Consider the following 56996-nt stretch of genomic DNA (forward strand, 5'->3'; position numbering starts at 1 on the left):
ACACCGCCGCGTGGGACACCGACCTGTCCCTCGGCAACCTCCGCTCCGGCCTCTCGGCATTCCCCACCGGGGTCGTCGCGCTGGCGGGCCTCGCCGACGACGTCCCCGAGGTGATGGTGTCCTCGTCCTTCGGCGTGGGCATCTCCTGGGAGCCGGCCCTCGTGTCCTTCTCCGCACAGAACAGCTCCCGCACCTGGCCGCGCCTGCGCCGGGCCGGGGCGATCGGCGTCTCCCTGCTCGCGGCGGACCAGACGCCGCTGTGCCGTCAGCTGGCCTCCCGCGAGGGCGACCGCTTCGCCGGTCTGGACGTGCACCGCAGCCCGCATGACGCCCTGCTGATCGGGGGCTCCTCGCTCTGGCTCGAGACGCGGGTGCACGCCGAGGTCCCGGCGGGCGACCACACGGTGGTGCTGCTGGAGGTGACGGCCTTCGCGGATCACACGGACGCCGCTCCCCCGGCCGCCCTGCACCGCAACCTCTTCCACGGCCTGCGCGCGCTCTGAGCGAACTCCAGGTGAACAATCAGGCCCCTGGTTCCCGGTCGGCGAGATCCGTGCAATGATGGAGCCTGAAGTTGATCAAGCTGTATCCCGCCATCTTCACTGCTCGTCAGCCCGGCATCGCCGGCGTCGATGAGTGTTGGGCAAGCGGTTCAGTCTCGCCGCTTCACCCGCGTCCCACATCCGGGCCGCGGTCCAACACCGCCACCGCACCGCGGGGGCACATCGAAAGGACACCATCATGGCTGTCGGTACTGTCAAGTGGTTCAACGCTGAGAAGGGCTACGGCTTCATCGCCCCCGAGGACAACTCCGCGGACGTGTTCGTGCACTTCTCCGCCATCCAGGGCAACGGCTTCAAGGAGCTCCAGGAGAACGACCGCGTCGAGTTCGAGACCCAGGACGGCCCCAAGGGCCTCCAGGCCGCCAACGTGACGAAGCTCTGATCTTCGCCTGACGCACGGCTTCCGACGCCCCCGGTCCACACGGACCGGGGGCGTCGTCGTGTGTCAGGCCGCGCCCCGCCGACCCACGTGGCGACGCAACAGCAGCACCACGCCCAGGGCCAGCAGATACCCGGCCGCGACGACCGCGAAGCCGGCCCGGTAGTCGCCCGTGACGTCGCGCAGCAGGCCCATCAGCAGCGGGCCCAGGGCGAAGCCGGCGTACATGCCCATCGAGTTCGCCCCGGTCGCACGGCCCAGCCGCTCGGCCGGCACCTCGCTCAACAGGCCCGCGTTGATCACCACGTTGGCGCCCAGCACCGTCAGGCCGTGCACCGCGGCGCCCACCCACAGCAGGACCGGCAGATCCAGCAGGTCCGCTGCGAGGAACACCAGGACGCCGGCCACGGCACCCAGGCAGATCACGGTCAGCAGGGTGGTGGGCCGGTCTCCGGAGCTCATCCGCCGGCTCCACCCGATCCGGGAGAGCACCCCCACCACCCCGGACACGGCCGCCGCGGCACCGCCGGCCACGAGCGTCATCCCCAGCGTCTCGACCGCGAACAGCGGCAGGTACGTGTTCGTGGCCTGCATGCCCAGGCCGGTGAGGAACGCGATCGCCGCGAAGAACCAGACCGTGGCCGGCAGGGGCGAGGTGTCCCGCCGTCGTCGTCCGCCGACGGGGCCGGTGGCCGGCGGCGGCGCCCCGGGCAGCGGCGGGGCGGCGACCAGCGCGAGCACCCAGAGCGCCCCGATGAGCACCGCGGCCCCCAGCGCGGCGCCCGTCCAGCCGAGGGCGAGGGACGCGGCCGGGAAGAACAGGCCGCCGACCAGCTGGGCCGCCTGCACGCCGGACTGCTTCACCCCGACCCACCCGATGCGCCTCTCCGGCGGCACCACGGTCCGGATGATCCGGTTCGTGGTGGGGTTGGAGATGGCCTGCGTGACGCCCGCGACGGCGGCCGCCGCGTACAGCACGGGCAGGGACGGGGCGACGGCGCCGAGCACGAGCGCCGCGGCGGTGCCGCCGAAGATGATGCTCAGCTGTGCGCGGGCGGACAGGCGGTCGGCGGCCCGGCCGAGGCCGAGCGAGGTGACGGCGGCCGCCGCGAACACGACCGTCATCACGGTGCCGAGCTGGCCCGAGGTGACGTCGAGCCGCTCCATCACGACCGTGGAGGAGGCGGAGACGCCGTAGTTGAACAGGGGCCCGGCGCCCATCGCCGCCAGCAGCACCCACAGCAGGGCCGCGGAGGGGCGGCGAGCGGCGGGGGCGGGCAGGGTCACGGCCCCAGGCTACGACCCCTCACGCGACGAGGCGGGAAATCTATCTCATGGGCGCCCGGGGGCGTCGTGTGAGGTGGATTTCCCGCCTCGAAAGCGGGGGTGACTGCGGGGGTGGGTCAGCCGACGCGGCCCTCGCCGCGGTGCTCGCCCTCGACGCGGCCGGTGGTCCCCCGCTGGGTGACCTCCTCGCCGTCCTGGCGCTCGGGCCGCTCGCCGGCCTCCGCCGGCAGGCCCTCGTTCTCGTCGGTGGGCGTCTCGCCGGCGGTGGCGGCGGGTGCCGGATCCTGCGGGGCCCGACGACGGCCGCCGTGCGGGGACAGCGACTCACCCTCACCCAACGAGCTGACGCGCGGCATCGGCGACGTCGTCAGCGGCACGGACTCGGTCCGCCGGGCGTCGACGAGCGTGGAGCCCGTCCCGGAGATGGGGGAGCCCTGCACGGGGGCGCCGGCCGCCTTGCGGCCCGGGATCAGCAGCTCGGAGCGCCACTGGGGGTCGCGCTCGGTGAGGTAGTCCACGCGGGCGTGCTCGCCGAAGTGGTCCGCGTCCGCCTCCTCCCAGTCCATGGCCCAGCCGGCGGGCGGGTCGTTGAGCAGCTCGTCCGTGCGCAGCCAGTGGTAGATGGACGCGTACGAGCGGGTGCTCAGGTGGTCCACGCGGCGGCGCAGCATGCGGGTGTTCAGCTGGGACGGATGCGTCAGGCCCATGGACGCCATGATCTGCACGGCCTCGCGCACGGTCAGGCGGTGGTAGTTGAAGACGCGGTTGCCCTTGTCCTCCACGTCGAGGGCGCGCATCAGACGCGGGTCCTGCGTGGCCACCCCCACGGGGCACTCGTTCGTGTGGCACTTCTGCGCCTGGATGCACCCGGTGGCCATCATCATCGCGCGGGCGGACATGGTGAAGTCCGCGCCCTGGATCAGACGCTTGACGATGTCCGAACCGGTGGCGACCTTGCCGGCCGCGCCGAGCTTGATCATGTGGCGCAGGCCGGTGCCCACGAGCGCGTTGTGCACGAGCATGAGGCCCTCGGTCAGCGGGGTGCCCACGCGGTCCGAGTACTCGAGCGGGGCGGCGCCGGTGCCGCCCTCGGAGCCGTCCACGATGATGAAGTCGGGGGCGATCCGCTCCTCCCAGATGGCCTTGGTCATGGCCAGCACGTCCACGCGGGAGCCCACGCAGAACTTGATGCCGATCGGCTTGCCGTCCGAGAGCTCACGGAGCTGCTCGATGAACCTGACCATCTCGCGCGGGGTGCGGAACGCGGAGTGGGACGCCGGGGACAGGCAGTCCTTGTCCATCGGGATCTCACGGGCCTCGGCGATCTCGGGGGAGATCTTCTCCTTGGGCAGCATGCCGCCCAGGCCGGGCTTCGCGCCCTGGGAGATCTTGATGGTGATGCCCTTGACCTCGGGCAGCAGCGCCTTCTCGGCGAACTTCTCCGGGCTGAAGGTGCCGTCCTCGTTGCGGCAGCCGAAGTAGCCGGAGCCGATCTCCCAGAACAGGTCCGCGCCGTTGCCGCGGTGGTACTTGGTGAGGCCGCCCTCGCCGGTCTCGTGGATGAACCCGCCCAGGCCGGCGCCCTTGTTCATGGCGATCACGGCGTTGGCGGAGAGGGAGCCGAAGGACATGGACGAGATGTTCATCAGCGAGATGTCCACGGGCCGGCGGCAGTCCGGGCCGCCGATCCGCACCGTGGGGGGCTCCTCCGGCGGGTTGACCGGGGCGGTGGAGTGCAACAGGAACTCGTAGCCGATCTCCGAGGTGTCCCGCTCGGTGCCGAACGCCTTGTGGCTGTCCAGGCCCTTCGCACGGGCGTAGACGATCGAGCGGGTGTCCCGGTCGAACGGCTTGCCGTCGAAGTTGCGCTCGATGAAGTACTGCTGGATCTCGGGGCGGATCGACTCCAGCAGATACCGCATGTGGCCGAGCACGGGGTAGTTGCGGAGGATCGCGTGCCGCTTCTGGGTCATGTCCCACACGGCGAGCACGAGCAGCGCCACCAGGAGCACCGCCAGCACCCACCACGCGCCGCCGCCGATGGCGGCCACCAGCACGACGACGAGCGCGGCCAGCGAGAGGGTCGCGACGATCAGGAGTCTGTTGTTCACCCGACCATCGTGCCCCATATCACTCGAACGTTCATCCTCGCCGCACTGTGTCGAGGTCCCACGTGTGGGGCAGGGGCGTCCGGGCCGACGGCAGGGCCACGCTGCGCCGCCACTCGTGCAGCCACTCCGGCAGCGTCGGCTCCCCCGCGAGGTCGTGGCCGGCCGCCGCCGCGATCGCCCGGACCTCGTCGTTCTCCACGGGGCGGCCGTCCTTCGTGCGCAGGCGCGTGCAGATGTACGCGCGCACCGCGACGTCGCCGTCGACCACCACGCGCTGCTCGAACCACACTGCGCGCTCATCCAGGCCGATCATCCGCGTCTCCACGTCGAACCGCTGCCCCAGGGTCACCGAGCGGCGGAACGCAATCTGCTCGGCCTGCACCACGGGCGTCCAGCCGCGACGGCGGATCTCGTCCCACAGGCCGGTGCGGACCATCGCGTCGAAGCGGCCGAGGTCGAACAGCCCGAAGTACTGGCCGTTGTTGACGTGCAGGGCCATGTCCACGTCCGTGGGCAGGGCGCGCATCGGCAGCGTCGTCGGCTCCCAGAGTCCGGCGCGCGGGCGGCGGCGGGCGCGGGCGACGACCCAGATCGTGCGGGGGATCAGATGCATCGGAGGTTCCTCCTCGGGGTCACAGGACCCCCTCGGTCAGATGGTCCGGCGTGCCGAACCGGTGGGCGGTCACGGACACGGCCTGTTCGTGCAGGAACGGCAGCAGCTCCACCTCGCCGGCGCTCACCACGGGGCCAGCGTAGACCGCCACGTCGGGGGTGTCGCCGAGCGCCGCGTGCAGCGCGCGCCGCGCCGCCTCGGCCGCCTCCCGGTCGCCGGTCCAGTCGGCGACGAGCCGGATCCGTGCGTCGCCGCCGCCCTCCGCTGCGGGCGGGATGAGGGCCAGCCGCCGGGCGCGGTCGTGGAACGCGGCGTCGTCCTCGACGACGACGTCCACCGGCGCGGACGTGCCGGCACCCTCCGTGCGGACGGACCGGACCAGCTCCTCCACCCGGCCGCGCACGGCCTCGGCCGAGAGCCCGTCCGCGTCGGGCCCCTCCGCGGTGGGGGTCGGGCGCAGGCTCACGGTCATGGGCGCCCCGGCGCGCAGGCCGGCGGAGACGATGCGCAGCAGGTGGTCGGCGGGCCCCGAGTGCCGGCGCACGAGGACCGGGGTGGGGACGTGACGCAGCACGTTCCGCTCGGCCTCGAGCGCGGAGACGTCCGTGGCCACCCCGAACACGGTGGTCCACGCGTGGGTGTCGAGGGCGCGGGCGGTCTCGAGCCAGGATGCGCCCGCACCGTCGGCCTCGGCCCCGGGCCGTCCCTCTCCCCCGGCCCACGTGGGCGCGTCCTCCCAGTCCACGAGGCCATGCAGGTAGTGCGGCCCGCCGGCCTTCGTGGTGGGGCCGACGACGGAACGCTTCCAGCCGCCGAAGGGCTGGCGGCGCACGATGGCCCCGGTGATGCCGCGGTTCACGTAGAGGTTGCCGGCGCGCACGCCGCGCAGCCACACGTCGATCTCCTCCCGGTCCAGCGAGTGCAGCCCGGAGGTGAGGCCGTAGTCCACGGCGTTCACGATCCCGATCGCCTCCTCGAGCGTCTCGGCCGTCATCACGGCCAGCACGGGGCCGAAGTACTCGGTGAGGTGGGCGTCGGCGCCGGGGCGGACGCCGGAGCGGATGCCCGGGCTCCACAGGCGACCCGTCTCGTCCAGCGGCCGCGGGCGCAGGGCCCACCGCTCCCCCGGGCCGAGCTCGGTGAGCCCGCGGCGCAGCTTCTCGCCGGGGGCCTCGATCACGGGGCCCATCTCGGCGCGCGGGTCCGCGGGGTGCGCCACGTGCAGGGACGAGGCGGCGTCCAGCAGCTGCCGGTGGAAGCGCTCGGAGGTGGCCACGGAGCCGACGAGCACCACGAGGGAGGACGCCGAGCACTTCTGGCCGGCGTGACCGAACGCGGACTGGACCACGTCCTTCGTGGCCAGGTCCAGATCCGCGGACGGGGTCACGATCACGGCGTTCTTGCCGGAGGTCTCGGCGAGCAGGTGCAGGTCGGGGCGCATCCCCTTGAACAGCCGTGCGGTGTCCCAGCTGCCGGTGAGGATGAGCCGCTCGACGGCCGGGTCGGTCACGAGCGCCGCGCCGACCTCCGCCTCGTCCTCGTCCGCCAGCGTCACCAGGCGCACGAGGTCCGCGGGGTCGTGCCCGGCGAGCGGGCCGCCGTCGTCGAACAGGCCCGAGTCCCGCAGCCCGGCCACGATCAGCTCCCACGCGACCGCGCCCGTCCGCTCGGACTGCGGGGCCGGCTTGAACACCACGGGCGAGCCGGCGCCGAGCGCGGCGAGGACGCCCCCGACCGGGATGGCCACGGGGAAGTTCCACGGCGGGATCACCAGGGTCAGGCGGACGGGCACGGCGCGGGCGCCCTCCACCGCGTCCAGGCCGCGGGCCAGGCGCGCGTAGTAGTGCGCGAAGTCCACGGCCTCGGAGACCTCGGGGTCGCCCTGGTCCAGGGTCTTGCCGGTCTCGGCGGCGGCCACCTCCAGCAGGCGGGCCCGGCCGGCGTGCAGGGCCCGTCCGACGGCGTCCAGCGCGTCGGCGCGCTCGTGGCCGGTGAGCGCACCCCAGCGGGCGCCGGGGTCGGCGGTGGCGGTGATGGCGGCGCGGGCGTCGTCGGCCGTGGTGGCGCGGTGGGCGCGGACGGTGTCCGTCCCGAGGTCCGAGCCCGGGACGGCCGCGAGGATCCGGCGGGCCCACCCCCGGTTGCCGGGCAGCGCGGGGTCCGTGTCCGGGGTGTTGGCGAAGCCGTCCACGGGGGCGGGGGTCGGCCCGTCCTCCCCGCGGGACCGGTCCTGGAGGCGGTTCGGACGGGGCACGGCCGCGTCCAGGTGGCGCAGCGAGGCGCGGAAGCGCTCCTCCTCGCGGGCGAACAGGTCCGCGTCCGCGTCCAGGTCGAACACGGCGGACATGAAGTTCTCCGGGGAGGCGCCCTCCTCGAGGCGGCGCACGAGGTAGGAGATCGCCACGTCGAACTCCTCGGGCCGCACCACGGGCGTGTAGAGCAGCAGGGCGCCGACGTCCGCCCGGACGGCGGCGGCCTGGCCGGTGGCCATGCCGAGCAGCATCTCGAACTCCACCGCGGCCGGGTCGAGGCCACGGCGCTCGATCAGCCGGTGGGCCAGGGCCACGTCGAAGAGGTTGTGCCCGGCCACGCCGATGCGCACGTGGGCCAGATGCTCCGGGGTGAGCGCGTAGTTGAGCACGCGCTTGTAGTTGGTGTCCGCCTCCTGCTTCGAGCCCACCGTGGCCAGCGGCCAGCCCGTCAGGGAGGCCTGCATCCGCTCCATGGGCAGGTTGGCGCCCTTGACCACGCGCACCTTGACCGGGGCGCCGCCGGCGGCGACGCGGCGCGCGGCCCACTCCTGCAGGCGCACCATGGCCGCGAGCGCGTCCGGCAGGTAGGCCTGCAGCACGATGCCGGCCTCGTAGTCGCGCAGGCCCGGCTGCTCGAGCAGGGCGGTGAACACGTTGAGCGTGAGGTCGAGGTCGCGGTACTCCTCCATGTCCAGGTTGATGAAGGTGTCCCGATCCCGGGCGAGCTCGAACAGCGGGGTGAGCCGCTCGGTGATGTCCGCGACGGCCTCGTCGAACGCGTAGGGCGCGTGCGGGGCGGTGGCGGCGGAGACCTTGACGGACACGTAGTCGACGTCGTCGCGGCGGATCAGCGCGGCGATGCCCTCGAGTCGGCGGTCCGCCTCGCCCTGACCGAGGATCGCCTCGCCCAGCAGGTTGATGTTCAGCCGGGTGTGCTCGTCGCGCAGGGCCGCGATGGCCTTGCCGAGCTGCCGGTCCCGCGCGTCGACGATCAGGTGGGAGACCATGCGCCGCAGCACGCGGCGGGCCGTGGGGACGGCGATGCGCGGCACGAGCGGGGCCGCGCGGCCGCCGACGCCGAGGACGGCGCGCAGGGCCGGGGGCAGGAAGCCGGGGGCGCGGCCGGCGAGCTCCCGCAGCGCCCGGGCGGCGATCGCGGGGTCCTCGGGGCGGACCACGTGGTCCACGAAGCGCACGATGAAGTCGAGGCCGCCCGGCTCCTTCAGGGCGCCCGCCAGCTGGCGGGCCGCGAAGTCGGCCTCATGGTCGCGGGACTCGGCGAGCCAACGCCGCACCTGCGCGACGGCGTCGTCGGCGAGGGCGTGCAGGTCGGCGGGGTCGGGGATCCCGCCGGTCGCGCCGAGGACCCGGTCGAGATCGTCGTGGTCCTGGGCGGAGAACATCGCGGTCATGGCCGCACTCTGCACGTGTGCCGGGTCACAGGTCAAACCGCCGCGGCTTCCTGTCAGACGCCTATGCTCGATGGACATCCCCTCGCCGCGCGCCCGCGCGTCGCCGCCGTCTTCCCAGGAGCCCGTCCGCCATGGCCGCCGCCGACCCCGTCCCCACCGACGCGCGGGAGCGCCGGGACGTCGTCGTGCCCGTGCCCGGACCCGAGGATCCGCCCGAGCGGGCCTGGCTCGTCCTGCCCCACCGCCACCCGGTGCCGACGCTGTTAGACGAGACGCGGGACGCCGTCGTGGGCCTGGCCGAGACGCTCGCCGCCGTGCTGCCGGTCACCGTGCTCGCCCACCCGCGCGACGCCGGGGCGGCGCGGCTGGTGCCCCCGGAGGTGGACCTGTTGCGCGCGCCCGTGGGCTCACCGCTGCTGGGCCGCACCGGGCCGAGCTTCGTCCGCCGCCCCGAGGGCCTGGCCGCCGTCGCCTGGCGCAGCGCCGCGGGACTGACCGGGACCGGGCCGCTCGACGGCGCGGCCGCGACGGCCGTGGCGGAGGCGGCGGGACTGCCGCTGCTCACCCCCCTGCTGTGCGCCCCGCGCGGGGCCTGGGTGAGCGACGGCGAGGGGACGGCCGTGGTGGCCGCGGACCCCGTGCTGGACGGGCGGATCAACGGCGCGTGGACCCCCGGCCAGGTGGCCGCCGAGTTCGCCGCCCTGCTGGGGATCACCCGGGTGCTGTGGGTGCCGCCGGCACCGCGGCCGGACACCGGGCCGTGGGGCGGGCCCGGCCACCTGGCCTCGTGGGTGCGGCTGGGGGGCGACGGCGAGGCCGCCGTGCACTGGCGCGGCGACCGGTTCCACCCCGAGCACCCCTACGCGGCGGCGGCGCTGCGCTTCCTGCAGGGCGCCGACGACGCCGCCGGCCGGCCCCTGCGCGTGCGCACGGTGACCGGGGCGGTGCAGCCCGCCGAGTACGACCCGGCCGAGCGGGGCCCCCGCTCCCTCCTGGACACGCTGCCGCTGGGCGCGGCGGTGCTGCGGCCGGCGTTCGAGGACGCCGCGGGTGAGGAGGCCGCGGCCGCCGCGTGCGCGGCACTGCACCCGGGGCTGCCCCAGCTGTCGTTCCCCGCCCCGCCGCTGCTGCGGCTGGCCGGCGCGCTCAACGACCTGGTGCTGCTCCAGCCTCGCCCGTGACCTCGTCCGCCGCGGGGCCGTCGTCGTCCCCGCCGTCCGCCGGGGCGCGGTCCTCGTCCTTCCCGTGCGCGTCGGACCGCCAGGCCGCCGGGCGCAGCCGTTCCAGGAGCGAGGACTGACGGCGCTCCATGCCCTTCAGGTCGGAGGCGATGAGCGCGTTGATCCAGCGGGCGTTCGGGTCGGCGTCGATCAGCACGGCCTTGGCCAGCAGCGTGCAGGGCAGCGCGAGGATGGCGCCGAGCGGCCCGAGGACCCAGGCCCAGAAGAGCAGGGAGAGGAAGCTGACGGTGGGGATCACGCCGATCGCGTCGCCGGCCACCTTGGGCTGGATCACGGACTGCAGCACGAAGTTCAGCACCGAGTAGCTGACCACCACCCACAGGAAGTCGGACCAGCCGCCCGCCGCCAGGCCCAGGACGGCCGGCGGCAGCAGGCCGATGATGAAGCCGATGTTCGGGACGTAGTTGGTGAGGAAGCTGAGCACGCCCCACACGAGCGCGAGCGGAACGCCGATCAGCATGAGGGCGATCACGTCCAGCACCGCCACGATCAGGCCGAACACCGTGGTGACCACCCAGTAGCGGCGCACGCCCTGGGCGAACTCGACCAGGGCGTGGCCGAACTCGTGGCGGGCGGTGCTGAGCAGGCGGACGCGGCGTTCGACGTCCATCGAGTCCATCGCGAGGAAGAACATGCCCATGATCACGGTGACGAGCAGGCCGAAGACCGCGTAGACGTTCGTGGCGATCTTCGTGATGGCGCTGACGGCCGTCCCGGTCACGGTGCTCATGTCGATCGAGGCCAGCTGCTGGGACACCATGTCCGGGGTCACGCCGCGCTCGTTGAGCCAGTGCGAGACGTCCAGGACGATCTGCTGGAAGCGGTCCGCGTACTTGGGCAGCTCCGCCACCAGCTCGAGGCCGGACCACACCATCATGCCCCCGAACACGGCCATCACCGCGACGACCAGCAGGACGGTGGTGGCGGCCCCGAGCACGGGGTGCAGGCCCCGGCGGATGAGCCAGGCCTGCAGGGGGTAGGCCACGATCACGAGGTTCAGCCCCAGGAACACAGGCGCCGCGATGGAGGCGATCCCCTGGAAGAACTGCACCACCAGCACCAGGCCCGCGAGCGTCAGGACGATCACCAGCATGCGCGGCCACATGCGGTGGGGGCGGCGGATGTCCCAGTCGGAGGCGGGGCTGGACGAGGCGGGCGGCGGGGTCACCCCCGCGGGCTGTGCGGCGCTCACGCGGGCAGTCTATGCGCGGGCCGGACGGGGTAGGGTCGGGACCAGTCCACATCGACAGGGGAGCGCCCGCGCGGCGCTGAGAGTGCGGTCCGCCGCAGACCCTCGAACCTGCTCCGGTCCGCACCGGCGAAGGAAGTCGAGTCTCCCGGTCGACGTCGTCCCGGGATTCCGGTGGCGGCCTCGTCCCGGCCCCTCTGCCGTCCCAGAGGAGAACCGCCATGTCCCGCACCCCGCACCGCGCCCTCGCCGCCCTCTCAGTGGCCGCCCTCGCCCTCACCGGCTGTTCGGTGTCCGGCTCGTCCGGCGACGGGGCGTCGTCGTCCGCCGCCGGCGCCGGCGGCGAGCCGACGACGGTGACGATCATGACGCACGACTCGTTCAACCTGCCCCAGGAGCTCGTCCAGAAGTTCGAGCAGGAGTCCGGCTACACCCTGAAGACGACGGCCCCCGGCGACGCCGGCAGCGTGGTGAACCAGCTCCTGCTGGCCAAGGATGAGCCCACCGTGGACGGCGTCTACGGCGTGGAGGACCACTCGGCGCACCGCCTCGTCCGCGAGGGCGTCGTCGCCGAATACACCCCGCAGGACCTGCCCGCCTCCGCACAGGACCGGATGGTGGAGGACCGCATGACCCCGGTGGACCAGGGCCAGGTGTGCTTCAACACGGATCCGGCATGGTTCGAGGCCCACGACGTCGAGGCCCCCACCTCGATCGACCAGCTCGACGACCCCGAGTACGCGAAGCTGACGGTCGCCACCTCCCCCGTGGCCTCCTCCCCCGGCCTGGCGCTGCTCGCGGCCACCACGGAGAAGTTCGGCGACGACGGCTGGCAGGACTGGTGGCGGGGCCTGATGGAGAACGGCGGCAAGGTCGCCGACAGCTGGTCCGACGCCTACAACTCGGACTTCTCCGGCGGCGAGGGCAAGGGCCAGTTCCCGGTGGTGCTCTCCTACTCCTCCTCCCCCGCGTTCGCCCCCGAGACCGAGGTGATCGAGGACTCCTGCACCCCGCAGGTCGAGTACGCCGGCGTGCTCGAGGGCGCGAAGAACCCCGAGGGCGCGCAGGCGTTCGTGGACTTCATGCTCACCGAGGAGGTCCAGTCCGCCCTGCCCGAGTCGATGTACATGTACCCGATCGACGAGTCGGTGCAGCTGCCCGAGGAGTGGGCGCAGAACGCGCCGCTCGTCGAGGACGCCATCACCCCGGACCCCGCCCGCATCGACGAGCGCCGCGAGGACCTGCTGAAGGAGTGGACCGCCCTGGCCGAGGCCTCCCGGCGCTGATGTCCGCGCTCACCGAGGTCGCGGCCCCCGGCACGGACCTGCCGCGCCGGCGGGCCCGCGGCCGGGGGGACGGGCTCGGCCCGTGGTGGCTGGTGGCCGCCGTCCTGCCGGTCGCCTTCCTGCTCGTCTTCTTCGCGTGGCCCGTGGCGGCCATGCTCTGGCGCGGGATCGGCGGCGACGCCGACGCGTTCACCGGCGCCGTGGACCTCACCGCCTTCGGGGAGACCCTCGCCCGCGAGCGCACGTGGCGCATCCTCGGCCAGACGCTCGGCATGGCCGCCGCCGGCACGGTGGTCTCGGTGGCGCTCGGCCTGCCGACCGCGTTCGTGCTGCACCGGCGTCGCATCCCGGGGCGGGCCGTGCTCCGCGCCCTCGTGCTCGTGCCGTTCGTGCTGCCCACGGTGGTGGTCGGCGTCGCGTTCCGCGCCCTGCTCGCCCCCGGCGGACCGCTCGGCTTCACCGGGCTGGACCAGACGACCACCGCCGTCGTGCTGGCCATGGTCTTCTTCAACGTGTCCGTGGTGGTGCGCCAGGTGGGCGCGCTGTGGAACGCGCTGGACCCGCGCCAGACCGAGGCCGCCCGCACCCTGGGCGCCTCGCCGTGGCGGGCGTTCCGCACCGTGACGCTGCCCCAGCTCGCCCCGGCGATCGCCGCGAGCGCGGCGCTGGTGTTCCTGTTCTGCGCGTCCGCGTTCGGCATCGTCCAGACGCTCGGCCGGCCCGGCTACGGCACGCTCGAGTCGGAGATCTGGGTGCAGACCTCCGTCTACCTGGACCTGCGGACCGCGGCGGTGTTCTCCGTGCTGCAGTTCGCGGTGGTGCTGGCCGCCGTCGTGGTCTCCGGCGTGACGGCGGCGCGCACCCAGCGGGCGCTGCGCCTGCGGGAGACGCCGCCGGCCCGGCTCACGCGCGCGGACGCGGTCCCGGTGGCCGTGATGCTCGCGGTGGTGGCGCTCGTGGTGGCGCCGATCCTGACGCTCGTGGTGCGCTCCTTCCACACCCGCCACGGCTGGGGGCTGGGCAACTACCGGCTGCTGGCGACGAGCGCGGGCAGCGGGTTCGTGGGCGGGTCGACGCCGGCCCAGGCGCTCGAACAGTCCCTGCGGGTGGCCGTGGACGCCACGCTCGTGACGCTCGTGGTGGCCGTGCCGCTGGCCCTGCTGCTGACCCGGCCCTTCCGCTCACGCGCGGCGCTGGCGGCCCAGCGGGCCCTCGACGGCGCCCTGCTCCTGCCGCTCGGGGTGTCCGCGGTGACCGTGGGCTTCGGCTTCGTCGTGTCCCTGCGGGCCACGTTCCCGGAGCTGGCGGCCTCGGGCGTGCTCGTGCCGCTGGCCCAGGCGGTGGTGGCGCTGCCGCTCGCGGTGCGGGCGCTCGTGCCCGTGCTCGCGGCGGTGGACCCGCGGCTGCGGGAGGCCGCACGCACCCTCGGGGCGGGCCCGTGGCGGGTGCTGGCCACGGTGGACGGCCCGTTCCTCGCCCGCGGCGTGGGCGTGGCCGCGGGCTTCGCGTTCGCGGTGTCCCTGGGCGAGTTCGGGGCCACGAGCTTCCTGGCGAGCCCGTCCGCGCCCACCCTGCCGGTGCTGATCGCCCGGCTGCTGGGCCGGCCGGGCGCGGACAACTACGGGATGGCGCTCGCGGCGGCCACGGTGCTGGCCGTGCTGAGCGCCGGGATCATGCTGGTGTGCGAGCGGCTGCGCCCCCGGGGCCCGGCCGGGGCGGGAGGTCTGTGATGACGCCGACGACGACGGGGGCCTCCCTCCGGCTGCGGGACGTGGCGATCCGCTACCCGGACGGCTCCACCCCCGTGCGGGGGACGGACCTGGACGTGGCCGCCGGGGAGATCGTGGCGCTCGTGGGCGCCTCCGGCTCGGGCAAGTCCACCATCCTGCGCGGGATCGCCGGGCTCGAGGACGTGGTGGCGGGCACAGTGGAGCTCGACGGGCGGGACGTGGCGGCGGTGCCGACGCACCGCCGGGGCGTGGGGATGGTGTTCCAGGACGGGCAGCTGTTCCCGCACCGGACCGTGGGCCGGAACGTGGCGTACGGCCTCGAGTCCGCCGGCTGGGACCGGGCCCGGCGGCGGGCACGTGTGGCCGAGCTGCTGGACCTGGTGGGCCTGACCGAGCTCACGGACCGGCCCGTGCAGCGGCTTTCCGGCGGGCAAGCCCAGCGCGTGGCGCTCGCCCGGTCGCTGGCCCCGGCCCCGCGGGTGCTCCTGCTGGACGAGCCGCTGTCCGCGCTCGACGCGGACCTGCGCCGGCGCCTGGCCGAGGACATCCGGGCGGTGCTGCGGGCGGCGGGGACGACCGGCGTCGTCGTCACCCACGATCTCGCGGAGGCCGCCGTGATGGCCGACCGCACCGTGCGCCTCGGTGCGGGGGGACGCATCGCGGCGGAGGAGGACGGCCCGGCGGTAGCCTCTCAGGCATGACCCCGCCCGCACCCCGCCCCCGGCTGACCGCCCAGGACGTGGTGGACGCCGCCGTCGGGATCCTGCAGGACTTCGGCATGGGCGACCTGTCCATGCGGCGCGTGGCCGGGGTGCTGGGCGTGCAGGCCTCCGCGCTGTACTGGCACGTGCCGGACAAGCAGTCGCTGCTGGCGCGGGTGGCGGACCGGATCGTCGCCGAGGCGGAGGAGACCGTGCGCGCCCGCCGCGTCACGGACCTGGCGGGCCGCGCCGAGGCCGCGGAGGCCGCCCTGCTGCGGCACCGGGACGGGGCGGACGTGGTGCTCTCCGCCCTCGCGCTCGGGCTGGGCGGCCTCGGCCTGCACCGTCTGCTCACCGAGGCGGCGGACACCCCGGAGGACGGGGAGCGGGCCCTGGCGCTGCTGCTGGGCACCGTGTCCCTGCGGCAGCAGCGCGCGCAGGCGCAGGCGCTCGGCGTGCCGACCGGCCCGGACGTGCAGCGGCACCGCACGGACCCGCTCTGACGCCTCGTCCGACGCGGCCGCGCGGGAGGCCGAGGAGAGGAGACCTGCCTCCTCACAGGTGCGCTCGGTAAGGTCGCCCAGAGCAGAACAGGTCGGGACGGGTCGTCCCCTTCGTCCACGGCGATCCCGCCCGACCGCCGCAGGACCAGCATGGCCCGCCGGACCCGGCTCACAGTTCCGGCGCGGTCCCCTTCGACACAGCCGGCGAAGCCATGGGAGCACGGATCAACCACCCGCGGACGGTCGTGGACCGGACGCTGCATCACGACGTCGAGCCCGCACACCCCGCGGCGCTCGTCGACGTGGGCTGGGACTTCCGTGGCCCGGGCGCCAAGGCGGAGGAGCAGCACCGCCCGCTGCGCGTGGTCCGTGCCCGCCGGCCTCGGGGCACCCCGCGGGACCGGAACGGCGTCGACCTCACGCGCACCGGCCCCGTCGTCCCCCGCCCCTCCCCGCCGCGCACCCGGATCCGCCGGGACGGCGTCCGCGTGGTGGCCAGCCCGCTGGCCATGCTGCCCGGCGTGGACCACGGCCCCGCCCTCCGCCTGGACCTGCACCCGACGACGGGGGGCATCGTCTACGTGGCCCGCGAGCTCGAGCTGCGCGAGCTCGGCGACGACGTCCGCGGCCACGTCTACACCGGGATGGTCGGCACGGCGCATCTGAGCGCCTTCTGGTCCACCGTCACGGTCGAGCTGCCGCCGGAGCGACCGGTGATCGTGCGGCTGCGCTCGGACCGGGACGCCGAGCTGCTCGCCCTGCTCGAGGTCCTCGCCCCCGTGGACACACGCGTGGTCTCCTACCGGCTCGACGAGTCCCCCGTGGGCACGCAGCGCTCCAGCTACCTGCTGCCGGACGTGGACCCGGAGACGGTCGCCCAGACGGGCGCGGCCCGGATCCCGCTCGAGGCCATCGAGGCCGCCCAGGAGGAGGAGGACGCGCTGCGCCGCTCCTCCGGCGTCTTCCTCTCCCGCCGCCGCACGGACCGCTTCCTGCGCCGCAACCTGCCCGGGGTGACCCACAGCCTCACGTTCGCCGACGAGGCGGACGTGACGGACGTGTACGTGGACGGCTCCGTGCTGCGCGGCTCCCGCATCGGCGGGGCGGCCGCCGTCGCCGGGCCGAGCATGTGGGCCGTGCAGGCCGTGCCCGGAGCCACGATGCCGCTCGAGGTGGAACTCGAGGCGCTCGTGCTGGGGCACGTGATCTGCGCGTGGGCGGGCACCCCCGGCGGCCGGGTCACCATCCACTCGGACTCGCGCGCCGCGCTGGCCATGCTCAACGCCGCCCGCCGCGAGCGGCTCACCCTCGGCGGCGCCCGGGGCGAGCGCATCCGCCGCACCCTGCGCCGTCTGCTGGCCGCCGTCGACCTGGCGCAGGCCGCGGACGTCCAAGTGGACACCACGTGGGTCAAGGGCCACGTGGGCGTGCACGGCAACGAACTGGCCGACGACCTCGCCCGGGCCGCCGCCCGCCACGCCAGCGTCGGCACCCCCGAGGGGGACCTGCCCGAGCGGATGGGGCAGCTGATCCAGCTCCGCGTCGAGGACGACGCCGCCGCCGGCTGACCCCGGCCCCGATTCCCCGTCCTCCGCCCCAGCCTCTAGGGTGGGGCTGTGGAAGCGACAGTGGAACAGATCACAGCGGCCGTCACGGCCCTCAACGACAAGTACTGGTACGTCGTGATGGCGCTGCTCTTCGTGGCCGGGGTGTGGTTCACCATCCGGACCGTGGGTGTGCAGGTGCGCATGCTCCCGGAGATGCTGCGGTCGGTGACGGCCAAGTCCCAGACCGGGTTCGAGAACGACGGCGTGAGCCCGTTCCGCGCCTTCACCATCTCGGCGGCCTCGCGCGTGGGCACCGGCAACGTGGCCGGCGTGGCGATCGCGATCGTGATCGGCGGCCCGGGCGCCGTCTTCTGGATGTGGCTGCTGGCCATCCTCGGCGGCGCCACCGCCTTCGTCGAGTCCACGCTGGCCCAGCTGTACAAGCAGAAGGGCGCGGACGGCTACTTCGGCGGGCCCGCGTACTACATCCGCGACGGTCTGGGCGCCAAGTGGCTGGCGGCCGTGTTCGCCGTCGCCATCACCGTGACCTACGGCTTCGTGTTCAACGCCGTGCAGTCCAACTCGATCTCCGAGTCCGTGCAGGCCAACTGGGGCGCGTCCTCCACCACCGCGTGGATCGTGGGCCTGGGCCTGGCCGCCCTCACCGGCCTCGTGATCTTCGGCGGCGTGCGCCGGCTCTCGGCCGTGACCAACGTGGTGGTCCCCGTGATGGCCACGTTCTACATCTTCCTGGCCCTGATCGTGATGGTCGTCAACATCACCGAGGTCCCGGGCATGATCGCGCTGATCGTGGGCCACGCCTTCGGCCTGCGCGAGGTCGCGGGCGCCGCCGTCGGCATGACGATGGTGATGCAGGGCGTGCGCCGCGGCATGTTCTCCAACGAGGCCGGCATGGGCTCCGCCCCGAACGCCGCCGCCACCGCGGCCGTCTCCCACCCGGCCAAGCAGGGCTTCGTGCAGTCCCTGGGCGTCTACTTCGACACCCTGATCGTGTGCTCAGCCACCGCGTTCATCATCCTGCTCTCCAACCCGGCCTACGGGCGCGGGGAGGCGCTCGGCATGCAGGTGACCCAGGGCGCCCTCCAGCAGGCCGTGGGCGCGTGGGCCGGCCCGGCACTGACCGTCATCATCTTCTTCCTGGCCTGGTCCTCCGTGCTGGGCAACACCTACTACGGCGAGGCCAACATCCGGTACCTGGCCGGTCGCCACGCGGGCCCGGCCATCACCGTGTTCCGCGTGCTCGTGCTGGTGTGCGTGGTCGGCGGCGCGCTCGGCTCCGTGGCGCTGGTGTGGAACCTCGCGGACACGTTCGCGGCCCTCATGGCGACCATCAACCTCGTGGCGATCATCCCGCTGGGCGGGCTGGCCGTGAAGCTGCTCCGGGACTACGAGCGCAAGCTCAAGGCGGGCATGGACCTGGGCTTCCACATCTCCGACCTGCCCGAGGCGCGGAACGTGGCCCTCTGGCGGGACGAGCCGAAGACCTCCCCGCTCCAGGACTGACGCCCCTCCCTCCCCCGCGTTTCGAGGCGGGATATCGACCCCATCCGGCTGCCGCGGGCGGCCGTGGGGTGGATATCCCGCCTCGATGCGTGAGGAGGCCCGGTCTGGACACCGCGCGGGGGCCGGCGCCTAGGTTGAGGCGCACCCGACCGGCCACGCCCGAGCGGCCGGCACGACGTCCGAGGAGGACACCATGGGCATCCTCTCCAGCCTCACCCGCACTCTCGGCGGCGGCCGCCGCGCCAGCCGACCCACCATCGGTGCGCACGTCGGCCGGCCCCCCGGCTTCGGCCGGCAGGCCCGCTCTCAGCGACGCCGCTCCAGCGGCCTGGGCGGTGCCCTCCTGGGCACGCTCGGCGGTCTGGCGCTGCGTGAGCTCTCGCGCCGCGGCGCCGGGGGCACGACGCGCGGGCGCAGCTCCGGTGCGTACCGCGGCGGCTTCGGGCCCTCGGCCCGGTCCACGGGCAGCCTCGGCACCGGCCTGCTGGGCGGGCTGCTCGGCGGGGCCCTCGCCTCCCGCGGCCGGTCCGGTGCCGCCAGCCGACGCACGGCGGGCGGACGCCGGACCGTGGGCGGCGGCTTCTGACCGCTGCGCGGGCGCGGAGTCGCCGCTGAACACCATCACCGCGGAGCGGACACGGCACGGGGCGGGCACCGACGGATCGGTGCCCGCCCCGTGGTCGTGGTGGGCCGGTGGCGTGCCCCAGGCGTCTGCGTCCCGGCTCAGCCGAGGCCGGCGACGCGGCCCAGGATGAACAGCAGGACGCCGATGACCACGAGGGCGATGATCAGCCCGAGCACGATCTTGCCCGCCGAGCGCTCGCCGGTCTGCTCCACGTCCATGCCCGGGTTGTCCGGGCCGACGCCCGCACCCTCGGCTGGGGGCGTGTCGCCGTCGAACGCGACGCCGGAGGTCTCGTCCGTCGCCTCGCGTGCGCGCCGGGCGTCCTGGGGGTCGGGGGTGTGCGGGGTGGCCATGGCCGGCTCCTCTCGTCTCAGCGGCACGGGTGCGCGCCGCTGGCCCTCACGGTAGGCCCGGGGCAGGGGGTCCTGACCAGGGCGAGGCGACGCCCGCCCCAGCGCTTTCGTGGCGGAAACGGCGCGCCCCGAGCCGCTTTCGTTGACGAAACGGCGCCCTCCGCCACGCCCGCGCCGCCGCGACGGATCCCGTCACACTCTTGATCGTTGGACGTCCAAGCAATAGCGTGATCGGCGTCACGTTCCCGCCGTCCGGAGGAGCCCCCATGCCCGAGGCCTACATCATCGACGCCGTCCGCACCCCCGTGGGTCGCCGAGGGAAGGGGCTCGCCGGCGTGCATCCCCTCGATCTGGCGGCCGCGCCGCTGCGCGAGCTCGTTGCCCGCCAGAACATCGACTCGGCCGAGTACGACGAGGTCATCCTCGGCTGCATCGACCAGCTCGGCCCGCAGGCCATGGACGTGGCGCGCAACGCCTGGCTCGCGGCCGGGCTCTCCGAGGACGTCCCCGGCACCACGGTCGAACGCCAGTGCGGCTCCGGCCAGCAGGCGGTCCACTACGCCGCGCAGGCCGTCATGAGCGGGACGGCGGACCTCGTCGTCGCCGGTGGCGTGCAGTCCATGAGCGCGATCCCGCTCTCCCGGTCCAACACGGCCGCCCGCGAGCTCGGCTTCCCCGACCCGTTCACCGGCTCCGAGTCCTGGGCCGCCCGCTACGGGGACGAGGAGATCTCCCAGTTCCGCGGGGCCGAGATGATGGCCCGGCACTGGAACCTGGACCGGGACACCCTGGAGGAGTTCGCGGTGCGCTCCCACGAGCGCGCGCTCGCCGCGCAGACCGACGGTCGCTTCGACCGCGAGATCCTGCCCGTCGCCGGCCTCACCGCGGACGAGGGGCCGCGCACCCCGGACGCCGCGAAGATCGCCTCGCTCGACCCGATCGTCCCCGGCGGGCTGCACACCGCCGCCACCGCCTCCCAGATGTCCGACGGCGCGGCCGCCCTCCTGCTCGCCTCCGAGGAGGCCGTGCGCCGCCACGGCCTCACCCCGCGAGCCCGCATCCACCACCTCTCCGCCCGCGGCGCCGACCCCGTCATGATGCTCTCCGCCCCGATCCCGGCGACGGCGTACGCGCTCGACCGCATGGGCCTGACCATCGACGACATGGACCTCGTGGAGATCAACGAGGCGTTCGCCGCCGTCGTGCTGGCCTGGCTGACCGAGACCGGCGCGGACCCGGCGAAGGTCAACGTCAACGGCGGGGCGATCGCCCTGGGCCACCCCATCGGCGCCACCGGCGCCCGCCTGATGACCTCGCTGCTGCACGAGCTCGAGCGCAGCGGCGGCCGCTATGGCCTGCAGACCATGTGCGAGGGCGGCGGCCAGGCCAACGTCACCGTGATCGAGCGTCTCTGACCCATCCCCCGGAGGTTTCCATGCCAGGCCAGATCACCCACCCCACCGACGCCGGCCACCTCTCCCCCGCCCCGGAGGACACGATCGGCCGCGTGTTCGCACGCGCGGTCGCCCGTTCCCCGCAGGCCGTCGCCCTGCGCTTCGAGGACCGCGACTGGACCTACGCCCAGCTCCGGGACGGAGCGCACCGCGTGGCCCGCCGCCTCCAGGACACCGGCCTGCCGGCCGGCACCCGGGTGGCCGCCTATGCCACCAACTCGGACGCCTACGCGCTGCTCTTCCTCGCCTGCGTCACGGCCGGCTACGTGCACGTGCCCGTGAACTTCGCGCTCAAGGGCGGCGAGCTCGCCCACGCCCTCGAGGACTCCGGCGCGGAGCTGCTCGTGGCCGACGCCGGCATGCTCGAGCGGGTCGACCAGGTCCGGGCCGAGGGCCGCGCGTCGGCTCTGCGGCACGTGTGGACCATGCTCCCCGCCGGCCACGCCGAGCCCTCCGTGCTGGAGACCGCCCAGGACGAGACGTTGGACGCCGCCGCCCCGGAGGCGGAGGTGTCGGCCACCGACCTGGCCCAGCTGCTCTACACCTCCGGCACCACCTCCACCCCCAAGGGCGCCATGATGTCCCACCGGGCGCTCGTGGCGGAGTACCTCTCCTCGATCATCGCGCTGGACTTCACGGCCGAGGACCGCCCCCTCGTGGCCATGCCGCTGTACCACTCGGCCGCGATGCACGTGTTCCTGCTCCCCTACCTGAGCCTCGGCGCCACGGTGCGCCTGCTGCCCGCCCCGGACATCCCCCGGATGCTCGAGCTCGTGGAGACCGAGCACATCGGCTCCCTGTTCCTGGCGCCCACCGTCTGGGTGCCGCTGGCGAACCACCCGGACCTGGCCACGCGCGACCTCTCCTCGCTGCGCAAGGCCCAGTACGGCGCCTCGATCATGCCGGTGACCGTGCTGCAGCGCCTGCGCCAGAGCCAGCCGGGCATCGGCTTCTACAACTGCTTCGGCCAGTCCGAGCTGGGCCCGCTGTGCACCGTGCTGCGCCCCGAGGAGCACGACGCGCGGCCGGCCTCGTGCGGCCGCCCCGTGTTCCACGTGGAGGCGCGGGTGATGACGGCCGACGGCGCCCCCGCCGCGCCCGGCGAGCCCGGCGAGATCCAGTACCGTTCGCCGCAGCTGCTCTCCGGCTACTGGAACCGCCCGGATGCCACCGCGGACGCGTTCACCGACGACGGCTGGTTCCGCTCCGGCGACCAGGTCACCCAGGACGCGGCCGGCTACATCCAGGTGGTGGACCGCATCAAGGACGTCATCAACACGGGCGGCGTGCTGGTCGCCCCGCGCGAGGTCGAGGACGCGATCTACGAGCTCGACGAGGTGGCCGAGGTCGCCGTCATCGGCCTGCCGGACGAGCGGTGGATCGAGGCGGTGACCGCCGTCATCGTGCTCAAGGAGGGGGCCGAGCTGACCGCGGAGACCGTGCGCGCCCACGTGAAGGAGCGGCTGGCGGGCTTCAAGGTGCCCAAGCGCGTGGACTTCGTGGCGGAGCTGCCGCGGAACCAGTCGGGCAAGCTCCTCAAGCGCGCGCTGCGCGCCGAGCGGACGCAGGAGGCCCGGTGACGCGCGGGCAGAAGCCGACCTACGACGTCGTCACGCCCCTGGACGTGGACTACCTGGACGCGTTCGGTGAGGCCACGGACGAGGACCGCGCGCACTGGGACCGCGCCCGCGCCTACGGGCGGGAGGTGCTCGAGCGGATCGACGGGCACTGGGACCGGGCGGAATACCCGTTGGACCTGGTGGCGCGGGCGGGCGAGCTGGACCTGCTCACCGATGGGCTGGAGGTGCCGGGGCACGCGGTGATGTCCCCGCTGGCCGCGGGCCTGGTGGCGATGGAGATCTCCCGGGCGGACGGATCCATGGCGGCCGCGGCGGCGGTGCAGGGCGGGCTCGTGCTGCGTGCCCTGGTGCACTGCGCCAGTGCGGAGCAGAAGGAGCGGTACCTCGAGCCGGTGGCGCGCGGCACGCTGCCGGGCGGGTTCGCGCTCACGGAGCCGCTGCACGGCTCGGACTCGGTGTCCCTCGAGACGTCCGCGCGGCCCGACGGCGCCGGCGGCTGGGTGCTGAACGGCGCCAAGAAGTGGATCGGCAACGGGGCCGCCGGTGGCATCACGATCGTGTGGGCGCGCGACACCGAGGACGGCCAGGTCAAGGGGTTCGTGGTGGAGCAGTCCACGCCCGGCTACGAGGCCGAGGTGATCACGGGCAAGGGCGCGCTGCGGGCCATCCACCAGGCGGAGATCACGCTGACCGACGTGCGGGTCGGCGACGACGCGCGGCTGCCGGGCGTGGCGACGTTCAAGGACGCCGCGCGCGTGCTGGTGGCCACCCGCGTGAACGTGGGCTGGTCCGCGCTGGGCCACGCGACCGCCATGTTCGAGGCCGCGCTGGCCTACGCCCGGCAGCGCGAGCAGTTCGGCAAGCCGCTGGGAGCGCACCAGATGGTGCAGGAACGGCTGGCGCAGATGCTGGACGAGGTGACCGCGATGCAGACCCGCTGCGTGGCCGTGGCCCGCCTGCAGGCGGCCGGGCGACTGCGCGACGAGCAGGCCTCCCTGCTGAAGTACGCCTGCACCCGGGGCGCGCGCCGGGTGGCGCAGATCGCCCGGGACATGCTCGGCGGCAACGGCATCCTCCTCGAGCACCGGGTGATGCGGCACTTCGCCGACGTCGAGGCGCTGCACACCTACGAGGGCACCGAGTCCGTGCAGGCGTTGATCCTCGGCCGGGACCTGACCGGGATGAGCGCATTCGCGTGAGCGCCTCCCTCAGGGCGCGGAGACGACCCCCACGCCCACCCGGGGCAGGCTGCGGTCCACGACCAGCTCCAGCCGACGTTCGTGGAACCGTGCGCCGAGCAGCTCCTCGAGGTCCTCGACGAGGTGCACCGTGATGGTCTCGATGACCGCCGCGGTGTCCTCTCCGTCCCGCAGGATGCAGTCCACCTCCAGCGCGGGGGCGGAGGGGGTGCCGGTGATGGCGAACCTGGCCTCAGCGACCTCGGGGAACACGGTGACGGCCCGCGCGGCACTCATGGCCAGGCGGGCGCAGCGCTGACGGAAGGCGGCGGGCTGCGGCGCCGGGGACTCGAGGACGGGCGGGACGGCGGACAGGGTCCGCCCCATGGCCTGGGGGGCCTCCAGCGTTGCTGTCATGACATTCCTCTCGCCGCGGCCCGGGCGCCCCCTCACAGAGATCGCCGTGACCTGGAAAATGTTAGTCTTACTATGCGTTAGGAAGACTAACCAAATTTTCGGGGTGACGTGAACAGGGAGGTTCAAGAGCGCATGGGTGAGGAGCACACCACGCTGACCAGCACGGATGGCGAACCGACGTCGGGCTACTGGTACACCCGCGGCGCCCGCGAGATCGAACCTGTGGACGTGCTCAACCTGCTGCGACGCTACCGGGAGGCCGAACGGCGCATGCGCGCCCGCACCCGGGACAGCATGGGGATGGGAGAGACCCACCTGTCAGCCCTGCGTTACCTGCTGCGGGCCGACCGACGCGGCCACAAGGTCCGTCAGCGGGATCTGGCCAGCGCCCTGGAGATCACCCCGGCCTCCGCCAGCGCCCTGGTGGACCGACTGGTCCGAGACGGCTACGCCCGACGGGCGCCCCACCCACAGGACCGCCGATCCGTGGTGGTGGAGCCGACGGCCAAGACGGACCACGAGGTCCGCGCCACCCTGGGCGCCATGCACCGCAGTATGCTCGCCGCGGTGGAGGGCCTCACCCCGGCCGAGCTCGCCGGCGCGGCCGCGTTCCTGCGGGCCCTGATCCGCAGCGTGGAGGAGCATGACGAGGACGTGGCGGACCAGCCCGCGTGAGGAACAGACTCAGCGGAACAGGTCCCAGACGCTGAACGTGGTGCGCTTGTAGACCGCGTTGTAGGCGGCGCGCTTCGGATCGCGCACCCACCCCATGCCCGGCCGGCCGTCCTCGCGGCCGGCACCCGTGCACCGCACCCGCCAACCCCAGGAGCTGACATGAGCACCGCACCCACCCCTTCTTCCTCCGACGACGCCCCCGCCGTCCTCGTCGAGACGCGGCCCGGCGTCGTGCGGCTGACGCTGAACCGGCCCGCGAAGGGCAACGCGCTCGGACTGACGATGGCGCGCGAGGTGCTCGCGGCGATCGCCGCGGCCGAGGCGGACGAGTCCGTGCACGTGCTCACGCTGACCGGCGCGGGACGGATCTTCTGCGGTGGCGGGGACGTCCAGGCCATGGCCGCCGCGCCTGCCGGGCCGGAGCGGCGCGCGATGATCCAGGAGCTCGGCGAGGCGGCGGGCGAGGTCGCGGTGGCGCTCACAGGCTCTCGCCTGCTGGTGTGTCAAGGGCCATTGAGTTCTGCCCATAGGCGGCCAGTGTTTCTTCCCGCTGGTGGCCATCAGAACTGCCCACTGGTGGCCAGCTGGTTTGCCCGTTTGGGTGGTGGTGCTGGCCACCGTGATGGGATCAGTTCAGTGGCATGACTCCCTTCCCGGCCATTGCCTGGGTCATCCGTACGGAGTCTCCGGTGGTCTGGCACACGTGGGCGTGGTGCAGGAGCCGGTCCACGGTGGCGGTGGCCAGGGTCTTGGGCATCAGCTCGTCGAAGCCGGCCGGGTGCAGGTTCGAGCTGATCGCTACGGAGCGTTTCTCGTAGGCGGCGTCCACGATGCGGTAGAGGCCCTCGGCGGCATCGTCGGCGACCGGCAGCAGGCCGATGTCGTCGATGACGATCAGGTCGGCGCGCAGGATTCGGGCGACGGCTTTGGTGATGGTGTCATCGGGCCGGTGGGCCCGGATCATCGCCCCGAGGTCCTCCAGGGTGAACCAGGCCACCCGCTTGCCCTCCTCCACGGCCTGCTGGCCCAGGGCCTCGAGGAAGAAGGTCTTGCCGGTGCCGGAGGGCCCGCAGACCACGAGGTTCTCTCTGCGCGAGAGCCATTCCAGGGTGCGCAGGGACTGCTGGGTCGGGGCCGGGATCGAGGAGGCGCCCGGATCCCAGGTCGTGAAGGTCTTGCCGGTGGGGAACCCGGCGGCCTTGCGCCGGGCGGCGAGCATGGATCGGGCCCGACCGGTGGTCTCCTCGACCAGCAGGGCCTTGAGGACCTCGGCCGGCTCCCAGCGTTGGGCCCGGGCGGTGGCCAGTACCTCGGCGGCGATACCGCGGGCGTGGGGCATCTTCAGCTGCCGCAACAGCGCCTCCAAATCGGCCGGCAGCGCCGGTGCGGCGGTGTTCGGGGTGTGGATGCTCACCGGGCTGCCCCCTCGGTGTTGGAGGTACCGAGGCCGGCCCAGCCGGCGGTGCCCTGGGTCAGGGACCGTTCCTCGGTGGCGGTGTGCATCCCGGTGCGGTGGCCGGCGGCGGTGAGCAGGGAGGCCAGGTCGCCGTGGGCGAAGCGCTGGTGCACCGCGGCCACCCCGAGGGCGCGGTCGACCTGGTCGGTGCCGGCGAGCTTGGCCAGGGTGACGGCCTCGGCCATCTTCTGACCGATCCGGCTGGTGCCGGCCGCGGCGGCCTCCACCAGCCAGGTCCTCGCTCCGGCCCCGATGGCCAGGAACTCGGCCTCCGCCGCCGAACGGGGCACCGGGGTGTAGTCCCCGGGCACCTTGTCCGTCTCGTGGCCGGGGAAGTGCGCGTCGTCGATGGCCGGGGACCCGGGCCGGGCCACCCGGTGCCGGGCGACCTCCACCGGCCCCTGCGCACCGGCGTGCATGATCACCACCATCGAGTCCGGTCCGGTGCCGTGATGGCGCACGAACACCTCGGCCCCGAGCAGGTGCGCGGGCACCGAGTACTGGGCGTTTTCGAAGGAGACCATCGGCGTGTTCTCCGGCACCTTCCGTCCCACCCCGTAGGCCACGGTGTGCGCCGTGGCGGGGATCCGATGCAACGCGCTGGTCTCCTCGGCGAGCATGTGGTCCGGGCGGCGCCGGGTCACCCGGTGCTCCCGGGAGTTCACCATGGCCATGAACCCCGCGCAGGCGGCCTCGAGCTCAGCGAACGAGGCGTACTGGTCCCGCAGGTTGGTGTCCTTCGGGACCAGGTCGGCCTTGGCCAGCTTCACCGCGTTCTCCACCCCGCCCTTGGCGGCCGGATCCGCTGGCTGGCAGGTCAGCACCTCCACGCCGTAATGCCGAGCGAACGCCACGGTGGCCTGGTTACGCACCGGCACCCCGGCCACATGAGAGACCGTCACTGTCTTCTCGTTATCCGTCAGCACATAGGTCGGCGCGCCCCCGATCAGCCGGAAGCACCGGTCCAGGGCGGCGAACACACTCGGAGCCGTCCTATCACGCAGGGCGATGACGATCCGGTAGCGGGACCAGGCCAGCCAGGCCACGAACAGCACCGTCTTGGCCCCGTCGATCGCCGGCCCATCGCCGAAGTCGTACTGCAGCCATGCGCCCGGCTCGGTGATCCAGGGCCGGTGCACCCGGCGCTTCCCGGCCCGCCAGGCGGCCTTCACCTCGGCCACCGCCCGCCGGGTGGAGCGCTCAGAGCCGGTGTAGCCCATTGCGGTGAGCTTGGCGTGCACGACATCGGCGCGGATCCTGCCCGTGGAGGCCTCGACCCATTCCTCGATCTTGGGCAGCCAGACATCGGTGACCTTCGGGCGGCTGGCTCCGGATCCAGGGGTCTGGCCGGCGTCGCGGGCCCGCACCAGCCGGGCCACGGTGTGATGGGAGCAACCGGCCAGCTCGGCGGCGCCCCGCAATGACTTGGTCAGGTCATAGGCACTGAGTATTTTCATGGTTTCTGCGGCATCCTTCATTCAGGGCCTCTTCCTCGCTGGATTCGATTCGACACCGATATCCAACCCGGGGAGGAGGCCCCCGCCGGCTCACGACGCGGCGGGCAACGAGCAACGCGGGCAAACCAGATGGCCAGCACCGGGCAGTTCCCGTGGCCATCACTGGGCAGTCCTCATGGCCGTCAGCGGGTCATTCCCTGGCCACCTATGGGGGCTCTTCACGGTTCGTGGTGATGGGGAGCGTCGCGTCGCTGGCGTAAAACGGCTCGTGGTCCTGCTGTGATGGGTGTTGTCAAGACATCCACATTCCAGAGGACCACGAGCCTGTGCACGAGAGTACTGGTTCGCAGCGCGATGCTGCGAGCACGATCTTCAACCTGCCCAACTATCGCGTCATCGACGCGTTCGACCTGCCCGACGGGGACCGGCGGGTGGTGATCGCCTCGACCGTTCCGCCGGGCTGCCCCGCTTGCGGGGTGCTCGCGACGAAGGTCCACTCCCGCCGGGACCAGCAGATTCGGGACGTCCCGATTGCTGGGGCGATAGAGGTGGTGTGGGCCAAGCGGCGCTGGTTCTGCCTCGAGCCGGCCTGCACCAGGGGCACGTTCTGGGAGTCCACCGAGCAGGTCCCGCGATACGCACGCTCGACGACCCGGTTGCGGGAGCAGGTGGTCTCGGCCGTGATCACTTCCGGCAGAGCAGCCTCGGAGGTGGCCCGGGCCCACGGCGTCTCGTGGTGGCTGGTCCAGGCCGCCCTGGCGGCTGCTGCCGTCGTCCTGCCTGCCGTCGACGACGTCCCGGTGACGCGCCTGGGCATCGATGAGCACCGCTACCGCACGGTGCGCTGGTTCCGCACCGATCAGGGAGCCTGGAGACGGTTCGAACCGTGGATGACGACGCTGGTCAACCTGGCCACCGGGCAGGTGCTCGGCATAGTCGATGGCCGCAACTCCGCTGCGGTCGGTGACTGGCTCGGCCAGCGCTCAGAGCCTTGGCGGGAGCGGATCGAGATCGTCGCGATCGATCCGTCAGCCGCGTTCCGCAAGGCCTTGCGGGACTACCTGCCCCGGGCCGCGGTCTCGGTCGACAAGTTCCACCTCGTGAAACTGGGCAACGACATGGTCACCACGGTCCGTCAGCGCCTGTCCCGCACCCACCGTGGTCGTCGGGGCCGCAAGGACGATCCGGCCTGGGCCCACAGGATGCTGCTGCTGCGCGGCGCGGACACCCTCACCCCTCGCGCCTGGGAACGGCTTGAGCACGTTTTCCGCACCGATGACCCCACCGACGAGCTCTCGGCCGCCTGGGGCATCAAGGAACAGCTCCGGCGCCTGCTGACCACCGACACCCTCGCCCAGGCCTGGGACGAACGGATGCGGATGGGCTACTTCGCCCAGATCGCAAACATGCCCGAGGCGACCAAGCTCTACGACACCGTCGTGGCCTGGTGGGACGCGATCGAAGTCCTGATCGTCACCGGCGCGACCACCGCCCGCGTCGAGGCAGCGAACACCGGCATCAAGAACATCAAACGCACCGGCCGCGGATTCCGCAACGCCGAGAACTACCGGACCCGTATCCTGCTGACCAGCGCCGCGAGAACCGTAGCGTGAATACCCGCCACTGCAGGGTCATTCACCACGAACCGCGAAGAGCCCCTATGGGCAGCTTTTCATGGCCGCTTACACTGGTGCTGGCCGGCGTCAATGGGACGGCCGCCGGGGCGGGGCTCGGGCTCCTGCTGGGCGGCGACGTCGTGCTGGTGCGCGAGGACGCGCAGTTGGTGACGGCGTTCTCCGCGCTCGGGATGACACCGGACACGGGCGTGTCCTACTGGCTGCCGCGGGTGCTGGGGCCGGTGCGCGCGACGCAGCTGTTGCTCGGCGGTCGGCGCCTGACCGGGACCGAGGCCGTGGAGTGGGGCCTGGCGACCGAGGCGGTGGCCGGCGACGCATTCGCGGCACGTCTGGCGGAGCTCGAGGACGAGCTGGTGGCCGGTCCGGCGCACACCTACGGGCCGACGAAGGCGCTGGCGCGCGGGGCCGACGTCGAGGCGCTGCGCGCGCACGTGCGGCAGGAGGCCGCGTCGATCGCGGCGGCGTCCGAGCATCCGGAGGCCGTGCGGCGGGTGGAGGCCTTCGCGGGCCGGTGAGGGGCGGTGAGCGGCGGGCCACGGACCGGGCCGTGAGCGGCCAGGCCGACGACGCGCCTCCACCGGGCCGACCCCGGTCAGGTGCGCGAGGGCGTGGAGGTCACTTGAACATCTTCAGGACGTCGCCCAGGCCGACCGTGGTGCGCCGGTAGACGGCGTTGTAGGCGGCGCGCTTCGGATCGCGCAGCCAGCCCATCCCCTTGCGGCCGTAGCCGGGGATGACCTTGCGCTTGATCGCACGCTTGGCGCGGCCCGTGGTGCGGGCCTTGATGGACTTCTTCAGGCTGGGCTTGCGGAGACCGATCTTCATGGGGCGAGCGTACTGGGTGGGGTGGACGGGGTGAGGGGGTCAGCGCCTCGCCAGGACCTGCCCCTGGCAGGGCTGTCAGGCACTTCTGTCGTCCTCCTGGACGGTGCGCAGGAACCACTCCAGCGCGTCGAGGAACGCCTCCTGCGCCGCGGCCGGCCGAAGGGTCTGCGGCTTGATGCTCGGGCGCCGGCGGAGAGACTCAGGGCCGAATTCCAGCCCGGGGATGAGATTCAGACGTCCCCGGAATTCGTCGAGAAGCGCCTCGTCCGTGAAGGGAGGCCACTTCGCCAGGTGATAGAAGACGACCTCGACGCCGTACGTCGGGTACATGATCACCGGCCAGATGGCGCGTGCTGACGTGCGCGGGACGACCAGGAAACAACCGCCGGCGGCATTGTCCGCGAATTCCGCCCGGCCACCGCGCTCGACCCAGCCTCGTTGGACCTCGATCATTGCGCGGGCCGATTCGGGATCGTTGTGGTCGTGAAGTCGGTCGACCCAGCGGTCCCGCAGCGCAGGGTCGTTGCCCGGGGCCGCGAGCGACCGGGGATCCGTCAGGTCGATGTCGACGTCGATGAGCTCGGCGAGCTGCTCCGCCAGCAGCCGCTGGCCGCCGTCGGCACGTCCGTCCTCGGAGAAGCGCACGCCTTCGGCCGCGAGGACGTCGTGGGGATCGTCCGTGCGGTGGACGTCGGTCCACCGGAAGGACGGAGAGACGGTGCCTCCCGCCTGGAGCACACGATGAGCGTGCGGCAGGGCCGTCCGTGCGAGGTAGGTCCCCACGGGGACCGGATGACTTCCGATCAGCCGTGCGAGTTCGCCGTAGGAGGTCCAGGACCCGGCGGGAATGGCCTCGACGGCATCCGTCAGCGTCTGCCAGGCCGTGTGAGCGACCCCGGAGGCGGCCTCTGCCGAGGGCCCCGGCCAGATGCCGACGATCCGGTCCGCCAGCCGCTCGGCGCGAGCACGGATCTGCGCGGGACCCCATACCGGCTCAGCGGAGATCTCCTGGTTCATGCGGATGCCGCTCTTGGCCAACTCCGCACGCTTGACCGCGAAGGGCCCGTTGCTCAGCTCGCTGTTGTACCCGGTGAGGGTGAGGTTGCCCAAGGTGTGCAGGAGCTCGGTGTGCACCTCTCGAAGGTCCTGGTGCGCCTCGAGCTGGTCGGCCAGAGCGCGCTCCCACTCCTCCGTGAGGGTCTGCGGCATGACGTGCTCGATGGTCGCGCTGTCGAGGTCCACCGGCTCCTTGCTGCCGTAGGACTCCTCGATCCACCGGAGGATCAGCTTCCGGTGGGCTGCCCGGCCCGTCGTGTAGAAGGGTGCCGTCATCACGGCCTGGCGGATCTGATCGTCGGAGGCGAAGTGCTTCCGTCCGCTGGAGAGGAAGCGCTGCAGGGCATCCGCCGGATCGTCCTGACCCTGGATGTCGGCCGTGGCCGCGAGCAAGGTGGTGTTGAGACCGTCGGAGTAGCGGCCGAAGACGAGACGTCGGACCAGGTACGACTCGAGGTAGAGGAGCGCACGGGCCAGTTCGTCCGAATCGATGTCCCCCAAGGACCGGCGCTCCATCAGGTGCAATGTGATCGGGAACGTCGTCGTCGTGCGCCAGGCGCGCAGGCGTGCCAAGCGGAAGCGCACTGCGTCGTCCTTCTCCTTCTCCGGGCGGAGCATCACGTCGTAGAGACGCCCCAACGCCAGGAACCGCTCGACTTCTGCCCTGACCTGCGACTCGTCCTGCAGGTCACGCATGCGACGCTGCTGCCCCGCGTAGATCTCCGTCTGGCGGACCTTGGGATCCTGTTGCACCAGGTCAAGCCAGAACAGGGTCTCCAGTTCCTCATTGGAAAGCAGGTTCTGCAACGGGAGCCACAGGGTGGTGTAGACCTCATCCGCCCGGGTGGGCAGCTGCATGAACAGGTAGTTCCTGAGCAGGTCACCCTGGGTGAGCTTGAGGCCGGTGTTGTTCAGCGACTCGAAGATGCGGTGGGCGTTGTCGTTCTCCCCGGTGGTCACGGACACGATCGACAGGCCGGCGACGACGGCGGACTCGACCTCCGCCAAGGTCAGCGGCTCCTCTTCACCGTCGGCAGACGGTTGACTCAACCCGAGCAGCTTCGTCCGGAAGAACTGGTGGGCTTCGCTGATCCTGGAGCCTTCGGCAGCGTCCGGGGCGTGCTCGATCCGCCCGCGGTAGGCGGCACGGTCGGCCTGGGTGGGCAGGACCTTGTACCGGAGATCGCCGTCCTCCCACTTGTTGACCAGGTACTTCTCGTTGACCCGATCGGCGTGCATGGGGCCTTCGTGCTCAGCCCGGTGGTCGCGGACAGCGGCGAGGAGGAGCGTCAGCGTCGTCAGCCGCTGCTGCCCGTCCACCACGAGCCACCGCTGGACGCCGCCAGGCCCGTTGTCCCGGAAGCCGGCGAGAACGAGGGAGCCGATGAAGTGGGTTGCCGATGGGTTGTCCCGCCGGTGGTCGGCGACGTCCACGACGTCCTCCCACAGTCGCTGCCACTGCGGGCGTCCCCAGGAGTACGTCCGCTGATAGAGCGGGACCGTGTACTGGTAGGAGCCCCCGAGGAGTTCCTGAAGGGTGACTTCACGCGCGGCGACCATGGGACGAGCCTAACGGGGGGCGCTGAGGCCAGATCGTCCCGAGGTGTCAGGGCAGCTTGCCCTGCCGGGAAGGCACGTGACGTTGCGGTCGCGGCCCACGGACAAGTTGAGCCCGAACTGCCCGGAGGCCCCGATCTGACGCAGTTCGACCACGGTCTCCGGCTCTACCAACGACGCCGCTGAACGCGCGTCACTCGAAGAAGTCCTCGTCGATCTGCAGTACGTGAATGGTCTTCTTCACCTGCGCGCCGACCCGGTGCTTGAGCATGAGTTGCGTGAGCTTCACGCCGTCGATCAGCACGATCCTGTTGGGCACAGCGTCCGCATATGACTGGGCATGCTTGCTGAAGGAACTTGTCGTGATGAAGACGCCCTTCGTCGCACCATGCAAGTGCAACGCTCCGACGAACGCCTGGATCGGTTCCCGGCCGACCGTGTTCGCGTCGGCGTAGCGCTTTGCCTGGACGTAGACACGGTCGAGGCCGAGGGCATCGCCGTCGATGACCCCATCGATGCCGCCGTCGTGGGACTTGCCGGTCACAGCCGCCTTTCCCTGGGTCCCGCCGTAGCCCATGGCCATGAGCAACTGAACCACGGCTTCCTCGAAGAAGGCCGGCGTGGAGTTCTGCAGCCGCTCGAGCAGTTCCACACGGACGGTCTCGTTGAGACTGGTGACGGCATCCTGAGCCTGTTCTTCAGGGTCCACGATCGGGTCAGCCGCAACAGCGGGCTGAGCCTCAGGATGGGCATGGGCCTGGACCGGTTTCTTGGCGGTGTCCTTGGGCCAGAACGGATCGAAGAATGCGCTGGCGCTGGCGAAGTCGTTGAAGCCTTCCGGATGGTCCTTCAGCCAGGCCCGCCCAGCCTCTGTCAGCACGTAGATGCCGCGCGCGGGCCGCTCGATGAGTCCAGCTTTGGAGGAGTGCGTCAGTGCCCAGCCGCCGCGCCCGCGGTACCGCACTTCTCCGGACTCGACCGTCTCTGCCCTGGCTTCTTCGCTGAGCCCAAGCCTGTCGGCTGCCGCCTCGATCACGTCGCGGCGCTTCATGCTCTCGTGCTCTGCGAGTACCTCAAGGGCAGGGCGGACGAAGCGAGGCCAGATGGGGACGGTGTTCATGCCGGTGATCCTGCCATAACCAGGGCATCACCCCGGCGCTAGGGCGTGTCTGAGAATAGATGCACGAGTCAGCTGAGACCCTGGGGACATGTCCCGGTTCCAGATGCTCTCCGACGCCCAATGGGAGTTGATCGCCCCGATGCTCCCGACCCGGACCGGCCGCGCCGGCAGGCCGTTCGCCGACGCCCGCACCATGGTGGAGGCGATCATCTACCGATACAGGTGCGGAATCGCTTGGAGGGATCTGCCCGAGGTCTACGGGCCCTGGCAGACCGTGTGGACCTGGCATCGGCGCTTGGCCGAAGAAGGCACATGGGACACGGTGCTGGCCACGCTGACCGCCGCCGCTGACGCCGAAGGCCTGATCGATTGGTCGGTCTCGGTGGACTCCACGATCGCCCGCGCGCATCAGCACGCGACGAACATCACCCGCCTCACAGGGGGATGGGTCGAACTACAAGAATCCGCGTGAGGAGCCGGCCGATCACGGCATCGGGCGCTCCCGTGGCGGGCTGAGCACGAAGATCCATCAGCTCGTGGACGGGACCGGGCTGCCGCTGGTCAGCCTGATCACCCCCGGCCAGGCAGGGGACTCCCCGATGCTGCTTCCTCTTCTGGAGCAGCTGCGCGTGACCCGGCCAGTAGGGCGGCCCCGGACCCGCCCTGCGGCGGTGCTGGGCGATAAGGCGTACTCCTCCCGGGCGATCCGCACTCACCTACGTGCCCGTGGGATCAAAGCGGTCATCCCCGAACCGGCCGACCAGCAGGGCCACCGCAGACGGCGCGGTGCCCGCGGCGGGCGCCCCGTCAGCCTCGACGCGGACGCCTACAAGGGCCGCAACGTCATCGAGCGTCAGTACGCTCACCTGAAGCAGTGGCGGGGTCTGGCGACCCGGTATGACAAGTACGCGATCATCTACAGGGCCGCTGTGGTCCTGAATGCTGTGCTCGCATGGTCAAAACGATTGTCAGACATGCCCTAACCCGATTCCGCGACATACCCCCACGCTTCTGTGCGATGCGCAACGGGACCTGCGCTGACGGGAGGGCCTCACGAAGGCTCCAGTTACGGTAACTGCCCTCTACCTCGATTCTCCCGCATGCAGGGTGAGATGACTGCTCAGCCCGTCCACCCACGGATTCCCCGGGGTCCTCACCCACAGACAATTCCTTCCAGGTACAAATGCCACACCTGCGTGAACTGCAGACCGACTACAGTGACAACGAGACAGTCCACGACTATGTCGTTCTCCAACGGCCCCCTACATATCGGACCCGAGGGTCCGTCGGCTGATTTCTCAGTATGTCGTGCTGCCGCCATGATCACGAGACTCAACGCAACAACCGTCAGGGCCACTGGAGTAACAAAAATTCCGAAACGCGGATTATTAAAAACTCCAGTGAGATCCATAAAATTGAGTATAATGCCGAGAATCGAGAATAGGTAGATTCTCCGCCGCCTCCCCCTCGCTATGATAGATCCGATAAGGATTCCTGCAGAGATGGCTGCTGCCAATCCTGACGCAAACAAGAGCGAGAACTCGTGAGGTGACCATCCTGTAGGCGCCCTCCCCCATTGCCCGTCCCAGCCCACCAGGTCCTGCACGATTCCCGCGAAGATACCCACCAGAGCGACCCCGAGGGTCAAACCCAGCGCTAGGAAGATGCGCCCTCCCCTACTCATACTGTTCACGCGTTTCCCTTTCAATGTCGCACCCCTCAATAGGTTTGCGACTGCCCAAACATACTCCCGTGGTTTTTCGCCAGAGTCTCCAGCTCGACGCCGACCCCCTCGTACTGCGCTTCGCCGACCCCCTCGGCATAGTCCACCGGCCCAGCCCCCTCGCTCCGCACCTTCCAGTACAAGTACTCCCCGATCGCCGCGACGATCATCTTGGACGGGTCCCCGCCTCTGCCCACGATGTCTGTCATCTTCACGAAGGCGTCCTCGTTCGCGTACACGGCGCCCATCGCCGACCGTTCCAGGTTCGGGCTCGCCAGGAACTGCTCCAGCGAGTTCGCTCCGGCCTGCCCCAGCAGCTTCTCGTCCTCCATGAGCGGCGCCACGAGGGCACTGACCCACGCCTCCTGCTGGGACGGGGAGGCATCCACGCCTTCGCCGGCGAAGATCTCGTTGATCTTCTCGATCACTTCCTCCAACGGCCCGCGCTGCTTCTCACGCACCTGTCCGCCTCCCACAGCGGTGGTCCCCTTCAGCGCGACCCCACCGGTCAACCCGATGTCCCCCGAGGACGTCTTCTTCTGCCGGATGCTCACCAGCTGCACATCGCTCAGGTCGATCAGCTCCTCACCGCCGGGCTGATCGCCCACGAGCTGCACCAGGTGCCGCAGGAACAGCGCCCGCTTGTAGTGCTCGGTGTCCCCGAACTCGTAGATCTGGGAGAGGAAGTCGTAGAGGCTGACGAAGGACCGCATGTCCTTGCGCACCAGCACGAGCTCGTTCACGCGCGTCTCGTCGTTGTTCATCCGCGCATGCGCCAGCTCCTTGCGGAACCGGTATGCCACGGGCTCCAGCGCGGCCTGCAGGCCCTCCTGCCCGCTCCCCGGCTTCCACGCGACCCACACGTCGGCGAACGCGTCGACCTCGTCCCAGTCGTACACGCCCGCGGCGTCGAGTTTCGTCCCCAGGTCATGGATCAGGTTCGGGTCCGTCACCGTCTCCAGCTTCGCGCCGGCGTAGTACGGCTCGAAGGCGGCCTGGATGTCGTCTTCGGAGTTCACGAAGTCCAGCACGTAGGTGGTGTCCTTGCCGGGCGCCGCGCGGTTCAGCCGGGACAGCGTCTGCACGGCCAGCACGCCGGAGAGCTTCTTGTCCACGTACAGGGCGCAGAGCTTCGGCTGGTCGAAACCGGTCTGGTACTTGTTGGCCACGATCATCACCTGGTAGCCGTCCCCGTCGAACGCCTTCGCCAGGTCGCCGGTCACGGACGGGTTCATGGACCGCTCGGTGACCTTCTCGAGCCCGAAGTCGTCGTCGGTGATCTCGCCGGAGAAGGCCACCAGGGTGCCCACGTCCGTGTACCCCATGTCCTGGATGTACTGGTCCATCTGGCGCTTGTACCGGACGGCGGCGGCGCGGGAGTCGGTGACCACCATGGCCTTGGCCTGCCCGTCGAGCAGTCCGGCCACGTTGGCGCGGAAGTGCTCCACGATGATCTTGACCTTCTGCGCGATGTTCGTCGGGTGCAGCTTGACCCACCGCATGAGCTTCTTGCTCGCCTCGGTCTGGTCCACTTCGGTGGTCTGCTTCCCGACGGCGGCCCGGTCACCTTCGGGACGGAACTCGCCCTGCTGTCCGGCCAGGGCCAGCTTGAAGGCGGTGTCGTAGTTGGTGAAGTTCTTCAGCACGTCGAGGATGAACTCCTCCTCGATGGCCTGCTGCATGGTGTACCGGTGGAAGGAGGCCGGGATCTCCTGGCCCTTCTCGTCGTACTCGCCGGAGGGGCGGCCGAACATCTGCAGGGTCTTGTCCTTCGGGGTGGCGGTGAAGGCGAAGAAGCTGATGTTCTCCGGGCGTCCGGTGGCGGCGACCTCGGCGGCGAGGATGGACTCGGTGTCCGCCTCTCCCCCGTCTTCGAGGTCGGCCTGCTCGTCCGGGGTGAGGACGCGCTTGAGCTTGGCGGCGGCGGAGCCGGTCTGGGAGGAGTGCGCCTCGTCCGCGATCACCGCGTAGGTGCGGCCGGCGAGCGTCGAGTCACCTTTGAGGAGTTCGAGCACGGCGGGGAAGGTCTGCAGCGTCACCACGATGATCCGGTTGCCCTGCAGCAGCGTCTGCTTCACCAGGGCGGACTTGCTGGTGGCTTCTCCCCCGAGGTTCTTGCGGTCCACGGCCACCACGGTGCCGGAGGTCCGCTCGATCTGCCGGACGGCCTCCTGAAGCTGGTCGTCCAGCACGGTGCGATCGGTGACCACGATGACCGAGTCGAACACCCGCTGCTCGTCCGCCCCGTAGGTGGAGAGCAGCCGGTGGGCGGTCCAGGCGATGGTGTTGGTCTTGCCGGAGCCCGCGGAGTGCTCGATCAGGTAGGACTTGCCGACGCCCTCCTCGCGGACGGCGGCGAGCATCGTGGTGACGGCCTCCCACTGGTGGAAGCGCGGGAAGATCAGCGTGGACTTCCGGCGCGAGCGGCCGTACTCGTCCTCCACGGTCTCCTTCTTGAGGAAGACGAACTTCTGGAGGATCTCGAGCCAGGTGTCCCGCTGGAGAATTCGCTCCCACAGGTAGGCCGTGGAGGAACCGCCGTTCGGGTTGAGCGGGTTGCCGGCGTGGCCGTCGTCGCCCTGGTTGAAGGGCAGGAAGAAGGTGTCCTTCCCGGCCAGCTTGGTGGTCATCCAGACCTCGCGGTTGGAGACGGCGAAGTGGACCACGGCGCGGGTGCCGAACCCGAACAGCGGTGTGGCCTTGGGGTTTCGCTCGCGGTACTGCTTCTTCGCGTGGCCGATGGACTGGGTGGAGTCGGTCTTCAGCTCGATCGTGGCCACGGGCAGGCCGTTGACGAAGAGCACGAGGTCTACGGACTCGGATTCGTGCGCCCCGGTGAAGTGGACCTGCCGCATCACGCGCAGCCGTATGCGCTGATAGGAGGCGACGGCGGCCGGGTTCAGGTTCGTGGCCGGCCGCGGCTCGGCCATGCGCAGGGTGGCGGAGGTGCCGACCTTGAAGCCCTTGCGGAGCACATTGAGGGTGCCGCCGACGCCGGTGTCCTGCGGCTTGTTGAGCACGTCGATCAGGCGGGTGGTGATCTGGTCCCGCTGTGCCTGCTGCGCGGAGGCGGGGGCGTCGGCCTTCACGATGCGCCCGTAGTCCTCCGGCTGGTTCTCGGCCAGCCAGGCGTGGATGTCCTCGGAGAAGATCGCGTTCTTGCGGTCGTAGCCGGCATCGTTGTCCGAGTAGAGCCAACCGTGGGCCTGGAGGTACTCGCAGATGTAGGTCTCGAGCTCGCTCTCGTTGTGGATGGCCATGGCGGTCAGTCCTCCGTGGGGATCTCGATCTGGCCGGTGACGGCGGCGGTGATCAGCGCGGCCCGGCGCTCCTGAGCGAGCTCGATGAACCGCTCCGCCTTGGCGATCAGAGCGTCGATCTTGGCGGTCTCACTCTCCCATTGCTCAACAACTTGGGCTTGGCAGCGCGGGTCGGGCACGGCGACAGGCAGACGGACGGCGACGCTCGTGTTCATGCGTTGCCTCGTTGACCCCTGCGCCAGTTGAAGGACGAGTTCGCGAGTCTGAGGAGCGTTGAGCGCGACCACCATGTAGCGCGAGTCGACACCTGCGTGAAGTCGGAGCCGGAAGCAGTCCGCCTTGTTGATTGCCGGTCCAAGCCCCTCCGGGACCTCTGCTGTTCGGCCAAGGGACACGTTCGAGTCTCCGAGGCCCGCCATGATGAGGTCTCCAGGTGATACCGCGTATCGCTTGAGTTTTTCGCCGTACTCGTGCGAGATGAACGCCTCATCATCAAGCTTGAAAACTCCCGGGCCGATGTTTCCCAGACGGATCACACGAACTCCAGACGCCGCGTAGTGGGCCGAGGTCAGCGCTGACCCGAAGGGGCCGTCCGAAATAGACTGGACGTGGCGTCTCAACGGAAGTGGCCGAACCGTTTTGAGGACACTGTCGTAGAGCCTCCTCCACGAAGCATCACCGCGTTCGCGCAGGCCCTCGATGAGCTGTCGCTGCTTCTCGATCAGGGCGTCGATCGTGGCGGTCTCGCGGTCGAGGTAGTCCGCGATACGCCGTTGCTCCGCTAGCGCAGGCACGAGCCAAGGCGCGCCGGAGAGCTCCTCGCGATTAACCTTCGGCATCTTCACTCGGTCGGCAGCGAGGGCTGCATAGGTAAGGAACGGGTCAGCCAGCATGTAGTACTGGCAGAAGCGAACGTCAGCCTCCTTGGCCGGGACCACTGGGTACATGTCTGCACTGCACAGGCAGTCTTCGGTCGCCACGGCCACCTTGTTGAGCGCAGGCCGGATCTTCGAGTAGATGAGATCGCCCGCACGGACGACGTATTTGCCCGAGTCTGCACCCTGCTCCGCGGCGGTCTCTCTCGCCAGGACACGGCCCGTTCCCGACTCGATGTGGTTAGGAGCTATCAGGACAGTGCCGGACCACACCGGGTCGCGGGGATCGACCAATCCTCCTCGAACCAACATCTCTCGGCCGAATGTGGAGAGCCTCCAACCCGGCGGAGTCGAGTCTGTGTCGAGAATCACCGCTCGACCTCCTGCAGGAGCTCGATGATCTCGGCGGTGAGCTGCTTGAGCTCGGCGTCGATCTCCTCGAGGGGGCGCGGCGGCACGTACGTGTAGAAGAGCCGGGTGAAGGGGATCTCGTAGCCGATCTTCGTCTTGGACTCGTCGATCCAGGCGCCGGGCACGTGCGGGGCCACCTCAGCCTCGAAGTACTCGTGGATGTCCTGGCCGAAGGGCACCAGCTCGGTGTCCCGCAGTGAGGTGTCCGGCTCCGGCTCGCCCTTCTTGTTCGTCACCATCTCCGCCTCTGGGTCGTGCACACCGATCGCCCCGGTCATGGCCTTCACCAGTGGGGCGCCGGCGGTCACGCCGTGTTCCTTCAGCGCCTTCTTCAGCTCCAGCACGAAGGTGGGCTGGTGGTCCCAGACCCGGCCACGCAGGGAGGCGAGGGCGGTCTCGAGAGCTGACCGGCCGTCGTCGGGAAGCTTGTCCACCGGCTTGGTGGCGAGCGCCGCCGCGATGGTGGCGTCCTCCACCTCGAAGCGCAGCTGCAGCGGGCGCTCCACGGTGATCTCCCGGTAGCCGAAGTCCTGCGCGGTGAGGACCTTGGAGAACTCGGCGTTGTCCTCGGACTGGGCGTCGAAGTCCCGGTAGATGTCCAGCACGCGCTGGCGGTCCGCCTTGGACAGCTCCTTGTTCTTCGAGCCCACGTTGCGGCGCAGCTTGGTGAAGAACGTGCGGGCGTCGATCAGCTGCACCTTGCCGCGGCGGTCTGCCGGCTTGTTGTTGTCCAGCACCCACACATAGGTGGCGATGCCGGTGTTGTAGAACATGTCCGTGGGCAGCGCGACGATCGCGTCCACCAGGTCTGACTCCAGCAGCCAGCGGCGGATCTCGGACGGGCCCGAGCCCGCCCCGCCCGTGAACAGCGGGGAGCCGTTGAGGACGATGCCGGCCCGTCCCCCGCCCTCCGAGACCGGGCGGAGCTTCGAGGCGACGAGCTGGAGGAACAGCATCTGGCCGTCGCTGATGGCGGGGGTGCCGCCCGGGAAGCGGTTCGTGGCGCCGCCGGCGGCGATCTCCTTCTCCACCGCGGTGCGGGAGGCCTTCCAGTCGCCGCCGTAGGGCGGGTTGGAGAGGACGTAGTCGAAGCGCTCGGTCAGGTGGGCGTCGTTCTTGAGGGTGTCCCCGCGGGCAATGCCATCCGCGGCCTGGCCCTTGCCGAGCAGCTCGGACTTGCAGATCGCGTAGGACTGGTCGTTGAGCTCCTGCCCGAACAGGCGGACCTCCGCGTTCGGGTTCATGCGGCGCAGGCGCTCGTCCAACACGGAGAGCATGCCGCCGGTGCCGGCCGTGGGGTCATAGACGGTGCGGACCGGGTAGCCGGTGAGGACGTCGTCGTCGTTGGCGGTGAGCAGGTCCACGAGGAGCTTCACCGCGTCGCGCGGGGTGAAGTGCTCACCGGCGGTCTCGTTGGAGGCGGCGGCGAAGCGGCGGATCAGGTCCTCGAAGAGGGTGCCCATCTCCGCGTTGGAGACGACCTCCGGGGAGAGGTCGATGGAGGCGAACTGCTGGAGGACCAGGAAGAGGCGGTCGTGCTCGTCCAGCTTGGCGACCGTCTTGTCGAACTCGTAATAGGTGAACAGGTCCGCCACGTTCTGGGAGAACCCGTCCACGTAGGCCAGCAGGTTCGTGCGGAGCAGGTCCGGCTCCTGCAGGATGCGGTCCAGGGTGAAGGGGCTGAGGTTGTAGAACGTCAGGCCCGTGCGCGACTCCACCAGGTTGTCCAGCATGAAGTCTGGATGGCCCTTGGCCGCCAGTTCAGCGAAGAACTCCCGGTGCGGGGCCATGACCGCCTCCATGCGGCGCAGGATGGTGAGCGGAAGGACGAGGGTGCCGTACTGGTTCGGCTTGAATACGCCCCGGAGCTGATCCGCGATCCCCCACACGAAGTTCGAGAGGTTCTGGGGAGAGCGGTGGGGCGCCGAGGCAGCGCCGCGCGTGGCGGGGGTGGTCATGGGGTCCTTCGAATGGTGGGGGCGGGCCGCTGGACGGGACCCATTCCGACCCCGCAGCGACCCGACAGGGCGACGGATCATACACAACCACACTTGCCTATGCTCTGCGCGCGCGAGTACGCTCGCGTGTGGTAGCTAGGGCTGAGACAGTGCCCCGAGCACCAATTCGAGAGGCCCACGCTTGCGTGGGCCTCTGCGCTTGTCTGCAGTGTCCGCTGTGCCCTGCACAATGGTCAGATGCTGCTGGCGTACATCGACGAGATCGGCGAGCCGGGCGCCTACGTCGGCCCGGACCATCCTCGCTTCCGGACAAGCCCAGCCTTCGGTTATGCCGGATTCGTCATGCCGGAGTCTGCCGCACGAGGCTTTGGGGCGAAGTTCACCGCGCTGAAGCGTCAGCTGTTCGCCTCGGAGATCGACCGAGCGGAACACCCCGGACGGTGGGAGTTCAAGGGGGCCAATCTGTTCCGACCGGATACCCCCGCGCGCTTTCCGCAGCAGCTCCGCGTGTTCGATGCGCTCGTGCGGTCCGTCGTCGCCGACCACGCCGGCAAGCTGTTCTACTACGCCGACGAGAAGCAGCGTGGGACGCCCAAGCAGATCGGCCTCGACGTCGAGAAACGCGAAGCCGACGCCATGCGAGAGACTCTGAACCGTCTGGCCCGCCATGCCCACCATCACGGACATAACCTCATGGTGATCATCGATCAAATCAATGAGAAGACGCGAGTCGAACGCGTTGCATCGATGTATGCCCACATCTTCAGCCGAGCCGGCGACTTTCCGGAGATGCGGTGCATCGTGGAACCGCCCATGCACGTGGACAGTTCGCTGAGCTCCAACGTGCAGTTCGCCGACTGGGTCGCCGCCGCCGTCACACGCGCTGTCGATCACCAGCTCAACGACTCGTCCAAGTACGCCTGGGTCACCGACCCCCAGCGGCTGGCATCCATGAGGGGCAGCTTCACCTACGAGTCCAAACTGCACCTGTGGAACCGCGGCGTGCAGGACATCAACCACTCTGAGCTGTTCCACCGCGAACGGCGACTTGCCCCGACCCCGCATGGACAGCTTCTGGGGGCCTCGGTGGACCCCGCGGCGGCGGAGAAGATGGCGAAGATCTGGCGCTCGGGACGCTAAGACCTGGCGCCGCTGCTAGAGTGAGCCGCCCCCTTCATTCGGTCCGGACGTTCTGTGAGTCGTCGGTTTCCATTTGATGGGTGCACTGCCGAGCGTACTCGGCTGGGGTTAGGTAGCCGAGCGAGGAGTGCCGGCGGTGGTGGTTGTACTCGTCCTTCCAGTCGCCGATGATGACCTGTGCGTGCAGCAGCGAGTAGAAGCTGTTGATGTTGAGGCACTCGTCGCGGATCCGGCTGTTGAACGACTCGACGTACCCGTTGCGCCACGGCGAGCCCGGAGGGATGTAGGACAGGCCGGTGCGGGTGCCGGCCCAGTCGGCCATCGCCTCGCTGATGAACTCCGGCCCGTTGTCCGACCTGAGCACCGCCGGGGCGCCCCGGGCGGCGACGAGGTCCTCGAGGTGGGCGGTGAGTCGGTCGGCGGTAATCGAGCGCTCCACGAGCCCGCCGATGCACTCCCGGGTGTGTTCGTCGACGATCGAGCAGATCTTGATCGGTCGTCCGTGCTCGTCGGCGTCGAACTGGAAGTCCACCGCCCACACCACGTTCGGCGCGTCCGCCGTCGGCGCGTCGACGGTCGAGGACCCGACGCGCTTGCGTCGACGCCGCTGCGGGACCCGGAGCCCTTCGTCACGCCACAGGCGTTGGATCTTCTTGTGGTTCACCACCCACCCCTCGGCGCGGGCGTCGTGATACGCCCGCCGATACCCGTAGCGGGGATGGTCCTTCGCCCAGGCGCGCAGCCACTCCCTGAGCGCCCGATCCGGGTCCGCGACCGTGTCGCCCTTGAGCGGTCGCCGGTACGCGGAGCGGCTCAGCCCGACCAGACGGCACGCCATCCGTTCGCTCACCCGCAACTTGCGCTTGAGGTGATCGACGGCGGCGCGGCGCCTGTCCGGGCTTAGAAGTTTCCCTCAGCCAGCTCCTTGAGCGCGGCCTTCTCCAGCTCCGCTTCCGCGAGCAGACGCTTCAAGGTCGCGTTCTGCTTCTCCAGCTCCTTCAGGCGCTTTGCGTCGTCGGCCTTGAGGCCGCCGTACTGGTTCCGCCACCGGTAGTACGTCTGCTCGGACACCCCGAGCTCCCGGCACACCGCCGCGACGTCCTGACCATCGGCGAGCATCCTGTCGGCCTGCCCGAGCTTACGGACGACCTGCTCGGGGGTGTGACGCTTCCTGCTGTTCGTCATGATCTGACCAGTCTCCCTGCCCGCGACCGCGGGCAACAGGACGACTCTCATAACGACTGGACCTACGAAACGGGGTCAGCCCAGAGTCGCTGAGCGCGCATGAGAAAACTCTCCGTGACTGATGTGCGAGCCTCGAACCAAGCGCTCTTGCGGCTGGAATGGGTGCCAGTGAGAGTCTGTCGAGGAAGGGTGAGAAGGCCCTCAACTGCATATTGTGCACAGCAACGCACCCATTGAGCGACACGCCGAGGACATGTGAGAGTCGAGCAGGAATGCTCATGTCGCGTTTCCGCGTCGGAAGGGTGAACGGCCACTTCACCTGCCACAGCCGCACTTCACAGCCCGCGGCTGGAGGGGTGCTGCTCGCAGCCCTGCGAAGGGGGTCATCTCGTGATTTCTCGCACCCCCACCCCGGACGATGTCGAGTCGGTGCTCGCCGCCGTCGAGACCATCCCGCCAAGCCTGTTCGATCACTACGAGGGATCCCGCGAGAACGAGCCGGTGCGGGGCCATGACCGCCTCCATGCGGCGCAGGATGGTGAGCGGAAGGACGAGCGTGCCGTACTGATTCGGCTTGAACACGCCCCGGAGCTGATCCGCGATCCCCCACACGAAGTTCGAGAGGTTCTGGGGAGAGGGCATGGTGGCGGAGCCTTTCGGAGCACGGCGGTGTGGCAGTCGGCCTCATTCTGTCACTGAGAAGTCGCACGCCTGATGCCTGAGAGCCGGGTTCCGAAGAATTCTTCGGATGAGGAGGCCGGCACCTTTTCGACCGACCTCTGGAGGCTCGAATCCGAAGTCTTCTTCGGTTTCCCATGTCGACTCGTCACCGCAGCAGTCGAACGTCACCGATTCCGACGAATCCTTCGGATTTCAGCTGCTCATCTGCCACGCTGGGGCTGTGGCCACCACACGCGCAGTCTCCTCCGCCGCGGCGCTGATGAAGATCAGCGACCGCGTCCGCGCCATGCGTAAAGAGCTCCTGCTGACCCAGCAGCAGCTCGCAGACCTGGCAGGAGTCTCGGATGCGACCGTCCGCCAGATCGAGCGCGGCACCGGCAAGAGCACCCTGAAGTCAGTGCTCTCCGTCATGGAGGTGCTCGGCCTCGAGCTCGAGGTCACCGGTTGACGACTCCCGCACTCGAGGACCTGAAGCGCGTCACCGCCACGGACGTCTACAAGGGCGGCGACCCAGCGGGGACGGGATCGCCCTTGCGGCTCAGTCCTCCAGGCTCAGCTCGACGTCCCCGACCCACGGCTCCGCGAATCCTTCGTACGTCCCGTCCTTGAGCGCGATGGCCAGCCACTGGTCCACGTAGTGCTTGAACACCTCGTCGCCCTGCGGGAGCATGTACCCCTTCTGGAAGTAGTCGAAGGGCTCGTCCGGGTTCGCGGCGCACAGCTCGGGGTACTCGTGGTCGATGTAGAGCACCTCGGAGCGGTCCGTGGTCATCACGTCCGCCTCACCGGCCGCGAGAGCGTCGAACACCGTGAGGTTGTCGTGCGTCAGTAGCTCGCCCTGCGGGTAGTGCTCCCGCGCGAACTTCTCGTTGGTGCCGCCCTCCGGGAAGATCGACCGCACACCCGGCTGATTGATCTCCGCCACGGTGTCGTACTTCTCGACGTCCTCGCAGCGGGTGATCGGCGTCTTGCCGTCCTCCTGCGTGGGCACGGTGAAGTACACCTGCTCGGCACGTTCCGGGTTCAGGGAGATGCCCCCGACGGCGACGTCGCACGCCCCCGACGTGTAGTCGTCCATGAGCGTCTTCCAGCTGGTCTTCACGAACTCCGGCTCCACGCCCATGGTCTCGGCCAGGTCGCGGGCCATGTCCACATCGATGCCCTTCCAGTCGCCGCTCTCGGTCTGCTCGGTGAAGGGCGGATAGTCACCGGTGGAGCAGACGCGCAACGTGCCGACCTCCTTGATGCGGGTGAGTGCGGAGTCGACGACGGTGGCGGTGGCGGGTTCCGATGAGCTGCCCGCATCCTGCGCCGTGCCGCAGGAGGTGAGGGTGAGCGTCAGGACGACGCCGAAGGCCGCCGTCGCGAGTCGGCAACGGGTGGGGCGGAAGGTCATGATCGGCTGGCTCCCTCGACGACGGCATGTGAGTCCCGTCACCGTAGCTCAGCACCACACGTCCCCACCGCCCCGCGTACGGCAAATACATAACACCCACCTTGCGTATCTCACTGAGGTGTGCCTTACTGGTTCTCGGACCCCCGCCGGAAGGACCCCCATGGCCCACGCCTCCACGCACCCCGCCCATCCGCTGCCGCCCGTGGCGCCCCGTCGTCTGCTGTTGGCCCAGCGGCTGCTCCGCGGCGAGGGCTCCGTCGAGGTCACGGCCTTCCGCGCCGGCGAGACGCTCACGACGGCCGTCCACGGCGTGAGCGCGGACGGCCGCCTCGTGGTCGCCCACGTCCCCAACCTCCTCGGTTCGCTCGGCGCGTTCCACACGCCCGCGCCGCTGGACGTGCGCGTGGACGTCCTGCGCGACGCCCTGGACCTCACGCTCCCCACCCGCCTGGCGTCCGTGCATCTGCTCGGCACCCTGCGCTGGTGCCGGGACTCGGCCGAGGTCGCGGAGCTGGGGCTGCGCGGTCGCGTCGCGGACCTCGTGGCCGACGTCGGCCCACGGGTGCGCGTGGGCGTCGTCGAGACCCAGCGGATCCTGCTGCACGACGTCGACGGCGTCGCCGTGTTCTGCCGCCACACCCTGCCGCTCACGTCGCGCGGGCTCGTCGACCAGGCCGAGCTCGCAGACCTGGCGGACGACGTGCTGGGCACCGCCCCCGAGGTGCTCGCGGACCTGGCCGACGCCGTCGCCCTGGGCCTGCTGCCGGGCGAGAGCACCCCGTTGCAGGTCGACACCGAACTCCTGCCCGAGTCCCCCGCCCACGCCCTCGACGCGGACGAAGCCGGGGTGACCCTGCTGCGCGTCCGCGACGGCGAGAGCACCGCGGTGCACGTGGCCCTGCCCGGTGCGGGCCGGCTCGACCACAGCCCCCGGCACGCCTGGCGGCGGCTGCTGGACGCGATCCCGGCGCGGGTCGCCCACCCCTGAGGGGCGGCGTCAGTCGATCGTGTAGGTGGCGCAGGTGGCCACGTCCGTGACCTCGATGCCCTCGGCGGTGCAGGCGAGGTCGGCGTTGTAGGTGCACTCGAGGCGGTGGCACGCACCGACGGTCGAGGCGCCCTCGGTCACCGGGCGGCGGACGTCCAGCTGGACGAAGGTGCCGCAGCCGGGCGTTCGGTCGGAGCCGGCGACGGTGATGGCCAGGGCGTTGCAGGACGTCTCGGCATTGAAGGCGCAGGCACTGGCGGCGCAGGTGCGGACGGCGGTGGTCATGGCGTGATCCTCTCGGTTCGGGCCCGCCCCGGGCCGGGGCGGTGCTGCTGGAATCGAGATTACTCCGGCCCACGAATAGCACAAGAGGGGTAAGCCTTAGTCGATAGACGATTAGCGCAAATGGATTTTGCGCATTGTCGTGTGTCGTATGGACCGACGTCGTGCCCGCCGGCCGCCCGGAATCTTCTGCATCTCTGGCCCTTCTGGCGACCACGCGCCCACTCAGAAGGGTCAGATGCGCAGACGATCCGCCGTCCCCGCCTCCTGAGCAGCCCCGGCAGCCCCGGCAGCTCCACCACCCTGGCCGAGTCCGCCCCGCGCTCCTAGCGTGAGGCCATGAGCACCCATCGCCTGTCCCCCACCGCCCTCGGGTTCGCCGCCGGACTGGGCACCGCGGCCGCTGTCACCGCAGCCCGCAAGATCGCCCTCATGGGCGCCGTCGGGAAGGGCCACCCGCTCAAGCACCGCCTCCTGGACGCGGCATCCGGCCTGGTCCAGCCGAAGTACCCCATGGGCGCGATGAACACCTATCTCAACGGACTGCACTTCTACGCCGACGACCTCGGCCGACAGGTCGAAGCCAGCCACTTCTGCATCCACCTGCGCCACGACCTGCACCAGTGCGTGATCTTCGACCGCAACGCGCCGGACGCACGGCTGATCGGCATCGAGTACATCATCAGCGAGGAGCGGTTCCGCAGCCTCCCCGACGAGGAGCGGCGCCTGTGGCACAGCCACCACTACGAGGTGAGCTCCGGCGCCCTCACCGCCCCCGGGGTGCCCGAGCTGGCCGAGCACAGTTACTTCGAAGACCTCATCCACACCTACGGGAAGACGTTCCACACCTGGCAGTACGACCGGGACGACTTCCCGTACGGCATCCCCCAGCTGATGATGGGCCTCACCGGCGACGGCCAGGTGGACGAGGCCCTCCTGCGCGCCCGCGACGAGCGCGTGGGCGTGGACACCGCGGCCAAGCGACGCAACCGCGCGGACATCCCGGTCCCGGACGTGGTGCCGGGCGCGAACAGCTGGGAGCGCGGGCGGGTCGTGCAGACCACGCTCGAGGAGCGCCCGGTGCGGGGCCGCGACGACTGAGGGCGGCGTCGTCGGGAGGGCGCCGTTTCCCGAACGACAGCGGTGCGACACGCCGCCGTTTCCCGAACGAAAACGCTCGGCGGGCCGGCGCCGTCATCTGGATCGGGCGGGCGCGCCCCGCGAGGGACAGCACGTCCGCCGCACGTGTCGCGACAGCGAGAACGCTGGGCTCAGACCTTGCCCTTGAGCAGTCGGTGCCAGTAGATCCGGGGCTGGCCGAAGCGGTCGAAGGCCGCCGTGCTCTTCCGCGGCTTCGTCAGGTCCACGCCGGGGATCGACCGGTCCTCGGAGCCGTCGCGGACGTGCTCGTCCAGGACCAGCTCGTCCCGGCTGACCATCACGGGGATCACGGTGTAGCCGTCGTACTTCTGGAGCGGCTTCCCCGCGTCCGCGGCCTGGATGTTCTGGGTCAGGATCTTGACCTGCCGGCGCAGGGCTCCGCCGGAGGGCCGTGTGCCCAGGGCGGCGGCGTCGCCCAGCGCCCACACGTGCGGGTGCACGGGATGCCGCAGGGTCGCGGGATCCGCGGCCGCCAGGCCGGCCTCGCCGTCGTCCGCCAGGCCTGCCTCGGCGATGAACTCCGGGGCCCGCACCACGGGCGTGATGTACGCGGCCGCGACGTCGGTGATCCGCTCACCGGTATTGAGCACCACCTCGCGGGCCTCGTGGTCCACGGCGTTCACCTCTGCGCCGGCGTGCACATGGATGCCGTACCTCGCCACGGCCTCGGCCAGAGCGGGGTCGATGGTCTGCCGGTCCAGGATCCAGCCGTACGGGGTCACCAGGCGGACGTCCACGTCCGGCAGGATCCCCGTGCGCTCCCACGCCGCGCAGGCCAGGAACAGCGCCTTGAGCACGGTGCCGCCGCACGAGGAGGGCTCAGCCGGCACATTCGCCACCACACGGTCCCCCGCGGCCACACGCGACAGCAGCGCCCGGGCGGCGTCCACGTGCTCGGGCACGTGCGCACTCGCCGCCCATCCGGCGGCGTAGGCCTCACGCAGCCCGTCGATCGCACCCCACCACGGGGTCAGCCCCGGGCAGAGCACGAGGTGGCGGAAGCCCACGGTCAGCCCGGTGCTCGTCACCGCGGTCCGTTCCTCGGCGTCCACGGCCACGACGTGGTCCGGGATCCATTCGACCCCGTCCGGGATGACGGCCCGCATCGGCCGTTCGAACCGGGCCATGTCCGCCTGCCCGCCCGCCGCGTAGTTCAGCATCGGCCGGTAGCGGTGCAGCTGTTGGCCGTCGGCGATGGCGACCCGCCCCTGCCGCTTCCGCCGCAGTGCGGCGGCCAGGGACACGCCGGCGTTGCCGCCGCCGACGATCAGGATGTCGTACTGCTCGGTCACGTGGTCCTCCGTAGGATGACGGGGTCAAGGGAACGGCACGACCGCCCCCGCAGACGTGTTCCGCGGCGGACGGGACGTGACGCCCATCCTCCACTGGGGGCCGGGGCCGGCGCTAGGCCGCAAGGCCCAGCAGTCGCAGCTGGTCGGCATACTTGCGCAGCCCCACCTCCACGGCCCGCGGGTTCTGCGCGTACCACTCCAGATGCGTGCGCCGCAGCTGCTCCGCCGGGATGGTCTCGCCGCCCACGGTCCAGTCCTCGGTCGGCTCGGCATCGAGGTCGAGGGCCTCGACCACGACCGCCTCGAGGGGCGCGCGCACCCCGCCGAGGAGCACGCGGGAGGCGGGCACGGGCTGGACGGCGACATCGCCCGGCAGGCGCTCGGCCACGCGCTCGGCCACGCGGGTCAGCAGCGTGTTGGTCGGGTGGTTCACGGTGTAGAAGCCGACGCCCCGCTCCGCCGCCACCAGATCCGCCATGGACAGCGTCCCCTTCGCCTCCTCCCTCGCCCGCAGCGCCTGCACGGACGCGGCCGCGGCCTCGCGGATCGCCGCCGGCGCCACCTCCCGACGACGGCCCGTCGCCGCCTCGGCCAGCACGCGCAGGTCGTGGTACGGCACCACGGGCGGGTCCTCCCCCGGCCGCTCGGCCGCCCCGGGCGCGAACTTCCAGTTGCGGAGGGTGACCTGCCAGGGAAAGCGCGAGACGTCGTACACCACGGGGATCCGCACCACGGCGGCGTCCTCGGGCAGCCGGGCCACGAGCTGGTCCGTGCCGATGGGCATGCCCCGGTAGTCGTGGGGGATCGGCTGGGTGACGAGCGCCTTCACGCGCGGCAGCAGCCGCTCCAGGTGCTCGACCTCGTCCGGCTGGACCTCGAAGGCGGGCGGCACGCGCACGCTCACCAGGTCCGCCCCGTGCAGCGGTGTGCCGGGCTCCCCGCCGAGCAGCCGCCGATACGACTCGCCCTGGCAGTTGCCCCACACCAGCAGCAGGTCGCCCTCGGGCAGGTCCTCGAGCCCGTAGAAGTGGCCGTAGTGCCGGCGTCGTCCCTCGTCCTCGTGCACGCCTGCGTCCTCTCTCCTCAGCCGTCCTCGCGCCGGATCCAGTCGACGCCCGTCGTCCCGAACCACCAGGCCAGGAACGCGGAGAGCGCCGCGAAGTCCAGCTCGTCCAGCTCGCTCATCGGTCCTCCCGTGTTCCGTCCTGTCCGCGATTGTGCCAGCCCCGCGGGCACCGGCCCGCTCAGCCCCAGCCGCCCCACCACGCCTCGAGGTCCGGCACAGCGGCCACGGGCGCCCAGCCCAGCCGGGAGGCGGGCATCCGCCACACCCGCGCCGTCCCGCCCCGCCGACGCCGCCACAGCACCCGGGCGCACGTCAGCACGGCGAGCACGTCGCGCTCGGCCCGCTCGCCCGGCTCGCCCAGCACCTCCACGCGCTCGACGCCGGCCCGTTCCAGGCGCAGCAGCCACGCGGCGACGGCGTCCGCGTCAGGCCGGGCTCCGGCCGCGGCGGGCCGCAGCGGCACGCGCACGTCCACGGACCAGTCGGGCACCGACCGCGCGGCGTCGAGGTCGCCGCGCGCCGGCGTCGGAGGCAGGTCCTCGGGCGCCGCCGCGCCGCCGTCGGGCTCGCCCAGCAGCCGCACGCGGGGGTCGCCGAGCGCGCGCGCCGCCGCCTCGTCGAGGCCGCCTACGACGCCGACCCGCGCCCCCGGTGCCGCGCACAGCACGGCGTCCACCGCCACCACGGCCGCCGCCGCGCCGTCCGCGCCCTCCGGCACCCGCACTCGCGCCTCGACCCGCAGCGGGCCGGCCAGGGACAGGCCGTGGCCGCGGGCCGTCGTCGCGGGGATGCGGGAGGCCAGCACGAGCGCCTCGCGGGCCTTCACCCGGGCGGCCTCGGCGGCGTCGCCGCGTCCGCCGAAGTCGGCGCCGGCCTGCCACGCCACCGCGTCCGGCGCGTGGCGCAGCGCCGCCCCCACGCGCCACAGCCGGTGCGCCAGCTCCCAGTCCTCCCCGCCGTAGCCCACGAAGGCGGGGTCGAAGCCGCCGCCGTCCTCGTAGACCTCGCGCGCCACCGTGAGCACGGCCGAGATGACGTACCGGTAGCCGGTGGAGTCGGCGCGGCGCAGGTCGTCCGTGGCGCGGTACCCCTCGCGCAGCCAGGCCGGCTCGGCCAGGCGGGCGTCCGCGGGCACCTCGTGCCCGGGCCGCCATCCGTGCGCCCAGGCCCGTTCCAGCCAGGCCTCGGCCAGGTGCCGCCGCCGGCCCACCACCGCGGCGTCCCGGGGCGCCTCGGCCACCGCCGCCAGGGCCGCGGCGAGGTACCCGGGCTCGGGGAGCATGTCCCCGTCGAGGAAGGCGAGCACGTCGCCGTCGGCCGCCTCCGCCCCGAGCGCCCGGGCCGCCGAGGCGCGGAACCCGCGGTCCTGCTGGCGCACGGTCACCACGTCGAACGGCAGGCCCGGGTCCACCCGGGGCGGGACGGGCGAGCCGTCGTCGGCCACCACGAGCTGCAGCCCGCCGGTCAGGCCGCGCTGGGCCGCGAGCGCGGCTGTGAGCCGGTCGAGGTCCGCCTGGGCCCGGTAGTAGGGCACCACCACGGAGACGGCAGCGCTCACGTCCACCTGTGCACGCGGCGGAGCACGTCGAAGAGCATCCGCGCGCAGTCCTCGGCCCCGGGCGAGAGGTCCACGGCGGGGTCGAGCCACGTGCGCTCGGGGTCCTCGACCGCCTCGGCGATCGCCTCGGCCAGCGCGAAGGCCGGCGACCCGTTCGGGTGCACGAGCCGCAGAGTGCCCGGGCGCAGACGCTCCATCTCCTCCGTGTAGCGGCCCGCGGAGGCGATCGCCCGCCGCCCCACCGAGGTCCACGCCGCCAGGGACCCGGACGCGGACACGTTGCGGTGCGCCGCGAACGGGATGCCCGCCGAGAGCAGGGCCGCGTCCGCGAACTCGTCCGGCACGAACCCGGTGACGCGGAACTCCAGGCCGCGCGCCTCGGCGTCGCGGGTCAGCTCCGCCACGAGGTCGTCATGCCCGATGCTGACGGGTCCGAGCGCCGTCAGCCGGCGCGGCGCCCCGGAGTCCGGGCCCCACTGGCGGTGCAGCTCGGTGAGGGCCTCCAGGGCGAGGGCGTGCCCCTTGCCCGGGTAGACGAAGCCGAAGAGCACGAGGTCCCGGTCGAGGCCGGCCATGCTCTCCGGCACCACCGGCTCGGCGCGGGCGGCCGCGGCCCGGCGGTCCTCCACGGGCAGCGGGACCACGTCCGCGGCCACGTCCACCAGGTCCGCCAGCAGCGCCCGCTCGTGCTGCGAGGAGACCACGACGCCGTCCACCGCCTGGGCGAGCCGCGCGTATGCCTCGCCGCGGCGGCGGTAGCGGCCGTCGCCCTCGGCGGGCTGCGGGATGTCGTGCAGGGTGAGCGTGGTGCCCTCGGGCAGGACGTCGACGAGCAGGTCCGCAGCGGCGGTCGCGGTGGGGCCGAACAGCGCGTCCGTGACGTCCAGGTGCACGGCGGCGCCCAGCGCGCGCGCCTCCTCCAGCACGGGCACGAGGCCCCGGAACGCCGCGACGTCCTCCGCCGTGAGCAGCTCCACCTCGGCGCCCACCCGACGGAGGGCGGCGGCGGTCTGTCGGCCATGGCGCACCACGCCGTGCTCCGGCGCGCCCACGGTCACGTACAGCACACGCCCCTGCGGCTGCGAGTCCACGTCCACGATCCCCTTCACCTGCGGCGGCGCTCCTCGACGCGGCGGCGCGCCGGAACGGACAGGATGCCGCTGCTCCGATTCTCCGATCCTGCCCTGACAGACTAGATTCCGCGACCCCCGACCCGGGACGGGGACACGCCGCCCGCGCGGCATCGCATCCCCCAGGTCAGGAGGCCCTCCCCCGTGAGCATCACCGTCCAGCACGTGCCCGCGCAGCACCCGTACACCCGCGCGATCCGCCCCCTCGACCCGGGCGCCGCGCCGGACGTGGAGTTCCTGCCGGACCCGCCGGTGCCGGGCGCGCCCGCGCACCAGTGGTGGCCGCCCCGGGCCCTGCACGCGGAGTGGCTGGCCGAGCACCGCCCGGACGTGCTGCACGTGCACTTCGGCTTCGAGCACTTCAGCCCCGCCCAGCTGGCCGCCGCCCTGGACGCGCAGCACGCGCACGGGGGCGCCGTCGTCGTGACCGTGCACGACCTCGAGAACCCGCACCTGACGGACCAGGGCCCCCACCGGGACCGCCTGGCCGTGCTGCTGGGCCGCGCGGACGCCGTGCTCACGCTCACCCCCGGCGCCGCGGCGACCCTCGCCCGCGACTACGGCGTGCGCGCCCTCGTGGTCCCCCACCCGCACATCGTCCCGCTCGAGGACCTCGTGGCGCAGGGCGACGACGACGCCCCCGGTCTGCTGCCCCCCGACGCGTCCGACGACGGCGACGGCGCGCCCGTCCCCGCCCGCCTGCTGGTGCACGCCAAGGACCTGCGGGCCCAGGTGGCCCCGGTGGCGCTGCTGCCGGTGCTCGCCGCCGCCGTCGCGACGCTGGCCGACCGCGGTGTCGACGCGCGGGTGACCGTGGAGGTCCAGGACACCGTGCAGGACGAGGACGCCCTGGCCGCGCTGCGCGCAGGCTGCGCCCACCACGGCTTCGAGCTGTGGCAGCACGACCGGCTCGACGACCCCGCCCTGCACGCGCTGCTGCGCGACGTGGACGTGTCCGTGCTGCCGTACCGCATCGGCACCCACTCGGGCTGGGTGGAGATGTGCCGGGACCTGGGGGTGCCGGTGGCCGTCGCGGACATCGGGCACATCGCGGACCAGTCCGGCGCCTGGTTGACCCCCGACTCGCTCGCCGCGTTCGACCCGGAGGATCCCGACTCCCTCGCCGACGCGCTCGAGACGCTGGTGCGCGCCCGCGCGCGCACGGCCCCCGCCGACCCGGCCGCCCGGGCCCGGCAGCGCCGTCGCGTGGCGGCCGCCCACGTGGCGGTCTACCGCGAGGCCCTCGCCCGGGCGCGCGGGGCGCTGCCGAGCGTGTCGGTGCTGGTCATCACGGGGCACCGGGACGAGCACCTGGCCCGCGCGATCGCCGGGCTGGAGCGCTCTCACCGCCGCCCGGACCAGGTGGTCGTGGTGTTCATGGGCCAGCCGGACGGGCGCGTCCCGGCCACGGACCTGCCCGTCACCGTGGGGCACGTGGCCGCCGACGCCGGGCTGCCCCTGGCGCAGGCCCGCAACCGCGCGGCCGAGCTCGCCACCGGCGAGATCCTCGTCTTCCTCGACGTGGACTGCATCCCGGCGGCCGAGACCGTCGGCGTGCTGGCCACCGAGGTCGCGGCCCACCCCGGGTCCGTGGTGATGGGCCGGCCCCGCTACCTGCGGCCGGGCTGGGTCCGCGACGTCGGGGAGGCCGACCTGACCTCGCATCGCGCCGACGCCCTGCTGCGCCGCCTCTCCGTGCCCCACCGGGCGCGCGCGCACCTGACCGCCGGGCCCTCGGACGAGTGGCACCTCGTGTGGACGCTGATCCTGGCGCTGCGCCGCGCGGACCTGGCCCGCATCGGCGGTTTCGACGCGGGCTTCACCGGCTACGGCGCCGAGGACACGGACCTGGCCTTCCGCGCCCGCGACGCCGGCCTGACGCTGCGGTTCAGCCCCGCCGAGGCGTTCCACCAGCACCACGGCGTGATGACCCCGCCGCTGCACCACCTCGAGGACATCCTGGTCAACGCGCGCCGCTTCCGGCAGGTGCACGGCCGATGGGCCATGGAGGGGTGGCTGCGCGCGTTCGCGGACGCGGGGCTGATCGCGTGGGACCCCGAGGGCGAGCGGCTCGAGCTGCTGCGTCACCCCACGGAGGCGGAGCTGACGGCTGCCCGCCGCGACGACGCCGCGTACTGAGCACCGTGACGGCCGGGGGCGGCGGGGGCGGACTCAGCCCAGGGCGCCCTCGATCGCCGCCTCCCAGCGCCGCCGGTACTCGCCCGGCGCCACGAGCAGCAGGCCCGCGAGCCGGTCGGCGGCGGCCGGGTCCGCGAGGGCGCCGCCCACCGCGCCGGCCCAGTCGGCGTCCGGGTCCTCCCACGCGCACCACGGCACGCCCGCGGCCCGGTGGATCTCGCGCACGAACACGCGCTGCTCGTCGAACGGCCGCGGCTCGGGGGCGAGCACCACGGGGCGGCCGGAGCGGGCGGCGTCCACCACGGCGTTGTGCCCGGCCGAGACCACCACGACGTCGGCGTCCGCGGCCCGGCGGGCCGGCGCCTGGACCCAGCCGTGCAGCGTCACGGTGGCGGGCATCGCCTCCGCCGCGAGCCCGCCCGGCGCCTCCGGATCGCCCACCCCGGCGATCGGGCCGTACACCTCCCACGTCGCCTCCGGCACGGCGGATGCCGCCCGGGCCAGGTCCGCGGCCCGCACCCCGCCGCCGCCTGTCCCGGCGATCACGGCGACGCGCGGGGCGGCGCCGGCGGACGACGTCGTCGTGGCGCGGGTGCCGAGCCGGCCGGTGACGTCCGCGACCCCGAGGTAGGTGACCCGGTCCGCGTGGGCGGCGCGCCAGGCGGGGACCTCGAGCTCGGCGGCGTAGTGGGCGAAGAGGCCGTCGGCCTCGGCGTAGACGAGGGCGTGCGCGGGGTCGGTGCGCTCGCCGTGCATGCGGCGGTGCAGCACGGGCCAGCCCGCCAGGCGCAGGAACAGGGCCGCCTCCACGGACACGTCCACCACGCACACGTCCGGGTCCACCCGTTGCGCCGCCGCGTGGAGGGCGTCGAAGCGCGCCCGGATCTCGGTCCCCACCGGGGACCAGTGCAGGGGTGAGCGGGCCGGCTGCTGGTGGCCGGGCACGAGGTCCGAGGGCAGCGGGATGACGGGGACGTCCGCGGGCAGCAGTTCGGCCGCCCGGGGATGGGCGGTCACGACCGT

Annotated in this window: 48 protein-coding genes and 1 riboswitch (2 of these 49 cut by a window edge); of the genes, 23 read left to right on the top strand and 25 right to left on the bottom strand. The window is 71.7% G+C overall.

The window, feature by feature from the left end:
• Nucleotides 1-503, top strand: the 3' portion of a protein-coding gene (locus AC0VX0_RS09735) for a flavin reductase family protein (RefSeq protein ID WP_078025502.1). Its footprint begins 22 nt before the window's first position; only the last 503 of its 525 coding nucleotides appear in the window; its start codon lies beyond the left edge, outside the window; the stop codon is at nucleotides 501-503.
• A gap of 238 nt (nucleotides 504-741) precedes the next feature.
• Nucleotides 742-945: a cold-shock protein gene (locus AC0VX0_RS09740; protein ID WP_010080175.1), complete on the top strand. Its 204-nt coding sequence runs from the start codon at nucleotides 742-744 to the stop codon at nucleotides 943-945.
• A 63-nt stretch (nucleotides 946-1008) separates the two neighbouring features.
• On the opposite strand, the gene AC0VX0_RS09745 is transcribed toward AC0VX0_RS09740, so the two are convergent.
• The 4 genes from AC0VX0_RS09745 to AC0VX0_RS09760 all read right to left on the bottom strand — a co-directional run bounded on the left by AC0VX0_RS09745 (nucleotide 1009) and on the right by AC0VX0_RS09760 (nucleotide 8617).
• Nucleotides 1009-2229 carry an MFS transporter gene (locus AC0VX0_RS09745; protein WP_355504464.1) on the bottom strand — a complete coding sequence of 407 codons (1221 nt, stop codon included), beginning with the start codon at nucleotides 2227-2229 and terminating at the stop codon, nucleotides 1009-1011.
• Between the two features lie 116 nt (nucleotides 2230-2345).
• Nucleotides 2346-4358: an FMN-binding glutamate synthase family protein gene (locus AC0VX0_RS09750; protein WP_355504462.1), complete on the bottom strand. Its 2013-nt coding sequence runs from the start codon at nucleotides 4356-4358 to the stop codon at nucleotides 2346-2348.
• Between the two features lie 13 nt (nucleotides 4359-4371).
• Nucleotides 4372-4953 (bottom strand): acyl-CoA thioesterase, encoded by a 582-nt coding sequence (locus tag AC0VX0_RS09755; protein WP_036338752.1) that lies wholly within the window; start codon nucleotides 4951-4953, stop codon nucleotides 4372-4374.
• Between the two features lie 19 nt (nucleotides 4954-4972).
• Entirely contained in the window at nucleotides 4973-8617 is a 3645-nt protein-coding gene (locus AC0VX0_RS09760) for a bifunctional proline dehydrogenase/L-glutamate gamma-semialdehyde dehydrogenase (RefSeq protein ID WP_355504460.1), read from the bottom strand.
• A gap of 131 nt (nucleotides 8618-8748) precedes the next feature.
• Here AC0VX0_RS09760 and AC0VX0_RS09765 point away from each other — a divergent pair, with 131 nt between their 5' ends.
• Nucleotides 8749-9798 carry an agmatine deiminase family protein gene (locus tag AC0VX0_RS09765; RefSeq protein ID WP_101966108.1) on the top strand — a complete coding sequence of 350 codons (1050 nt, stop codon included), beginning with the start codon at nucleotides 8749-8751 and terminating at the stop codon, nucleotides 9796-9798.
• Here the strand turns inward: AC0VX0_RS09765 and AC0VX0_RS09770 are convergent.
• Nucleotides 9764-11050: an AI-2E family transporter gene (locus AC0VX0_RS09770; RefSeq protein WP_134415884.1), complete on the bottom strand. Its 1287-nt coding sequence runs from the start codon at nucleotides 11048-11050 to the stop codon at nucleotides 9764-9766. The two genes, AC0VX0_RS09765 and AC0VX0_RS09770, sit on opposite strands and share 35 nt — an antisense overlap.
• Before the next feature lie 46 nt (nucleotides 11051-11096).
• A riboswitch (TPP riboswitch) is annotated at nucleotides 11097-11202 on the top strand.
• Between the two features lie 66 nt (nucleotides 11203-11268).
• Here AC0VX0_RS09770 and AC0VX0_RS09775 point away from each other — a divergent pair.
• The 7 genes from AC0VX0_RS09775 (at nucleotide 11269) to AC0VX0_RS09805 (ending at nucleotide 18924) form a co-directional block, all read left to right on the top strand.
• Nucleotides 11269-12333, top strand: a complete 1065-nt coding sequence (locus tag AC0VX0_RS09775) for a thiamine ABC transporter substrate-binding protein (protein WP_070709257.1) — start codon at nucleotides 11269-11271, stop codon at nucleotides 12331-12333.
• Entirely contained in the window at nucleotides 12333-14063 is a 1731-nt protein-coding gene (locus AC0VX0_RS09780; protein WP_113913858.1) for an ABC transporter permease, read from the top strand. The genes AC0VX0_RS09775 and AC0VX0_RS09780 overlap by 1 nt, the downstream gene beginning before the upstream one ends.
• On the top strand, nucleotides 14063-14764 hold the full coding sequence (locus AC0VX0_RS09785; protein WP_036316162.1) for an ABC transporter ATP-binding protein: 702 nt from the start codon (nucleotides 14063-14065) through the stop codon (nucleotides 14762-14764). The genes AC0VX0_RS09780 and AC0VX0_RS09785 overlap by 1 nt, the downstream gene beginning before the upstream one ends.
• Nucleotides 14761-15267, top strand: a complete 507-nt coding sequence (locus AC0VX0_RS09790; RefSeq protein WP_002857997.1) for a TetR family transcriptional regulator — start codon at nucleotides 14761-14763, stop codon at nucleotides 15265-15267. The genes AC0VX0_RS09785 and AC0VX0_RS09790 overlap by 4 nt, the downstream gene beginning before the upstream one ends.
• A 212-nt stretch (nucleotides 15268-15479) precedes the next feature.
• Nucleotides 15480-16835 (top strand): RNase H family protein, encoded by a 1356-nt coding sequence (locus tag AC0VX0_RS09795; RefSeq protein WP_144862017.1) that lies wholly within the window; start codon nucleotides 15480-15482, stop codon nucleotides 16833-16835.
• 60 nt (nucleotides 16836-16895) lie between these two features.
• The gene (locus tag AC0VX0_RS09800) at nucleotides 16896-18338 is read left to right on the top strand and encodes an alanine/glycine:cation symporter family protein (RefSeq protein ID WP_102708528.1); all 1443 of its coding nucleotides are present in this window, start codon (nucleotides 16896-16898) and stop codon (nucleotides 18336-18338) included.
• A gap of 193 nt (nucleotides 18339-18531) precedes the next feature.
• A complete protein-coding gene (locus AC0VX0_RS09805; protein WP_101966113.1) occupies nucleotides 18532-18924 on the top strand; it encodes a hypothetical protein in 393 nt (130 codons plus the stop codon).
• Between the two features lie 137 nt (nucleotides 18925-19061).
• Here AC0VX0_RS09805 and AC0VX0_RS09810 read toward each other — a convergent pair whose 3' ends face one another.
• The gene (locus AC0VX0_RS09810; protein WP_010080161.1) at nucleotides 19062-19316 is read right to left on the bottom strand and encodes a DUF6480 family protein; all 255 of its coding nucleotides are present in this window, start codon (nucleotides 19314-19316) and stop codon (nucleotides 19062-19064) included.
• A 266-nt stretch (nucleotides 19317-19582) separates the two neighbouring features.
• Here AC0VX0_RS09810 and AC0VX0_RS09815 point away from each other — a divergent pair, with 266 nt between their 5' ends.
• Genes AC0VX0_RS09815 through AC0VX0_RS09825 form a run of 3 tightly spaced genes read left to right on the top strand, consistent with a single transcriptional unit; the run spans nucleotide 19583 to nucleotide 23549 of the window.
• The gene (locus AC0VX0_RS09815; protein WP_101966114.1) at nucleotides 19583-20731 is read left to right on the top strand and encodes an acetyl-CoA C-acetyltransferase; all 1149 of its coding nucleotides are present in this window, start codon (nucleotides 19583-19585) and stop codon (nucleotides 20729-20731) included.
• 20 nt (nucleotides 20732-20751) lie between these two features.
• Nucleotides 20752-22350 carry a fatty acyl-CoA synthetase gene (locus AC0VX0_RS09820; protein ID WP_102708527.1) on the top strand — a complete coding sequence of 533 codons (1599 nt, stop codon included), beginning with the start codon at nucleotides 20752-20754 and terminating at the stop codon, nucleotides 22348-22350.
• Nucleotides 22347-23549 carry an acyl-CoA dehydrogenase family protein gene (locus AC0VX0_RS09825; protein ID WP_100057877.1) on the top strand — a complete coding sequence of 401 codons (1203 nt, stop codon included), beginning with the start codon at nucleotides 22347-22349 and terminating at the stop codon, nucleotides 23547-23549. Before AC0VX0_RS09820 ends, AC0VX0_RS09825 begins: the two co-directional genes overlap by 4 nt.
• A gap of 9 nt (nucleotides 23550-23558) precedes the next feature.
• Here AC0VX0_RS09825 and AC0VX0_RS09830 read toward each other — a convergent pair whose 3' ends face one another.
• A complete protein-coding gene (locus AC0VX0_RS09830) occupies nucleotides 23559-23945 on the bottom strand; it encodes a hypothetical protein (protein ID WP_095694970.1) in 387 nt (128 codons plus the stop codon).
• A 132-nt stretch (nucleotides 23946-24077) separates the two neighbouring features.
• Between AC0VX0_RS09830 and AC0VX0_RS09835 the strand changes: the two genes are divergently transcribed.
• Nucleotides 24078-24620 (top strand): MarR family winged helix-turn-helix transcriptional regulator, encoded by a 543-nt coding sequence (locus tag AC0VX0_RS09835; protein ID WP_336630122.1) that lies wholly within the window; start codon nucleotides 24078-24080, stop codon nucleotides 24618-24620.
• A 9-nt stretch (nucleotides 24621-24629) separates the two neighbouring features.
• On the opposite strand, the gene AC0VX0_RS09840 is transcribed toward AC0VX0_RS09835, so the two are convergent.
• Nucleotides 24630-24758, bottom strand: a complete 129-nt coding sequence (locus AC0VX0_RS09840; RefSeq protein ID WP_255351296.1) for a hypothetical protein — start codon at nucleotides 24756-24758, stop codon at nucleotides 24630-24632.
• Nucleotides 24759-24779: 21 nt separating this feature from the next.
• Between AC0VX0_RS09840 and AC0VX0_RS09845 the strand changes: the two genes are divergently transcribed.
• Nucleotides 24780-25265, top strand: a complete 486-nt coding sequence (locus tag AC0VX0_RS09845) for an enoyl-CoA hydratase/isomerase family protein (protein ID WP_396719674.1) — start codon at nucleotides 24780-24782, stop codon at nucleotides 25263-25265.
• On the opposite strand, the gene istB is transcribed toward AC0VX0_RS09845, so the two are convergent.
• Together istB and AC0VX0_RS09855 are read right to left on the bottom strand one after the other, a co-directional pair.
• Nucleotides 25249-26034, bottom strand: a complete 786-nt coding sequence (istB, locus tag AC0VX0_RS09850) for an IS21-like element helper ATPase IstB (protein WP_010078636.1) — start codon at nucleotides 26032-26034, stop codon at nucleotides 25249-25251. The two genes, AC0VX0_RS09845 and istB, sit on opposite strands and share 17 nt — an antisense overlap.
• Nucleotides 26031-27554 carry an IS21-like element ISMlu14 family transposase gene (locus tag AC0VX0_RS09855; RefSeq protein ID WP_031943827.1) on the bottom strand — a complete coding sequence of 508 codons (1524 nt, stop codon included), beginning with the start codon at nucleotides 27552-27554 and terminating at the stop codon, nucleotides 26031-26033. Before AC0VX0_RS09855 ends, istB begins: the two co-directional genes overlap by 4 nt.
• Nucleotides 27555-27859: 305 nt before the next feature.
• Between AC0VX0_RS09855 and AC0VX0_RS09860 the strand changes: the two genes are divergently transcribed.
• Complete coding sequence (locus AC0VX0_RS09860) at nucleotides 27860-29146, top strand: ISL3 family transposase (protein WP_355505385.1); 1287 nt, start codon at nucleotides 27860-27862, stop codon at nucleotides 29144-29146.
• Nucleotides 29147-29193: 47 nt separating this feature from the next.
• Nucleotides 29194-29685 (top strand): enoyl-CoA hydratase/isomerase family protein, encoded by a 492-nt coding sequence (locus tag AC0VX0_RS09865; RefSeq protein WP_376174623.1) that lies wholly within the window; start codon nucleotides 29194-29196, stop codon nucleotides 29683-29685.
• Nucleotides 29686-29785: 100 nt separating this feature from the next.
• On the opposite strand, the gene AC0VX0_RS09870 is transcribed toward AC0VX0_RS09865, so the two are convergent.
• The 3 genes from AC0VX0_RS09870 to AC0VX0_RS09880 form a co-directional block, all read right to left on the bottom strand.
• Nucleotides 29786-29995: a hypothetical protein gene (locus tag AC0VX0_RS09870; RefSeq protein WP_002857973.1), complete on the bottom strand. Its 210-nt coding sequence runs from the start codon at nucleotides 29993-29995 to the stop codon at nucleotides 29786-29788.
• Between the two features lie 75 nt (nucleotides 29996-30070).
• A complete protein-coding gene (locus AC0VX0_RS09875) occupies nucleotides 30071-32611 on the bottom strand; it encodes a GmrSD restriction endonuclease domain-containing protein (protein WP_357013012.1) in 2541 nt (846 codons plus the stop codon).
• A gap of 190 nt (nucleotides 32612-32801) precedes the next feature.
• Nucleotides 32802-33728, bottom strand: coding sequence for a restriction endonuclease (locus AC0VX0_RS09880; RefSeq protein ID WP_357013011.1), 927 nt, complete (start codon nucleotides 33726-33728; stop codon nucleotides 32802-32804).
• An 88-nt stretch (nucleotides 33729-33816) separates the two neighbouring features.
• On the opposite strand from AC0VX0_RS09880, the gene AC0VX0_RS09885 reads away from it, so the two are divergent.
• A protein-coding gene (locus AC0VX0_RS09885; RefSeq protein ID WP_136940265.1) for an IS5 family transposase occupies nucleotides 33817-34711 on the top strand; the annotation gives its coding sequence in 2 pieces (ribosomal slippage) (nucleotides 33817-34173 and nucleotides 34175-34711; 894 coding nt in all).
• A 736-nt stretch (nucleotides 34712-35447) separates the two neighbouring features.
• Here the strand turns inward: AC0VX0_RS09885 and AC0VX0_RS09890 are convergent.
• Genes AC0VX0_RS09890 through AC0VX0_RS09900 form a run of 3 tightly spaced genes read right to left on the bottom strand, consistent with a single transcriptional unit; the run spans nucleotide 35448 to nucleotide 41955 of the window.
• Nucleotides 35448-38711: a type I restriction endonuclease subunit R gene (locus AC0VX0_RS09890; protein WP_357013009.1), complete on the bottom strand. Its 3264-nt coding sequence runs from the start codon at nucleotides 38709-38711 to the stop codon at nucleotides 35448-35450.
• A 5-nt stretch (nucleotides 38712-38716) separates the two neighbouring features.
• Nucleotides 38717-39958: a restriction endonuclease subunit S gene (locus tag AC0VX0_RS09895; protein ID WP_376174627.1), complete on the bottom strand. Its 1242-nt coding sequence runs from the start codon at nucleotides 39956-39958 to the stop codon at nucleotides 38717-38719.
• Nucleotides 39955-41955, bottom strand: coding sequence for a type I restriction-modification system subunit M (locus AC0VX0_RS09900; RefSeq protein ID WP_377636681.1), 2001 nt, complete (start codon nucleotides 41953-41955; stop codon nucleotides 39955-39957). The genes AC0VX0_RS09895 and AC0VX0_RS09900 overlap by 4 nt, the downstream gene beginning before the upstream one ends.
• Nucleotides 41956-42192: 237 nt before the next feature.
• Here AC0VX0_RS09900 and AC0VX0_RS09905 point away from each other — a divergent pair, with 237 nt between their 5' ends.
• A complete protein-coding gene (locus AC0VX0_RS09905; protein WP_377636683.1) occupies nucleotides 42193-43095 on the top strand; it encodes a DUF3800 domain-containing protein in 903 nt (300 codons plus the stop codon).
• 34 nt (nucleotides 43096-43129) lie between these two features.
• Here AC0VX0_RS09905 and AC0VX0_RS09910 read toward each other — a convergent pair.
• Nucleotides 43130-44280, bottom strand: a protein-coding gene (locus tag AC0VX0_RS09910; RefSeq protein WP_098471310.1) for an IS3 family transposase whose coding sequence is annotated in 2 segments (ribosomal slippage) — nucleotides 43130-44010 and nucleotides 44010-44280 — 1152 coding nt in all. Because the reading frame shifts where the segments join, the coding sequence is not laid out codon by codon here.
• 315 nt (nucleotides 44281-44595) lie between these two features.
• Nucleotides 44596-44922, bottom strand: coding sequence for a type I restriction-modification system subunit M N-terminal domain-containing protein (locus AC0VX0_RS09915; RefSeq protein ID WP_100056552.1), 327 nt, complete (start codon nucleotides 44920-44922; stop codon nucleotides 44596-44598).
• Nucleotides 44923-45181: 259 nt separating this feature from the next.
• Here AC0VX0_RS09915 and AC0VX0_RS09920 point away from each other — a divergent pair, with 259 nt between their 5' ends.
• The gene (locus tag AC0VX0_RS09920; RefSeq protein WP_223247472.1) at nucleotides 45182-45409 is read left to right on the top strand and encodes a helix-turn-helix domain-containing protein; all 228 of its coding nucleotides are present in this window, start codon (nucleotides 45182-45184) and stop codon (nucleotides 45407-45409) included.
• A gap of 90 nt (nucleotides 45410-45499) precedes the next feature.
• On the opposite strand, the gene AC0VX0_RS09925 is transcribed toward AC0VX0_RS09920, so the two are convergent.
• A complete protein-coding gene (locus tag AC0VX0_RS09925; protein WP_041102639.1) occupies nucleotides 45500-46357 on the bottom strand; it encodes a transporter substrate-binding domain-containing protein in 858 nt (285 codons plus the stop codon).
• Nucleotides 46358-46517: 160 nt separating this feature from the next.
• Between AC0VX0_RS09925 and AC0VX0_RS09930 the strand changes: the two genes are divergently transcribed.
• Complete coding sequence (locus AC0VX0_RS09930) at nucleotides 46518-47345, top strand: hypothetical protein (RefSeq protein WP_376174474.1); 828 nt, start codon at nucleotides 46518-46520, stop codon at nucleotides 47343-47345.
• 9 nt (nucleotides 47346-47354) lie between these two features.
• On the opposite strand, the gene AC0VX0_RS09935 is transcribed toward AC0VX0_RS09930, so the two are convergent.
• Nucleotides 47355-47630 (bottom strand): DUF1540 domain-containing protein, encoded by a 276-nt coding sequence (locus AC0VX0_RS09935; RefSeq protein WP_020624892.1) that lies wholly within the window; start codon nucleotides 47628-47630, stop codon nucleotides 47355-47357.
• Between the two features lie 336 nt (nucleotides 47631-47966).
• Here AC0VX0_RS09935 and AC0VX0_RS09940 point away from each other — a divergent pair, with 336 nt between their 5' ends.
• The gene (locus AC0VX0_RS09940) at nucleotides 47967-48728 is read left to right on the top strand and encodes an OBAP family protein (RefSeq protein WP_377636349.1); all 762 of its coding nucleotides are present in this window, start codon (nucleotides 47967-47969) and stop codon (nucleotides 48726-48728) included.
• A gap of 170 nt (nucleotides 48729-48898) precedes the next feature.
• Here AC0VX0_RS09940 and AC0VX0_RS09945 read toward each other — a convergent pair whose 3' ends face one another.
• From AC0VX0_RS09945 to AC0VX0_RS09960, 4 genes are all read right to left on the bottom strand, one after another.
• The gene (locus AC0VX0_RS09945) at nucleotides 48899-50080 is read right to left on the bottom strand and encodes an NAD(P)/FAD-dependent oxidoreductase (RefSeq protein WP_377636350.1); all 1182 of its coding nucleotides are present in this window, start codon (nucleotides 50078-50080) and stop codon (nucleotides 48899-48901) included.
• A 112-nt stretch (nucleotides 50081-50192) separates the two neighbouring features.
• Entirely contained in the window at nucleotides 50193-51146 is a 954-nt protein-coding gene (locus AC0VX0_RS09950; protein ID WP_357013837.1) for a WcbI family polysaccharide biosynthesis putative acetyltransferase, read from the bottom strand.
• Between the two features lie 178 nt (nucleotides 51147-51324).
• The gene (locus AC0VX0_RS09955; RefSeq protein WP_377651807.1) at nucleotides 51325-52704 is read right to left on the bottom strand and encodes a glycosyltransferase; all 1380 of its coding nucleotides are present in this window, start codon (nucleotides 52702-52704) and stop codon (nucleotides 51325-51327) included.
• Entirely contained in the window at nucleotides 52701-53813 is a 1113-nt protein-coding gene (locus AC0VX0_RS09960; protein WP_144825180.1) for a glycosyltransferase family protein, read from the bottom strand. Before AC0VX0_RS09960 ends, AC0VX0_RS09955 begins: the two co-directional genes overlap by 4 nt.
• Nucleotides 53814-53978: 165 nt before the next feature.
• Here AC0VX0_RS09960 and AC0VX0_RS09965 point away from each other — a divergent pair, with 165 nt between their 5' ends.
• Nucleotides 53979-55973, top strand: coding sequence for a glycosyltransferase (locus AC0VX0_RS09965; RefSeq protein ID WP_376174465.1), 1995 nt, complete (start codon nucleotides 53979-53981; stop codon nucleotides 55971-55973).
• 33 nt (nucleotides 55974-56006) lie between these two features.
• Here AC0VX0_RS09965 and AC0VX0_RS09970 read toward each other — a convergent pair whose 3' ends face one another.
• On the bottom strand, nucleotides 56007-56996 hold the 3' portion of the coding sequence (locus AC0VX0_RS09970) for a glycosyl transferase (RefSeq protein ID WP_376174463.1). Its footprint extends 102 nt past the window's final position; the window shows 990 of its 1092 coding nt (coding positions 103-1092); its start codon lies beyond the right edge, outside the window — the gene reads right to left on this strand; its stop codon occupies nucleotides 56007-56009.

The organism is Micrococcus sp. iso_26 (assembly GCF_056172975.1).

Bases quoted from the DNA above. Each gene is read 5' to 3' on its own strand.
- AC0VX0_RS09740 (WP_010080175.1), top strand. From the start codon at position 742: ATGGCTGTCGGTACTGTCAAGTGGTTCAACGCTGAGAAGGGCTACGGC.
- AC0VX0_RS09750 (WP_355504462.1), bottom strand. From the start codon at position 4,358: ATGGGGCACGATGGTCGGGTGAACAACAGACTCCTGATCGTCGCGACC.
- AC0VX0_RS09755 (WP_036338752.1), bottom strand. From the start codon at position 4,953: ATGCATCTGATCCCCCGCACGATCTGGGTCGTCGCCCGCGCCCGCCGC.
- AC0VX0_RS09760 (WP_355504460.1), bottom strand. From the start codon at position 8,617: ATGACCGCGATGTTCTCCGCCCAGGACCACGACGATCTCGACCGGGTC.
- AC0VX0_RS09765 (WP_101966108.1), top strand. From the start codon at position 8,749: ATGGCCGCCGCCGACCCCGTCCCCACCGACGCGCGGGAGCGCCGGGAC.
- AC0VX0_RS09775 (WP_070709257.1), top strand. From the start codon at position 11,269: ATGTCCCGCACCCCGCACCGCGCCCTCGCCGCCCTCTCAGTGGCCGCC.
- AC0VX0_RS09780 (WP_113913858.1), top strand. From the start codon at position 12,333: ATGTCCGCGCTCACCGAGGTCGCGGCCCCCGGCACGGACCTGCCGCGC.
- AC0VX0_RS09785 (WP_036316162.1), top strand. From the start codon at position 14,063: ATGACGCCGACGACGACGGGGGCCTCCCTCCGGCTGCGGGACGTGGCG.
- AC0VX0_RS09790 (WP_002857997.1), top strand. From the start codon at position 14,761: ATGACCCCGCCCGCACCCCGCCCCCGGCTGACCGCCCAGGACGTGGTG.
- AC0VX0_RS09795 (WP_144862017.1), top strand. From the start codon at position 15,480: ATGGGAGCACGGATCAACCACCCGCGGACGGTCGTGGACCGGACGCTG.
- AC0VX0_RS09805 (WP_101966113.1), top strand. From the start codon at position 18,532: ATGGGCATCCTCTCCAGCCTCACCCGCACTCTCGGCGGCGGCCGCCGC.
- AC0VX0_RS09810 (WP_010080161.1), bottom strand. From the start codon at position 19,316: ATGGCCACCCCGCACACCCCCGACCCCCAGGACGCCCGGCGCGCACGC.
- AC0VX0_RS09815 (WP_101966114.1), top strand. From the start codon at position 19,583: ATGCCCGAGGCCTACATCATCGACGCCGTCCGCACCCCCGTGGGTCGC.
- AC0VX0_RS09820 (WP_102708527.1), top strand. From the start codon at position 20,752: ATGCCAGGCCAGATCACCCACCCCACCGACGCCGGCCACCTCTCCCCC.
- AC0VX0_RS09830 (WP_095694970.1), bottom strand. From the start codon at position 23,945: ATGACAGCAACGCTGGAGGCCCCCCAGGCCATGGGGCGGACCCTGTCC.
- AC0VX0_RS09835 (WP_336630122.1), top strand. From the start codon at position 24,078: ATGGGTGAGGAGCACACCACGCTGACCAGCACGGATGGCGAACCGACG.
- AC0VX0_RS09845 (WP_396719674.1), top strand. From the start codon at position 24,780: ATGAGCACCGCACCCACCCCTTCTTCCTCCGACGACGCCCCCGCCGTC.
- AC0VX0_RS09855 (WP_031943827.1), bottom strand. From the start codon at position 27,554: ATGAAGGATGCCGCAGAAACCATGAAAATACTCAGTGCCTATGACCTG.
- AC0VX0_RS09865 (WP_376174623.1), top strand. From the start codon at position 29,194: ATGGGCAGCTTTTCATGGCCGCTTACACTGGTGCTGGCCGGCGTCAAT.
- AC0VX0_RS09870 (WP_002857973.1), bottom strand. From the start codon at position 29,995: ATGAAGATCGGTCTCCGCAAGCCCAGCCTGAAGAAGTCCATCAAGGCC.
- AC0VX0_RS09875 (WP_357013012.1), bottom strand. From the start codon at position 32,611: ATGGTCGCCGCGCGTGAAGTCACCCTTCAGGAACTCCTCGGGGGCTCC.
- AC0VX0_RS09880 (WP_357013011.1), bottom strand. From the start codon at position 33,728: ATGAACACCGTCCCCATCTGGCCTCGCTTCGTCCGCCCTGCCCTTGAG.
- AC0VX0_RS09890 (WP_357013009.1), bottom strand. From the start codon at position 38,711: ATGGCCATCCACAACGAGAGCGAGCTCGAGACCTACATCTGCGAGTAC.
- AC0VX0_RS09900 (WP_377636681.1), bottom strand. From the start codon at position 41,955: ATGACCACCCCCGCCACGCGCGGCGCTGCCTCGGCGCCCCACCGCTCT.
- AC0VX0_RS09905 (WP_377636683.1), top strand. From the start codon at position 42,193: ATGCTGCTGGCGTACATCGACGAGATCGGCGAGCCGGGCGCCTACGTC.
- AC0VX0_RS09915 (WP_100056552.1), bottom strand. From the start codon at position 44,922: ATGCCCTCTCCCCAGAACCTCTCGAACTTCGTGTGGGGGATCGCGGAT.
- AC0VX0_RS09925 (WP_041102639.1), bottom strand. From the start codon at position 46,357: ATGACCTTCCGCCCCACCCGTTGCCGACTCGCGACGGCGGCCTTCGGC.
- AC0VX0_RS09930 (WP_376174474.1), top strand. From the start codon at position 46,518: ATGGCCCACGCCTCCACGCACCCCGCCCATCCGCTGCCGCCCGTGGCG.
- AC0VX0_RS09935 (WP_020624892.1), bottom strand. From the start codon at position 47,630: ATGACCACCGCCGTCCGCACCTGCGCCGCCAGTGCCTGCGCCTTCAAT.
- AC0VX0_RS09940 (WP_377636349.1), top strand. From the start codon at position 47,967: ATGAGCACCCATCGCCTGTCCCCCACCGCCCTCGGGTTCGCCGCCGGA.